52 protein-coding genes and 2 riboswitches (2 of these 54 cut by a window edge) are annotated in these 57,671 nt (G+C 36.5%); of the genes, 14 read left to right on the top strand and 38 right to left on the bottom strand.

Annotated elements, in window-relative coordinates:
- From SH601_RS06230 to SH601_RS06195, 8 genes are all read right to left on the bottom strand, one after another.
- Positions 1–755 carry the beginning of a BglG family transcription antiterminator gene (locus SH601_RS06230; RefSeq protein WP_319957409.1) on the bottom strand. Its footprint begins 1,138 nt before the window's first position, so only the first 755 of its 1,893 coding nucleotides appear in the window; the start codon lies at positions 753–755; its stop codon lies off the left edge, out of view.
- A gap of 718 nt (positions 756–1,473) precedes the next feature.
- Positions 1,474–4,908 carry a carboxypeptidase regulatory-like domain-containing protein gene (locus SH601_RS06225; protein ID WP_319957408.1) on the bottom strand — a complete coding sequence of 1,145 codons (3,435 nt, stop codon included), beginning with the start codon at positions 4,906–4,908 and terminating at the stop codon, positions 1,474–1,476.
- Complete coding sequence (gene srtB / locus SH601_RS06220) at positions 4,909–5,607, bottom strand: class B sortase (protein WP_319957407.1); 699 nt, start codon at positions 5,605–5,607, stop codon at positions 4,909–4,911.
- A 345-nt stretch (positions 5,608–5,952) separates the two neighbouring features.
- Positions 5,953–7,131 (bottom strand): M20 family metallopeptidase, encoded by a 1,179-nt coding sequence (locus tag SH601_RS06215; RefSeq protein ID WP_319957406.1) that lies wholly within the window; start codon positions 7,129–7,131, stop codon positions 5,953–5,955.
- Positions 7,132–7,159: 28 nt separating this feature from the next.
- Positions 7,160–7,984: a MetQ/NlpA family ABC transporter substrate-binding protein gene (locus SH601_RS06210; RefSeq protein WP_319957405.1), complete on the bottom strand. Its 825-nt coding sequence runs from the start codon at positions 7,982–7,984 to the stop codon at positions 7,160–7,162.
- Positions 7,985–7,995: 11 nt separating this feature from the next.
- Positions 7,996–8,658 carry a methionine ABC transporter permease gene (locus SH601_RS06205; RefSeq protein ID WP_319957404.1) on the bottom strand — a complete coding sequence of 221 codons (663 nt, stop codon included), beginning with the start codon at positions 8,656–8,658 and terminating at the stop codon, positions 7,996–7,998.
- The gene (locus tag SH601_RS06200) at positions 8,648–9,676 is read right to left on the bottom strand and encodes a methionine ABC transporter ATP-binding protein (protein ID WP_319957403.1); all 1,029 of its coding nucleotides are present in this window, start codon (positions 9,674–9,676) and stop codon (positions 8,648–8,650) included. The genes SH601_RS06205 and SH601_RS06200 overlap by 11 nt, the downstream gene beginning before the upstream one ends.
- 127 nt (positions 9,677–9,803) lie before the next feature.
- Positions 9,804–9,923: riboswitch (SAM riboswitch) on the bottom strand.
- Between the two features lie 313 nt (positions 9,924–10,236).
- On the bottom strand, positions 10,237–11,124 hold the full coding sequence (locus SH601_RS06195; protein ID WP_319957402.1) for a LysR family transcriptional regulator: 888 nt from the start codon (positions 11,122–11,124) through the stop codon (positions 10,237–10,239).
- A 136-nt stretch (positions 11,125–11,260) separates the two neighbouring features.
- Here SH601_RS06195 and SH601_RS06190 point away from each other — a divergent pair, with 136 nt between their 5' ends.
- Genes SH601_RS06190 through SH601_RS06170 form a run of 5 tightly spaced genes read left to right on the top strand, consistent with a single transcriptional unit; the run spans position 11,261 to position 16,823 of the window.
- On the top strand, positions 11,261–12,229 hold the full coding sequence (locus SH601_RS06190; RefSeq protein WP_319957401.1) for an ABC transporter ATP-binding protein: 969 nt from the start codon (positions 11,261–11,263) through the stop codon (positions 12,227–12,229).
- Between the two features lie 3 nt (positions 12,230–12,232).
- Complete coding sequence (locus SH601_RS06185) at positions 12,233–13,249, top strand: ABC transporter substrate-binding protein (protein WP_319957400.1); 1,017 nt, start codon at positions 12,233–12,235, stop codon at positions 13,247–13,249.
- Between the two features lie 39 nt (positions 13,250–13,288).
- Positions 13,289–14,941, top strand: coding sequence for an ABC transporter permease (locus tag SH601_RS06180; RefSeq protein WP_319957399.1), 1,653 nt, complete (start codon positions 13,289–13,291; stop codon positions 14,939–14,941).
- The gene (locus SH601_RS06175; protein WP_319957398.1) at positions 14,941–16,023 is read left to right on the top strand and encodes an MBL fold metallo-hydrolase; all 1,083 of its coding nucleotides are present in this window, start codon (positions 14,941–14,943) and stop codon (positions 16,021–16,023) included. The genes SH601_RS06180 and SH601_RS06175 overlap by 1 nt, the downstream gene beginning before the upstream one ends.
- A complete protein-coding gene (locus SH601_RS06170; protein ID WP_319957397.1) occupies positions 16,020–16,823 on the top strand; it encodes a hypothetical protein in 804 nt (267 codons plus the stop codon). The genes SH601_RS06175 and SH601_RS06170 overlap by 4 nt, the downstream gene beginning before the upstream one ends.
- Positions 16,824–17,658: 835 nt before the next feature.
- On the opposite strand, the gene SH601_RS06165 is transcribed toward SH601_RS06170, so the two are convergent.
- The 5 genes from SH601_RS06165 to SH601_RS06145 all read right to left on the bottom strand — a co-directional run bounded on the left by SH601_RS06165 (position 17,659) and on the right by SH601_RS06145 (position 19,843).
- Positions 17,659–17,940, bottom strand: a complete 282-nt coding sequence (locus tag SH601_RS06165; protein WP_319957396.1) for a hypothetical protein — start codon at positions 17,938–17,940, stop codon at positions 17,659–17,661.
- A gap of 19 nt (positions 17,941–17,959) precedes the next feature.
- Positions 17,960–18,622, bottom strand: a complete 663-nt coding sequence (locus tag SH601_RS06160) for a hypothetical protein (protein WP_319957395.1) — start codon at positions 18,620–18,622, stop codon at positions 17,960–17,962.
- Between the two features lie 195 nt (positions 18,623–18,817).
- A complete protein-coding gene (locus tag SH601_RS06155; RefSeq protein WP_319957394.1) occupies positions 18,818–18,940 on the bottom strand; it encodes a hypothetical protein in 123 nt (40 codons plus the stop codon).
- A gap of 175 nt (positions 18,941–19,115) precedes the next feature.
- The gene (locus SH601_RS06150) at positions 19,116–19,640 is read right to left on the bottom strand and encodes an AAA family ATPase (protein WP_319957393.1); all 525 of its coding nucleotides are present in this window, start codon (positions 19,638–19,640) and stop codon (positions 19,116–19,118) included.
- Positions 19,604–19,843 (bottom strand): ATP-binding cassette domain-containing protein, encoded by a 240-nt coding sequence (locus SH601_RS06145; protein WP_319957392.1) that lies wholly within the window; start codon positions 19,841–19,843, stop codon positions 19,604–19,606. Before SH601_RS06145 ends, SH601_RS06150 begins: the two co-directional genes overlap by 37 nt.
- A gap of 157 nt (positions 19,844–20,000) precedes the next feature.
- Here SH601_RS06145 and SH601_RS06140 point away from each other — a divergent pair, with 157 nt between their 5' ends.
- Positions 20,001–20,624 (top strand): TetR/AcrR family transcriptional regulator, encoded by a 624-nt coding sequence (locus SH601_RS06140; protein WP_319957391.1) that lies wholly within the window; start codon positions 20,001–20,003, stop codon positions 20,622–20,624.
- Between the two features lie 1,029 nt (positions 20,625–21,653).
- Here the strand turns inward: SH601_RS06140 and SH601_RS06135 are convergent.
- The 3 genes from SH601_RS06135 to SH601_RS06125 form a co-directional block, all read right to left on the bottom strand.
- Entirely contained in the window at positions 21,654–22,184 is a 531-nt protein-coding gene (locus tag SH601_RS06135; RefSeq protein WP_319957390.1) for a chromate transporter, read from the bottom strand.
- 14 nt (positions 22,185–22,198) lie between these two features.
- A complete protein-coding gene (locus SH601_RS06130; protein WP_319957389.1) occupies positions 22,199–22,768 on the bottom strand; it encodes a chromate transporter in 570 nt (189 codons plus the stop codon).
- 253 nt (positions 22,769–23,021) lie between these two features.
- On the bottom strand, positions 23,022–23,384 hold the full coding sequence (locus SH601_RS06125) for a VOC family protein (RefSeq protein WP_319957388.1): 363 nt from the start codon (positions 23,382–23,384) through the stop codon (positions 23,022–23,024).
- Between the two features lie 115 nt (positions 23,385–23,499).
- On the opposite strand from SH601_RS06125, the gene SH601_RS06120 reads away from it, so the two are divergent.
- Positions 23,500–24,336, top strand: coding sequence for a LysR family transcriptional regulator (locus SH601_RS06120; RefSeq protein ID WP_319957387.1), 837 nt, complete (start codon positions 23,500–23,502; stop codon positions 24,334–24,336).
- 236 nt (positions 24,337–24,572) lie between these two features.
- Here the strand turns inward: SH601_RS06120 and SH601_RS06115 are convergent, their stop codons facing one another.
- The 5 genes from SH601_RS06115 to SH601_RS06095 form a co-directional block, all read right to left on the bottom strand.
- Positions 24,573–26,498 carry a BglG family transcription antiterminator gene (locus SH601_RS06115; protein WP_319957386.1) on the bottom strand — a complete coding sequence of 642 codons (1,926 nt, stop codon included), beginning with the start codon at positions 26,496–26,498 and terminating at the stop codon, positions 24,573–24,575.
- Between the two features lie 91 nt (positions 26,499–26,589).
- Positions 26,590–27,972: a glycoside hydrolase family 1 protein gene (locus SH601_RS06110; protein ID WP_319957385.1), complete on the bottom strand. Its 1,383-nt coding sequence runs from the start codon at positions 27,970–27,972 to the stop codon at positions 26,590–26,592.
- 12 nt (positions 27,973–27,984) lie between these two features.
- Entirely contained in the window at positions 27,985–28,290 is a 306-nt protein-coding gene (locus SH601_RS06105; RefSeq protein ID WP_319957384.1) for a PTS sugar transporter subunit IIA, read from the bottom strand.
- Between the two features lie 36 nt (positions 28,291–28,326).
- Entirely contained in the window at positions 28,327–29,610 is a 1,284-nt protein-coding gene (gene celB / locus SH601_RS06100) for a PTS cellobiose transporter subunit IIC (protein WP_319957383.1), read from the bottom strand.
- Positions 29,611–29,635: 25 nt separating this feature from the next.
- Positions 29,636–29,944: a PTS sugar transporter subunit IIB gene (locus tag SH601_RS06095; RefSeq protein ID WP_319957382.1), complete on the bottom strand. Its 309-nt coding sequence runs from the start codon at positions 29,942–29,944 to the stop codon at positions 29,636–29,638.
- A gap of 168 nt (positions 29,945–30,112) precedes the next feature.
- Positions 30,113–30,215, top strand: a riboswitch (purine riboswitch).
- A 127-nt stretch (positions 30,216–30,342) separates the two neighbouring features.
- On the opposite strand from SH601_RS06095, the gene SH601_RS06090 reads away from it, so the two are divergent.
- The 3 genes from SH601_RS06090 (at position 30,343) to codA (ending at position 33,787) form a co-directional block, all read left to right on the top strand.
- Positions 30,343–30,876: a phosphoribosyltransferase family protein gene (locus tag SH601_RS06090; RefSeq protein ID WP_319957381.1), complete on the top strand. Its 534-nt coding sequence runs from the start codon at positions 30,343–30,345 to the stop codon at positions 30,874–30,876.
- Positions 30,877–31,114: 238 nt separating this feature from the next.
- On the top strand, positions 31,115–32,386 hold the full coding sequence (gene codB / locus SH601_RS06085; RefSeq protein WP_319957380.1) for a cytosine permease: 1,272 nt from the start codon (positions 31,115–31,117) through the stop codon (positions 32,384–32,386).
- Positions 32,387–32,530: 144 nt separating this feature from the next.
- A complete protein-coding gene (gene codA / locus SH601_RS06080) occupies positions 32,531–33,787 on the top strand; it encodes a cytosine deaminase (RefSeq protein WP_319957378.1) in 1,257 nt (418 codons plus the stop codon).
- A gap of 231 nt (positions 33,788–34,018) precedes the next feature.
- Here codA and SH601_RS06075 read toward each other — a convergent pair whose 3' ends face one another.
- The 12 genes from SH601_RS06075 to SH601_RS06025 form a co-directional block, all read right to left on the bottom strand.
- A complete protein-coding gene (locus SH601_RS06075; RefSeq protein WP_319957377.1) occupies positions 34,019–34,942 on the bottom strand; it encodes a nucleoside hydrolase in 924 nt (307 codons plus the stop codon).
- Between the two features lie 221 nt (positions 34,943–35,163).
- On the bottom strand, positions 35,164–35,778 hold the full coding sequence (locus SH601_RS06070; protein ID WP_319957376.1) for an NDxxF motif lipoprotein: 615 nt from the start codon (positions 35,776–35,778) through the stop codon (positions 35,164–35,166).
- A 111-nt stretch (positions 35,779–35,889) separates the two neighbouring features.
- Positions 35,890–36,741, bottom strand: a complete 852-nt coding sequence (locus tag SH601_RS06065; protein ID WP_319957375.1) for a metallophosphoesterase family protein — start codon at positions 36,739–36,741, stop codon at positions 35,890–35,892.
- 167 nt (positions 36,742–36,908) lie between these two features.
- Entirely contained in the window at positions 36,909–38,639 is a 1,731-nt protein-coding gene (locus SH601_RS06060; protein ID WP_319957374.1) for a methyl-accepting chemotaxis protein, read from the bottom strand.
- A 498-nt stretch (positions 38,640–39,137) separates the two neighbouring features.
- Positions 39,138–40,421 (bottom strand): NCS2 family permease, encoded by a 1,284-nt coding sequence (locus SH601_RS06055; RefSeq protein WP_319957373.1) that lies wholly within the window; start codon positions 40,419–40,421, stop codon positions 39,138–39,140.
- Positions 40,422–40,478: 57 nt separating this feature from the next.
- Positions 40,479–40,721, bottom strand: a complete 243-nt coding sequence (locus SH601_RS17605) for a Fic family protein (RefSeq protein ID WP_413775103.1) — start codon at positions 40,719–40,721, stop codon at positions 40,479–40,481.
- 102 nt (positions 40,722–40,823) lie between these two features.
- On the bottom strand, positions 40,824–41,969 hold the full coding sequence (locus SH601_RS06050; protein WP_319957372.1) for a DUF2264 domain-containing protein: 1,146 nt from the start codon (positions 41,967–41,969) through the stop codon (positions 40,824–40,826).
- Between the two features lie 101 nt (positions 41,970–42,070).
- On the bottom strand, positions 42,071–42,946 hold the full coding sequence (locus SH601_RS06045; RefSeq protein ID WP_319957371.1) for a carbohydrate ABC transporter permease: 876 nt from the start codon (positions 42,944–42,946) through the stop codon (positions 42,071–42,073).
- Between the two features lie 13 nt (positions 42,947–42,959).
- A complete protein-coding gene (locus SH601_RS06040; protein ID WP_319957699.1) occupies positions 42,960–43,877 on the bottom strand; it encodes an ABC transporter permease in 918 nt (305 codons plus the stop codon).
- Between the two features lie 148 nt (positions 43,878–44,025).
- Positions 44,026–45,669 (bottom strand): extracellular solute-binding protein, encoded by a 1,644-nt coding sequence (locus tag SH601_RS06035; RefSeq protein ID WP_319957370.1) that lies wholly within the window; start codon positions 45,667–45,669, stop codon positions 44,026–44,028.
- Between the two features lie 255 nt (positions 45,670–45,924).
- Positions 45,925–48,231 carry an AraC family transcriptional regulator gene (locus SH601_RS06030; protein ID WP_319957369.1) on the bottom strand — a complete coding sequence of 769 codons (2,307 nt, stop codon included), beginning with the start codon at positions 48,229–48,231 and terminating at the stop codon, positions 45,925–45,927.
- A gap of 158 nt (positions 48,232–48,389) precedes the next feature.
- Complete coding sequence (locus tag SH601_RS06025) at positions 48,390–48,974, bottom strand: YesL family protein (RefSeq protein ID WP_319957368.1); 585 nt, start codon at positions 48,972–48,974, stop codon at positions 48,390–48,392.
- A 298-nt stretch (positions 48,975–49,272) separates the two neighbouring features.
- Between SH601_RS06025 and SH601_RS06020 the strand changes: the two genes are divergently transcribed.
- Positions 49,273–50,061 carry a sulfite exporter TauE/SafE family protein gene (locus tag SH601_RS06020; RefSeq protein ID WP_319957367.1) on the top strand — a complete coding sequence of 263 codons (789 nt, stop codon included), beginning with the start codon at positions 49,273–49,275 and terminating at the stop codon, positions 50,059–50,061.
- Between the two features lie 117 nt (positions 50,062–50,178).
- Positions 50,179–51,060: a LysR family transcriptional regulator gene (locus tag SH601_RS06015; RefSeq protein ID WP_319957366.1), complete on the top strand. Its 882-nt coding sequence runs from the start codon at positions 50,179–50,181 to the stop codon at positions 51,058–51,060.
- Positions 51,061–51,255: 195 nt separating this feature from the next.
- Here the strand turns inward: SH601_RS06015 and SH601_RS06010 are convergent, their stop codons facing one another.
- From SH601_RS06010 to SH601_RS06000, 3 genes are read right to left on the bottom strand one after another with little or no spacing between them, the layout of a single operon-like run.
- The gene (locus SH601_RS06010; protein WP_319957365.1) at positions 51,256–52,257 is read right to left on the bottom strand and encodes an ABC transporter substrate-binding protein; all 1,002 of its coding nucleotides are present in this window, start codon (positions 52,255–52,257) and stop codon (positions 51,256–51,258) included.
- A 20-nt stretch (positions 52,258–52,277) separates the two neighbouring features.
- Positions 52,278–53,117, bottom strand: coding sequence for an ABC transporter permease (locus tag SH601_RS06005; protein WP_319957364.1), 840 nt, complete (start codon positions 53,115–53,117; stop codon positions 52,278–52,280).
- A 15-nt stretch (positions 53,118–53,132) separates the two neighbouring features.
- Positions 53,133–53,912, bottom strand: coding sequence for an ABC transporter ATP-binding protein (locus SH601_RS06000; RefSeq protein ID WP_319957363.1), 780 nt, complete (start codon positions 53,910–53,912; stop codon positions 53,133–53,135).
- A 241-nt stretch (positions 53,913–54,153) separates the two neighbouring features.
- Between SH601_RS06000 and SH601_RS05995 the strand changes: the two genes are divergently transcribed.
- Positions 54,154–54,834 carry a hypothetical protein gene (locus tag SH601_RS05995; protein WP_319957362.1) on the top strand — a complete coding sequence of 227 codons (681 nt, stop codon included), beginning with the start codon at positions 54,154–54,156 and terminating at the stop codon, positions 54,832–54,834.
- 83 nt (positions 54,835–54,917) lie between these two features.
- Complete coding sequence (locus tag SH601_RS05990) at positions 54,918–55,064, top strand: BH0509 family protein (protein ID WP_319957361.1); 147 nt, start codon at positions 54,918–54,920, stop codon at positions 55,062–55,064.
- A gap of 159 nt (positions 55,065–55,223) precedes the next feature.
- On the opposite strand, the gene SH601_RS05985 is transcribed toward SH601_RS05990, so the two are convergent.
- Positions 55,224–56,675 carry a glycoside hydrolase family 32 protein gene (locus SH601_RS05985; RefSeq protein WP_319957360.1) on the bottom strand — a complete coding sequence of 484 codons (1,452 nt, stop codon included), beginning with the start codon at positions 56,673–56,675 and terminating at the stop codon, positions 55,224–55,226.
- On the bottom strand, positions 56,675–57,671 hold the 3' portion of the coding sequence (locus tag SH601_RS05980) for an extracellular solute-binding protein (protein WP_319957359.1). It continues 614 nt past the right edge of the window; the window shows 997 of its 1,611 coding nt (coding positions 615–1,611); its start codon lies beyond the right edge, outside the window; the stop codon is at positions 56,675–56,677. Before SH601_RS05980 ends, SH601_RS05985 begins: the two co-directional genes overlap by 1 nt.

The raw sequence follows: 57,671 nt of genomic DNA, 5'->3' as shown, positions 1-57,671 counted from the left end.
TCCTTCATCATTGGTAAAAGGGACTCATCTATTTGGTTATATGATATATATCCCAACTCATCACGAATAGCACATATTAAAAGACTTGCAGCAACTAGCCCAAAGGCTTTTCCAGAAATAATGAAATCATGCTTAACCATGATTTCTCTCAAGGCTTTATTTATTTGAGAATGTTTTTTAGCTATATCAAAATCCATTGCAGGAAATAAATTTTGTAAAACAGTTTCTATATTTAAGCCTTGGACGATCATTTTAGCTAACAGATATCGAAAACCCTCTTCTTTTCCTTCAAATTTTAATCCCTTCGTATTAGAAATAGTAAAATGAATACCAGAAATTCTGTTGATGATCCTTTTAATTTCCGTTATATTCAAATTAATTGTGGATTTGGATACAAAGAGCCTATCGGCAAGTTCTTCCATACTTACATAATCTTCTTCAAAGGAAAGCATACCTATGATCGTATAAATCCTGTCCCAAACAATATGATTTTCAATATTATTTTTATCTATAAAAATTGGGTTGATTAATAAGTTTCTGACTGTTTCCTTCTTCTCATTTTCTATATAACATTGACCTTTATTTGAAATGGACACTTGAGTGTCACTTTCAGAAAGGATTCTGTTAATGTTTTCTAATTCCTTTCGAATCGTATGAATCGAAACTTGAATAATACCAGCGAGTAAATCAAGTTTTATTGGATCGTCTATATAAAGAATATAAGATAAGATTATTTTTTGTCGTTTACTGAACATTCAAACGCCACTTCTTTCTATCTAGATTATTGGATAAGTTTTGTTTTCAACTTAACGGACAAAGATCACAGTTGCCTGATCATTTTAACACTTTATTTGTTCCAGGCACATCATCAAAACAATGACAAAATGACAAGGCGAATAAAGTAGAATGGATCTATTTATTGAATAAACAATAGTAGCTGATTCTCTTGTCCTAATAGAGTGGATAAGTGATTAAGAGTGTAGCAATGATATTAGAATATGGACCTGGTGTAGATGATGGAACTATAAGGGGTGGAAATGTATAGGAATGATAACGAAATCTCACTCAGTAAAAGAACCATATCAGATATGGGCATGCTTACCCTTGGTGATTTTAAAGGATAAGTTTTAAGTTGTTTGTTTCACGATAGAAATAACACACCAAGTTTACAGGGAACAGATAATTTGGGGAATTGCTAAGGGTACACTTGGTAAAAGAAATCTCCCTACTCATACCTATGACGAAGAACTAGTACTCAAGTGAGTTGAGCACGAGATGACTCAAAACAGAACAGATGTAGACTTAGATAGTTCTATTTCACAGACTACACTATCTCCTATACATGATTTATTAGAAGGGAAACATTCAATTCCATATTTCCTCTTACTCAACCATATATTTTAAAGTCATATTAAAAAAAGAGTGTTTCGTAAACAAATCACGAAACACTCTTTCATCAATTACTGCTTATTGTTATGGAAGAGGTGCAAAATAATCAGGTGATCTCCAATTATCAATTGTTTCAACTTGGTTAATTTGAACAATTTCTCCATCACGTATCTCAAACACTCGCCACGAGTTACCCGGCTGATTTACAGGTACATTATACGTTTCAAGCAATTGGTCTCCTTTGTATATTCTTACTGTTGCTTCAGAATTAGAAAGATCAAATTGATTATCCTCTGTTAAATAACGGCCTGTGTAATTATGAACAGCATACGTATAGGTACCTTGTTGTAATTGCTTAATGACCGTTATTGTTTCTGGACCATAGGAATGAATATCATCGCGATCAAGATTGACATTATTTACACTATCAATATACTCTTTGGCAGAATAATATACATGGAAACGTCCACCATCCTCTCTCGGACCAGTTATGTGTGAATCTAAATCTCTTGGATTTTCTCCCCATGTAAGTACTACTCTTAAATCTTCAGCTAATAGTCCACTAGGTGAGATAGTAGCATTCTGCTCTGATTTCTCCTCTCCACCAATAGATAGAATATTAGCATTCGTAGAAATAAATCCATCAGCTTCTAAAGTCATCGTATAATTTCCACCTGGTAGTTCAACTTCATATGAACCATCTTCAGCTGTCTTAATCGTCTTAATGACTTCACCTTCTGTAGTATTTTTTCCACGACGAATATCAATGTTTACCTCTTGTACACCATCACCAGTTACAGCATTAGTAATGACACCGGACACTTTACCATTACCACCATACTCATCTCCTACTAAGTATAAAACAGAATCATATGTCGTAGAATCTTCTGACTGAATCGTCACAATAGATGAGTCTTTGATATAACCTGGATAAGATACTTCTACTTTATATTGACCAGGAGCAACATTTACTTGGTAGGTTCCATCTTCTAGCGTCTCTACAGTTTGTACTAGTTGCCCATCTCTAAACAATTCAACGTTTGCATTATGCAACGGTGTTTCCTCTACCGCATCTATTACACTACCAACAAGTTCCCCTTTAGGACGGTCATCTTTAATCTGAACTTTTAGTGTGTCAGTATGTGTAGTACCATTCAGTTCATAATTAAATTCTATTTCGATTTCATCACCGTCCTGTGCATGTTCAGACGATTGAATATCTACCCTATTATCACGCTTCTCAACAGAAATAAGATCACTATCAGATATTACTACCTCTAAATCATCATCATTATTAATAGGTGATTCACCAGTATTATTAATGGCACTAACGGTAACAGATTTTGTTTCGTCAGGCTCCATTTCCAATTGATTTGGATTTACATTAATCGACCTTACACAGTTTCCAATTTCATCACCTGGAAATGTATGATCAGCATTAATGCTTGGTGATTCCCATCCATTCAAAATTGGCGCTTTTAGTTTTAATTCTGCATCGAACGACCGAGATAGCTGCAGACAACTATAAGGTAAATTTTGGCCTATAACGGAGGTAGTCGCTTTTCCAGTTAGCATACCTGTTCCAGTCGCTCCTAAAAGATCTATTCCAAATCCTTGTGTAAATACCGACAAACCTACCCCTGCCGCTAGCTCCCCTGAGCCATTAACATCTGTCATTTGGAAATATGGTTCAAAGTGTTCTTCAGGATAGGTTCTAACCCCTTCATCTCCCGTATAGGATAAGCCAATGTTCTCACGTATTCCTGTTGAAATTTCTACGCTAACTTCACCACTTACTTTTGTAACTAATTCAAATGGCACACTAACAGTTAGACCAGGTACTTGTGTTGGCACTACCAGTTTCCCTAAAGGAACTTTTACTTCTTTTTCGCTTACAACTGTTGCATCGGCGATAATATTTTGTTCTCCTGTGAAATTAAAATCAAATGAATTAACCGGATTTAATCCGACACGCCAATCAATATCTCCAGAAAATTTACCAGACAATTCAACCTTACCATTTAGTGAAAACTCTTCATATTCAATCAGATCATCTATCTTTAACGTAAGTTTAGAACCAATTGACTGATCATCTAGCTCAATGCTTTCTTCTGTTGTAGCCCCCATAACATCTTGAATTTCTACACCATCTGCTGGTGTGAAATATCCTGGAGACATATCAACCTCTATTTCCCCTACTATTTCTTCAAATATATCTTCAATTTCTGGTTGTTCTAATTCTAAAATCATTTCCGAATCGTTCCTATCAATTGATTCGATTTGGAACGCAATCCCTGAAGGATACTCCTCCCATTCAGGAACAACAATTAAATCATCTTCCATTAAATCTAATGAATCAGTAAATGTAGCTTGAGATAAATCCGACGAAATATCGTTAATACTTTCCACATCTTCATCATCTAAATAAATAACACTAGGCTGTAAAAATGAGTGATTATCACCATTTCTTAAAGACTTTCCAAGTTCAATTTCACCCAATTCATTGGTAACCTCAACCTCATTTACATCTACCGCTGTCATACTTGCTTGTATATCATCAGAGGTCACTTGATAGTCTATATTTTTATACAAACGCTCTACAAAATACCCTTCGTCATCCGTTTCTATGACATTAGTTATTTGTTCATTATCAATTGTTGTCTCAAAAGTTAATTCATGATTAGTCAGTAGATTACCTTCTGCATCATATATCGTACCAGTTACAGGAATCTGTTCTAAACTTTCCACTATTGTTGTCGTAACAGATGTCTCTACATCGTACTCATTATCACCAATCGATAATGTATGTTGATAGGTGGATTCCTGTGTAATCTTTTCTGACTCAACTGCTTGAATATGTGAAGCAAACGGTGTAAGAAGTAAAATAGCAATAATAAATGTGGCTGTTTTAGGAATCTTCTTCTTGCGAATACCTATAAATGCAATAATCCCTAGAATGACTGAAATAAGAAGAATAACCATATAAGTAAAGAGATTAACATTATCTCCTGTTTGCGGTGCAGCCGTTTCTGTAACAGTCTGATCATTTTTTTCATCTTTTGTTATCGATTGATCATTATTATTTTCAACTGCAGTTTCTGAATCGCCAGAAGTACCTGATGTATTTTCCTCTTCAGTACTTTCTCCTGCCAGTTGTTGCTGAACGGAATCTTTAAGCTTTGATGTAAATGTTACTTCTAATGCCTCTCCCTGCTCCAAATCATTAACATCCCAGTAAACGATTCCATTTTCAATATCTAGATCATCTGATTCTGTCACTTCTAACTCATCTGGTAATTTCGTTTGAATATCTATATCCTTCGCACTATAACGCTCAGATACATTCGTAATAGTTAAAGTTGATGTAATGACATCCGAATCATCATAAGCCTCTTTATCTGTTTCCAAATCTACGTTTAATATGTCATTACTAGTTTCTGAAGCAAAAGAAATAGACGGGAAACAAACACATGCCAAAAATAATACAAACACTAACATTAATTGTTTAAACTTTGTCATCTAGCTACTCTCCTCTACTAATTTTCCATGTACAATAAATCGTTCATCTATACCATTAGTTGTACATGTAGCTAAAGTAATAATTCTATCCATCTTATTTAAATCTTGACTAGATGGTTGCATGGAAGAATCCAGAATATTTTCTAAGAAATCATCGTATGCTGTTGGCGTCTGAAAAAATACCTGCATCCAATCCGTTTTTGTTGATACATATGCAGAAAATATTTCCCAAACATATAATTTACCATCAACTTCTAGTTTTATCTGATAATCTGCAAATGAAGGATCATTGATAATATCTGATAAACTACCAAACATACTTTTATCTTTCATATTATGACCATAAATAATAGTATGTTGATCCATAGGGTTAACAGAATTTCGATAATCCATAAAAATAGATCCTACAAAGTCTTCTTCCTGATAAAAATTATGATCCAAATAATACTGATTGTCAGAACTTAATACAACAGGGTAATCTATGCTCGTATTTTCAATGGATATCCATCCTATGTAATCTTCATTGATATTTTCTAGACTACGTTCTTGTTGATGATACATAGTTTTAATTTCTCCATATTTATGTTGTGCCACTGCATAGTCATTTACTTGAATAATCAGAAAATATAAAGAATAACCAATTCCAACTAAACTAATCATCAATAATGAATAGTAAAACTTCTTTCCTATTTGATTCACCATCCTTTCTGTTATTATTTTCTTTCTCTGTAAAACACAGTCGAACATTCTACATTTTAGCATATAAATGGGATTATGTGAGTGATTTTAACGAAAATTGTATACTGTACCAATAATTTCTTTTATTAGGGTAACAATCTTGTTCTCTTTGCTTATAGTTAGACTTCTATCAATAGACCAAAAGATTTTCTGTTGGTCATGTAAGGGGGATATAGTGTGGAGCATGCTTAGAGGTTATTAAAAATACTAGTACATTAACTGCTAGAAAGAATACCTTTATTCCAGAAAAAACTAAGGCCTATCAAAAGCCTTAGTTTTTTCTTGATAGTTCTCATCATTCAGTTACTAAAACGCTTCTTTCACTCGCGCCAATGCTTCTGTATCTGTTATAAGATCAAATCCAGTTAATGCTAAAGCTTTCGCTCCTGTAATCAGCGCTTGATCACCTTGTTCAGAAATGCCCGCTTCACGGAAAGGTATCGTATGTAGTGCCGTACCTTCTTCTGCGATTTTAATATAAGGATGAATCGTTGGCACGACTTGACTAATATTACCTGCATCACTTGAACCTAAACCTTTATTGGAAGTTTGATAATCTTCACCAAGCTCCTCGATTCTATTTTGGAATACTTGATCAAAACTAGTATTCAACTTAAAGTCATCAACACCATTTTGGATAGGCTCTATTTCTACTCGCGCTCCTGTTGCAAAAGCTGCTCCTTCGGCAATGTTATTGACTTTCTTCGTTACTTCATTACATGCTTTACGGGTTTTAGCACGAATGAAGAAACGTGCTCTAGCATACTCTGGTACAATGTTTGCTGCATCGCCACCATCAATAATAATCCCATGAATTCTCACATCGTCTGTTACATGTTGGCGCAGAGCATTGATACCATTAAATAATTGGATCACACCATCTAATGCATTGATTCCTTTTTCAGGGGATACTGCTGCATGTGTCGGTTTTCCGTAAAATTTATAATCGATCGGATCAACGGCAAGTGTCGGTGCGGTACCTGCTGTTTTATCATATGGATGAATCATCATACATGCATCAATATCCTGAACCAATCCATGTCTGACAAACGTACCTTTTGCACTTCCATTCGGACCGCCTTCTTCAGCTGGTGTACCTAAGACAACCAGTTCACCACCGATCTGATTGAGCACTTTACTTAATCCAATCGCTGCTGCGACACTCAGTGTACCGATAATATTATGGCCACACGCATGTCCTAAACCTTCTAGTGCATCATATTCGGCAAGAAAACCGATCTTCGGTCCAGCTTTACTAGATGATTTACGAGCAATAAAAGCTGTTTCATGCTCTGGTATGCCAGCCTGAACAGAAAATCCTTCCTCTTCAAGAGTTGTTCGTAATAATTCCGAAGCAAAATATTCTTGATTGCCAATTTCAGGTCGAGCATGAATTTGATGACTTGTTTCAATAAATTTCGCTCGTTTACTCTCGATTTCTTTTACAATGATTTGTTCTAATGCTTGTTTATTTAATGTTGTCATTATTCTGCCTCCTTTTTTGCTATCATGATTACCAACCGATTTGCTCTAATGGAACAAAGGTTGGAATTAATGACTCGTTGTACACTTCAAGAATATATTCTTCTACTTCATCTGTTTGATAAATATCAACTATTTTCTGAAAAGCTTCTTTATCTTTCTCGTCGCCTTGTGCAGCAATGATATTAATGTATGGTGTTGCCGTATCATCCTCAATAAAGACAGCATCTTGTACTGGAACGAAACCTGCTTCTACCGCTACACCATTATTAATAATTGCTCCTGTTACATCCGGAAGTACACGTGCTGTTTGGGCAGCAACCATTGGGACAAATTCAATATTTTTTGGATTTTCGACGATCGCAGAAAGATCACCATTTCCATCAAAACCATCCTCCAATGTAATTAAGCCAGCTTGCTCTGCTAATAACAGTGCTCTCCCTAAGTTTGTTGCCTCTTGTGGTACAGCAATTTGTGCATTGCCAGGTACATCACCTACATCATCAATTTTCTCTGAATAAAAGCCCATTGGAGCAATCATCGTTGTCGCGATCGGTACTAAATCATAATCTCGTTCTTCAATGAAAGAATCAAAGTAACTTACTGTTTGAAAAGCATTTAAATCAATATCTCCATCCGCTAAAGCATCATTCGGACGTACATAATCAGAAAACTCGGTAAGCTCTATGTTAATCCCTTCGTCAGCTGCCTTCTCTTTAATAAATTCCCAAATCGGGATACCAGATCCATTTAATCCGACTTTGACTGTTGTTTCCTCATCATTACTTCCACATCCAGCTAATACTGCTACAATTGCTAATAAACTCACAACTATTCCAAATACTTTTCTTTTCATGTTTATCTCCCCTATCTTCTTCTTGATGTTTTCGATAATTTGTTTCCTAATGATTGCACGAACTGTACAATTACTACTAAAAGTAAAACGGTAATAATCATAATCTCTGTTTCAAATCGTTGGTATCCATAGGCGATTGCTAAGTCACCTAGACCACCACCTCCAACAAATCCAGCCATCGCTGATGCACCTATTATTCCGACAGTCGCAATCGTAATGTTAAGAATTAACGAGCTAAACGCTTCTGGCACAAGGACACGGAAAATAATTTGCCAAGGTTTTGCTCCCATTGCTTCGGCTGCTTCAATAACACCTGGTGATACTTCTAGTAAGCTACTTTCCACTAGCCTTGCAATATATGGAGCTGCATACACTACTAATGGAACAATCGCTGCAGCCGTCCCAATTGTTGTACCAACTACTAATCTCGTAAATGGGATAATCGCGACTAACAAAATGATAAAAGGGATGGAGCGCAAGAAATTAATCACACCATTTAACACGGCAAAGAATGCTTTATTCCCTAATAAATTTCCCGGTCTCGTAACAACTAGTACGATACCAAGTGGAATCCCGATAATTAATGAAAAAATTAGTGAAAATGCCACCATCTGTAGTGTTTCGATGGTTGCGTCCACAATTCGTGGCCAAAAAGTTGCTAAATCAATCCCCATCTGTTTCTACCTCCTCTACACTTGCTTGACTCTCAATAAACTGAATAGCCTTATCTATTTCTGTTGATGTACCAATCAATTCCACTATTAAGCTACCAAATGGCTTCTTCTGTAACTCGATAATTTGACCAAATAATATATTCGTGTCTACCTCGAATTTTTTCGCCACATCGGAGATAAGCGGAATATCTGTTGAATCATCTACAAAAGTTAAACGAACAATCTTGCTACCCTCATGTGCTCCATGCACTTTATCAATAACAGATTGTGGTAATTGATCATTCATAACTGTTTTTACAAAGTTTCTTGTCGTTTGCTGTTGTGGATTGGAAAAGACATCAAAAATCGATCCCTCTTCAATCACCTTTCCTTGTTCCATTACTGCGACTCTATCGCAAATCTCTTTAATGACTGGCATTTCATGTGTAATCATTAAAATCGTAATGTTATATTCTTCTCTGACTTTTCTAAGCAAGTCTAAAATAGAGCTAGTTGTTTGTGGGTCAAGTGCTGATGTTGCTTCATCACACAATAATATTTCTGGATCTGTTGCTAATGCTCTTGCAATACCTACTCGTTGCTTTTGCCCGCCCGAGAGTTGTTCCGGATAATGTTCTGCTTTATCCTTTAAGCCAACAAACTCAAGTAACTGATCCACTTTTCGTTTCACTTTTTGCTTAGAAACGCCAGCTAATAGCAATGGAAAACCAACATTATGAAAGACCGTTTTTGATTCTAGTAGATTGAAATGCTGAAAAATCATCCCAATCTTTCTGCGAACATTAATCAATTCTGGTTTAGACAACTTTAACATGTCTGTGCCATTTACGATTATCTTGCCTTGATCTGGTCTTTCTAGTAAATTTACACATCGAATTAGTGTACTTTTTCCTGCTCCACTAAAACCGATCACACCGAAAATCTCTCCTTGTTCAATCGATAAATTGACATGATCAACAGCTGTTATTTGTTTATCATTTGTTGTGTACGTCTTCGTTACATCTTGAAAATCTATCATGTAATCCCTCTTTTCTTATTATCCGAATATTTCGAAAAAAATCTGTATCGTTCGTTCTTAGCCAATAAAAGAATCTCCCCTTCAAAATAAGAAGAGAAGATTACATATCTATTTCGTATACCTGCCCTTCTTATCTTTCAAGTGATCACTCACTTGCTGGAATTAGCACGTTCTTTTTATTCATTAACGAATAAAACACGTTGCCGAGGCTTCATAGGGCCAGTCCCTCTACCTCTCTTGATAAGAAATTCGATGTTTGTATGAAATTGTGAGTCAGTGAAACTTATTCTAATGAACAATTAACCGATTGTCAATATAATTTTCAGAAAAAAATAATAGTAAGCGTAATCATGCTGTTTTTTTAGGGGGATTATTCATGCATTTAGTTGCTGACGAAATGGGAATAGGGATTCTTCAGTGTGGAAGTTATAGACTTCTACTGATTACTAACGTCAGCTTATTGCTTCTTTATTTATAACAGAATTGCTTACTGTCTATACAATGATTTATTTACAAAATTGAATGCTTTTTCTTTCCTTTGTGTTCATATTTCTGTTTATTTAAACCTCTAGCTCTCCCCCTAAGTTTGTCACTAATTTTTTAAAATATTGAAATGGCCCGCTCATCCATAAATTACGGTGGTAGACAAAATGAATTTGTCTTTCTAAATCTTGGTTGTGAAATTCTATATAGGATAAATGTGTTTCTTTTTCGATTAATCGTTTAGAAATAAGTGCGACAGCCTTGCCGTATGATAACATCTTAATAATGGTGGAAACAGAATCAAGTTGAATCATTTCCATTCTTAGCTTTTTTTCTTGTAGCCAGACTTGAGAAAAACGGCCTGTTGAACTGGATAAACGGTGCACTAATAATGTTTGATTGTATAAATCATTTTCTTCTAAAATCGTTTTTCCGTTAAATGAATGTTCCTTACTAAAGGCTAGTACAATCGTGTCACTTGTAATAGGTTCATAGATGAGGTCTTGCTCTTTATTTCCTGTTTCCATAATGAAGCCACAATCTAGTTCTTGTAACAACAGCCTTCTTTCTATATCTGGAGCTGTTTTTACATCTAAAGAAACCTTCACTTTTGGATAGTTTTCTGCTAATTGGTGAATTAATTCTGGCATGAACAATTGTGCTGGAACACCACTTGCGCCAAGTTTTAATGCTCCTTTTTCCCCATTTTTATAATCTGCGACACTTTTTTCTAATGCTTGATTTGTCTGACTTAATTGTTTGGCATAATGATAGAGCATTTCCCCTGCATCTGTTAGCCGGTAGCCGCCTGCATTAGTACGAAAAAGCTTAATTCCGTAGTCTTCCTCTAACGATTTAATATGAAAGGAAACAGTTGGTGTTGATAAACCTAATGATTTAGCGGTATCGGTCATTTTTCTCGTTTCTACTAGCGAAATAAATACATTTAATTTTTGGATATTCACTTTATCACCCTGAAGTATTTTAGATTTTTTCTAACAATATGATGATTTTATCAGATTTATTTTAATTTAATGTTAACAGTTAGTTAATATTTACTAAACATTTCTCCCCTACACTTATGAGTAAGGAGAGGATATCATGAAAATTCATTTAAAAGGGGTCGAGAAAAAATACGGAAATATCCAAGCAGTAAAGCCGATTGATCTGACAATAGAAGATCAATTTGTCACGATTCTCGGTCAATCAGGCTGTGGGAAAACAACTTTACTAAAAATGTTAGCAGGACTAACAGAGCCAACAGCTGGAGAAATTCATTTTGATGACACACCGATTTTTTCTCTGTCAAAAAAGGTGAATGTAAAGCCGAACAAACGAGAAATCGCCATGGTATTTCAGGATTTTGGGCTTTGGCCACACATGACTGTTTTCGACAATGTTGCTTTTGGTCTCAGAGGGAAAGTAGCAAAAGCAGAACGAACAGCAATCGTTCATGATGCATTAAAGAAAGTAAAGCTGGAACAAAAGGCCAAAATGAAACCAGGGGAATTATCTGGTGGACAGCAGCAACGTGTTGCCTTAGCGCGAGCAATCGCTGTTAATCCAAAGCTGATTTTGTTTGATGAAGCGCTTAGTGCACTTGATGCGATCCTTCGCGAACAAATGCGTGAGGAAATTTTGACAATCGTTCAATCGATTGGTTCCAAAGCTATTTTTGTGACGCATGACCAGACGGAAGCAATGGCAATGTCTGATAACATGATTGTCATGAATAGTGGAGAGGTAGTCCAAACAGGTTCACCTGAGGAAATCTATCACTCCCCTACCAACACTTTTGTTGCTAATTTTATCGGCAAAACGAATTGGCTAGAAGAACAAGACAAAATGATTCGACCTGAACATGTTCATCCATACCCACAAGCAAATACACGGGCGAGATCAGGAATCGTAAAAAAATGCATGTATGAAGGGGATCGCTATCTTATCTTTGTCGAAACTAATGGTCATCTGTGGAAGTTCTATGACCACCAACCACATATCCAAGGGGAAAAGATAAAACTTTATATCGAAGAAAATACGATTCATTCATTACAAAAACAGGAGGCGTAACAAATGAAAAAATTAAAAATGACGGCAATGGCAGGAATTTTCACATCAGCATTACTATTAGGTGCTTGTGGAGCTGACAATGACGAAGCTTCAGGTGCTGAAAACAGTTCTTCAACAGACGAGAATACGCTCACGGTTTATTCAGCAGGACCTGGTGGACTAGCGGAAAATATTCAAGAAGCATTTGAAGAAGAAACAGGTATCAAGGTAGAAATGTTCCAAAGTACAACAGGTAAAATTTTATCCAGATTAGAAGCGGAAGCAAATAACCCTGTAGCAGACGTTGTCGTACTTGCTTCTGTCTCATCTATGGAAGGACTAAAATCAGAAGATAAATTACAAGCCTATGAGTCGGAAAATGGTGACAGTATCAACCCTGAGTGGAGTGATGCAGACAACTATTATTACGGGTATAGTGCAGCCGCTCTTGGCGTTGCCTACAATACAAACGAAGTAGATTCTATTGACGCTGATTGGGATGAGTTCAGTGACGAAGAATGGCAAGGTCGTGTTGCGATGCCTGACCCAACTTCTTCCGGTTCAGCTGTCGACTTTCTATACGGCTTAACAAATCAAACAGATGGTGGTTGGGATACTGTACAAAGCTGGTTAGATAATGATTTATTAATCGCAGGTGCAAACAAAGAAGCATTAAACTCTGTTATTACTGGCGATAAAGATGTTGTTGTCTCTGCTGTAGACTATATGACATATAAAGCGAAAAACGACGGAGAACCTGTTGATATTTATTATCCAGAAAGTGGTACCGTTATTAGTCCACGAGCTGCTGCAATCCTTGCAGATGCACACAACTTAGAAGGTGCTCAAGCATATATCGACTTCTTATTATCTGATACTGCACAACAATTAATTGCAGATGCGTATATTTTACCTGGTAACGATGCGATTGAATTAAACGATCGTGCACCACTTAGTGAGATTCCTACGCTTCCACTAGACTTAGAGGATATCGAAGAAAAACAAACAGAAACATTAAACAAATTCACATCAATGGAATAACACTTCTACATGTTGAAGTAACATACTGGAGGAATACGTATGATCGTACGTAGACATGCCCCTTTTACGGCTTTGTTTATTATACTTAGTATTTTAGCTGTAGCTCCGCTTCTTGCGGTGCTCGGCTATACTTTTTTTGAAGATGGCAATCTATCATTCGATTCACTGCTATCTGTCTTACAAAATAATAGTATTGTCAAAACGATGCAAAACTCGTTATTGCTCGGGCTGTATGTGATTGCCTTAACGACTTGTATCGCACTACCATTAGCTATTATTAGAACGAAAACATTTCTAGCAAAATATGACTGGCTAGATATTGTTTTTACTATCCCATTTATGACCCCACCATATATCGGATCAATGGGCTGGATTTTGTTTATGCAACATAATGGTTATTATGAACAGATTTTTCAAAGAGAAGCACCGTTTACTTTTTTCAGTGTAGCGGGAATGGTATTTATCATGAGTATGCATCTATATCCATTTCTCTATTTAATGTTAAAAAATGCTTTGCTCAGAATTGATGGCTCTTTTCAGGATGCAACATTAATTTATGGCGGTAATCCGATTATGAACTGGATTCGCGCCATCATGCCACTATTAATTTCAAGTTATGTGATGGCAGCATTACTTGTTTTCATCAAGACCTTAGCAGAGTTCGGAACACCAGCTACTTTCGGTAAAAGGATTGGCTATGATGTTTTCACAACAGAAATTCATGGCTATCTCTCTCATTGGCCGATTAATATTTCTGCTGCGACAAGTTTATCGCTTATCTTATTAAGTGTTTGTATGCTTATTTGGTACATCCAAAATGTGATTAGTCGTAAACATTCTTATGGTACACTTTCAGGCAAATCAACAAATGCCAACCAAGTGAAGGATTCACTCATCACCCGAATCGTTTCTTCGGGATATGTGTTCATCATTCTAGCGTTATCGATTGGAATACCCTATTTTTCGATTATCGCTACTTCTTTATTAAAGGTTCGCGGTGAAGCACTTAGCTTGAGTAACATAACCTTTAGTCATTATACAGACCTTTTTACTGTTGGGTCTTCCAGTTTTCAAGCATTAATGAACAGTATTAACTTTGCCTTTGTCGCTTCTACTATTGCAGCTTGTATTGGGTTTTGTACAGCATTGTATATTAAAGATGGCAAAAGGAAAGCCCAACAATTCCTTGATTTTACGAGCTTGTTATCGAATATTATTCCTGGAATTGTTTTCGTTGTAGGGCTAATTCTATTTTGGAATGCAACATGGCTTCCTACTACCGTCTATAATACGAACTGGATGCCCATTGTAACGTATATTGTGTTGTTTTTACCTTACTCTGTTCAATATACAAAGTCCGCTCTATCACAGTTACATCCATCGATTCATCAATCAAATGCAGTCTTTGCTCAAAACGGTTGGATGATTCTCGTAAAAATCTGGCTACCACTCTTAGGGCAAGGAATTTTAGCCGGATGGATGATGACTTTTATTATTTCTATGCGTGAACTAGTTGGTTCTTTACTTATTCTCCCTCCATCAGTTGAAACTAGTGCCACCTTCATCTTTAGTCAATTTGAACAAGGTGATGTATCAAAAGGGATGGCAATGGCAGTCATCACTGTATTATTAACTATACTTTGTATCTTTTTGATTGAACTATTGCAACGAAAGGCATTAAGCACAAACTAATGTTGGATGTATGCGCCCTTGGAGGAGTAGGAGAATATGGGCGAAATTGTTTTTTAGTAACGGACCAGCAAACCAACACACGCATTTTGCTTGATTGTGGTGTACGAAATGGAGAACCAGAAATATACCCATCCATTACAGAGGAAGTAGCAACATCGATTCAGGCTGTATTTATTTCACATGTTCACAACGACCATGTTGGGGCACTTCCATTACTCGCGGCAAAAGGATTTATCGGGGATATCTGGATGAGTGAAGCGAGCTTCGAACAAATGCCTGCTATTATGAGAAATTGGCAAGGGAAACAAGGAATTACGGCGATGGACAAGCTATATTTTCGCCCTTTTGCTAAAAACTCAAGAGGGAAACGAATCAAGTTAACAGAAAACCTGTCGATTACATGGGGATACAGTGGTCATATGCTCGGCAGTGTCTGGTATCTCATCCAAATCGGTGAGCAAACACTATTTTACTCTGGAGATATAGCACTTGCTTCGCCACTATTAGTTACAGATAGACCTATTATCAATACGTACGACGTCGCCCTAATAGATAGTGGTCATGGTGCACAGACAATGCCTTATCATAAAAGTATGACAAACATCGTCCAGGGGATGACGAATCCACTTGAGAAGTATCTGATTCCCGTTACGCTATCTGGAAAAGCTGGTGATTTACTCTTTTCCCTTTTTCACAAACTGCCAGACAGAACATTTATTATCGATGATTCCTTGCAGAAACATTTATACCACTATCTCGAACACACAGATAACATACACAATGACAGATGGGAAAAATTTAAAGCAATGCTACAAAGTAATCGTTTGGAAATGTATCAAAAAACAAGGAAGCCTGGTATTTACTTATTAACAAGTAAGCCAAGTGGATTTCATGAAATAAATACGTCTATATATGAGGATGAAGAGTCCCCCTTTTACAAATCTCATCCTGATTTTACAGACGTGCAAACATTAACACAAACGATAGATGCAGAAAGGTTTATTTTTTTCCACAGTAAACAAGCGGATTTGGTGAGAATGTTAGATTCATTAGATGTTAAAACTGGAGGGATTTTAAAGTGAAAAAAGTAATGTTGTTGTTAACGGTATTATTGAGTGTAGTCATAGGTGTTGCTATCCCATCCTATGCAGCAAGTGATATTGAACCTGGTTATGAGGTGAAATTCAACCTTGATTTGCATGCTTTTCCAAGCACGCTCGACATGCTAGATATTTTCGATGCAGAACATGACGAAGATCTAAAAGTGTATTATTTTGATACACCTGATCAAGAATTTCGTCAGTTAGGCTATATTCATCGTCTACGTGTTTATACTAGCGACAAAAAGACTAACATTACGTATAAAAAAAGATTTACTGGTGTATCCGTTGAAGATGCGATTGCAGAAGCAACGGAAAAAGGATTCCACAATGATATGTCCAATTACAAATTTGAAAATGACCGTAAAGAAGGAATTGATGTGTTCTCCATCAGTCGAAAAGAAAAATTCACCAAGGATGATATATTACGCTTTGATCTAATCAACCCACAATATGCAATCGAACTATTCCAAGACGAAGCTCCGAAAAAGTACCGCAGATGGGATGATGAAGATTGGTATCGTGAAACATTAAGTAATACTATTCCTTATGGACCTGCATTAGCACACACATATGAAGGGGAATTTCTAGGTTTTGAAGCTGATGTGGAAATCTGGTCTTATAAAGGGGATACCGTTACGGAAATTTCCACGAAAACGGATGATCCTAGAGAAGCAGATCAAATCGAAGCAGCATGGTTCAACAAATTAAGTGAAGAAGGTTGGTTAAGTGATAACCAAACATCTAAAACTGGATTTGTTATGGATCGTTCATTTAAATAAAGTGAGGCTTCAATCAGCGGGAGTTTTTAACTCCCACTGATTGTTAGCGAAACTTATCAGGGAGCTAGCGTCCGTTTATCCTCCACTTAGCTTCTTTGTTTTAACTCAAATCTTGAAGTGGGCAGATTACGGACTCATGCACCGTGATAAATTCTCGTTAATCATTTCTTAACTTTTAACGAGAATTTTTTTAGGATAGATATAGTATTAACCTTATAGATTTTCTTCTATTTCTACAGTTATTACATTAGGTAACAACCTAAATTCCTTAGAAGTACAAACGGATACATAATGTTTTTGTTCTAGCTGTATTATTTAAAAATAACCGATATCACCATTGTTATTGCTAAACGTAATATCACCTTGATTATTGGCAATGAAACGAAAAGAACTTAATAACGTATTCACACCGAACTTTTTCTTCTAAATAAACGTAAGGTTTTCCATACATGCCCTTAAGAAATTCAATCGATTCAAAAGGAACATTAAACTCTTCTGAAATAAACTTTCTTGCTAATATCTCACTAAACATAGAATGTAATCAAACTTTAGTTGTGATATTCTTCTTTTTCTCTCCTCAGACACCTTAAAATCCATTGTTTATAATCATCCCATTTTATTTTATCGTGAATATGCACTGCTTTAATCGATAATGATTCCAAGTAAATCTACCTTTCTAAAATGATAACTATATTCAAGGACATACTATTTAACAAAAATTAGCTTACAATGGATGTTTTCTATATCTCATCAAAGAATAATTTTAGTCTAAATATGTTGGAATCTATAGACGCTAGATGCGGTTACTAGATAGAGGGGTTCTTTAAGAGTAAAACTATACATTCCACGAAGTTACTAAGTATTTTAACAAACGCCAAGAGAAATAAGCAATAACTAATAGGAATGCTCCAAATAAAATACCTGTTGGTAGACCAAGGTATGATGGGACGGACAAATTAGGACCAAATTCCATATTAATATCCGCACCAAAAGTGTATAATAAGCCACCAACAATGGCAATGACCGTACATAAACATAATCCTATTGCGAGAACACCTAGTATAGGGATTGCAAATAAACTAACAATTCTTTTTAAAAAGGAACTACCCGAATACATTAAATCACCTTCCTAACTATTAAATTTTTGTAGTTTTACCTACAAAAGATTTCGGATGAACTTTCAAATCATGTCGATAGAAAACCTCGTTTATTTTGCAATTCTCTCCAATTTCAACAATTCCACCAGAAACATGAACTGCTTCTGTATTTTCAAGATATATATTATCTCCTTTAATTGATTCAGCAATCATTTTTCTTCTAACCAATGAAATAACATTTAATAATGTAGTCCTCACTGATTTAATCTCCACCGTTTCCTTCCCTATTATTTCACACACCTTAGATGGAGCACTTACTTTTATTGATACTTGCTCTCCAACTAATACCTCATTTAGCTTTAAGAAGCCCGTAGATCGAAAAGACTGACACTGAACAGCACCATTAACTACCAAGCTACCAGATGAATTAATACGATCTGCATTAATTATCTCATATGTTCCCTGACCAATATTCTGCAAATCTTCGCATGTTAATTTACCATCTACTGAGCATGATCCCCTATTGACGAATTGCCCAACTTCGATTGAATCCTTTATTCTGCAACGTCCTAAGATATCAAATGAATCTGCTAATACTTGATTATGAAATGTCGCAGTTCCATTTATCAATATTTCTGCCACTTCTTGTCTTTCCTTGAAATGATCATTACCTAAAATTTTTAACTTTTGACTATTTATCATTACTTCACCTCCTGTATTATTTCCTCATTTGAATTAATTCCTTATCAACATCAGATTATAAAGTGAGACTTCAATCATTGGGTGTTTTTGACTCCCACTGATTGTTAGCGAAACTTATTAGGGCGTTAGCGTCCTTTTATCCCCCACTTAGCTTCCTCGTTTTCACTCGAACCTTGAAGTGAGGGTTTTACGGACTCATGCACCGTGATAAATAGATGTATGACGATCTAGTTCTGGCATTAAAAATGAGAAACCGATTACAAACCCAATGGATAACAACTCCTGAACAATGATGAATAATGGTAATAAAAGTCTCATACTTAAAACCTTCCAACGTAACAGAAGTAAAAAAAGTTATTAGACAGCATCATTGCTCAACTCTCCCTTGCTTATTGTTCCTTTGGGATTGGCTCCAATTAAAATAAGTATCTTCTAGTGTTACAGGAGTTAATGTGTATTCCTCGATAACTTTCAAGGAACGTAAAGTCTCTGCTCACTCTACAGCTTGGGATACAAATTTTTCAGCTACGGATGTAAGAACCCGCGGTCCTGTATGTGTTGTCATATGAACATATTCGAGACAATACGGAACACTCTCCATTGGTTGCAGCACTAATTGCAGTCGAAAATTTCCTGTTAAATCCTGCTTTTGTTCTGATTCCAATACATTATGTGTAACGATAAGTACAGCTGCTCCATCATCAGCCAAATTGCGGATTTGCTTCCACAATAACCTACGCCGAACAGGATCTATGTCGTTTGTTGGTTCATCAAAAATCACGAGTTGTCCAGGAATCACAGCAGTCATACAAAATATGACTAACCGCTTGATACCTCCCGATAGATCACGTGCAATTTTATCCGCCCATTGTTCTAAGTTGAATTCTTTAATTAAATAATCAGCACGTTTGGATACTGTTTTACGATGACCCTTTCGCATACATCCTATTAATTCAATTGCCTGCCTAGGTGTTAATCCATCTATAGAAACCTGTGATTGTGGCTGTAAGGAACGCAATTCTCGCGCTTTACGAGGTTTATTAATAACACTATCCCACCAATTGTTATGGAACCAATTATTTGAGAAACAAGTGTTGTTTTTCCAGCACCGTTTGGCCCTAATAAACCAACTATTTCTCCAGAGTTTACAGTTAAATTAATGTTATCATTTGCTTTAACACCGTTAGCATACTCTTTAACAACATTTTTAACAGACAACACAAAACCTTCCCCCTTGTAACTTTTTACAAAAACCAAAGTCCATCAGTGCATTCCTATGCCGATATACTAAACAGAATTATACTAACTACTAGGTATTTACATTCTATACAGTATGTTAAATTATTATGGTATGATTGTCAAGAGGAGGAATTAAAAAATGATACGAAAACGTTTAACCCATGCAGAACGGAAACAAGAAACACGAAAAATCCTATTAGAATCAGCTGCGGAAACCTTTGCTAAACTAGGGTTTCATGGTGCCTCTGTGGATAAGATTGCAGAATATGCAGGTTTTACTAAGGGAGCTATTTATACACATTTTAAATCAAAAGAGGAGCTATTCCTTGCCCTATTAGAACAACAAATCCAATCCCACTTAAACACCATTCATCAAATAATTGATGAGGAAAAATCATATGAACATTTTATTGAGAAAATGGGACATTATTTTGACTTAGACAAACAAAACAACCAAGCTTGGAGCATACTCAATATGGAATTCCTTTTGTATGCCATGAGAGATGAATCTGTACGTCAAAAGTGGACCCAGGTTATTTTGGGCTCAGTCGATCATATTTCCAAAGTAATCAAAAAAATGAGACTAGATGATGAACAAGGAGTGGAATTATCAGCGGAAGAATTAGCATGGACTATTCTTTCTCTCGAAAATGGAATGGGAATTTTCCACTTTATCGCTGGGAGTAAAGTGCCTAATAATTTGTATGGAAAAGCACTACAAAACATCCTTCAGCCAACTAGAAATCAGGACTCCCAACTGTAATGAACATAATATATAATGGGATACTAATTACCATTCAAATAATAGTCCGGGAACTGGACGTCTATCCATCCCGGACAAGTATCCACTTATCATTCACTCGATTCGTATGGTTGATGCACCCTCAATCTTCTCCCCACCAACGCAAAAAAATTATAACTTTTTGAAACTTGGTTCAAATTGTCCATTTCATCGAATTCTCAGGAACTTAACCAACGCTCTCTTCATTAGTTGTGCTGTGACAGTCCACTATACCTCGGCCATATACATTGATGATGGACATAACAAACTGAAAACGATCTTCCTCTTCGATAATATCGGCCCCCATAATTAATTTGTGCTAATAATGGTGCCGTTTCTTGTGATTTTTCTAGGTTAAGAGATTTTCTTTTTCCGTTGAAAACGTAAGAGTCCAAGTTTCTTGCAAAACCGATAAAACCTTTTCTTAGAAATTGCTCGTTCCACATACTATTATATTAAGAAATACCGTGTGGAAGCGAAAATGGTAGTGAGGGATGGCAAGTACCAATGCAGAAATTATATAGTGAAATGTCAATCAGTGAGAGCTAGCGTCCATTTATTACCTAGGTTCATATAGTAAAAATGTTTTATCATAACACCTTAACAAGCACTTATTCATCAGCTTATAGGTAGGGAGTGCCTTGGTTCATCCCCTATAGCGAGGGCACATTTAAAACTTCATTGGACTTACTCTTATCTAATTGAAGAACAAAATTTCTTGGCGTATCATCAGCAGTATAGTCTCCATTCTGACCAGATAGATGGATGAATTAGGATTTACGTTCATAGCGGTGAACGGTGAACTTGTGAAAGTACACCAGATGGAGCAACATAATATACAGATAATCCAACAAAAAAAGGTTTCGACCATCAATGAATGATGATCGGAACCTTTTGGCTAGTTAAGTTCCAGCCTCTCTTTTTTATGGATATCCTTAGTAATGTATTGTTGTAGAGCAAAGTGAAAGTACATCTTTTTACTGACACTACTTATGGCGTATTGCATGGATACTACCCTAAAAATATCCCGCCATAAATTAAATAGCCGACTATTACTAGTGCTGGGTGTATTTTCAATCGTTCTAATAAAACAAAACCTAAAATAGCTAGCAATATGGTTTGGAACCACCCTGTATCAAACCAAGACGTTTCAATAAATTCATATGCCAATACGACTAAGAGGATAGCGATTGTTGGTCTAATAAATGCGGTCATTCGTTTCACTTTTGGTGAATCTTTATGTTTTAATAATAATCCTAATAAAAGTACCATTGCGATTAATGATGGCGCTACTGTAGCAAACAAAGCGACAGCACTACCGAACACGCCACCTACTTGATAACCAATATGGCCTGCGATTTTTGTCGCGATTGGACCTGGGAGTGCATTACCAAAGGCTAAAATTTCCCCAAACTCTGCATTGGTGAGCCATCCGTAACGATCAACCACCTCTGTTTGAATAAGTGGTATAGAAGATGGTCCTCCTCCGTATCCGACAACCCCAGGGACAAAAAATGCAAGAAATATTTCCCAATAAATCATCTAATCTGTCTCCCTTATGTTGTTTTTTCTTCTTTATTGCTTTGTTTAACTGGACTTAATAGTGCAATTAATAATAATGCGGCAATCACAATTCCAGGGTGTATGTGTAAGAATTGTAGTGCGATAAAACTAAGGACACTAAGCACGATAGTAAGCATCCAGCCAACATTTTTCTTTGATTGTTTTAAAAAGGAATATGTCAATGTAAATAACATCACCGCAACTAACGGGCCAATAGCTTCTGTCATACCATTCACTATTCTAGAATCACGGTATGCAGATAAAACACCAATAAGCGCAATCATGATGACAACAGTGGGAAGGGCAGTAACGATTATACCATTGATCATACCGAACAAGCCGCCAATACGATAACCGATATAACCAGCCATTTTCGTATTAATCGGACCTGGTAATGTATTACCTAAAGCCAAGACATCTGCAAATTCATCATCATCCATCCAATTATAACGCTCCACAACCTCTTTATGAACAAGTGGTATCGCTGAGGGACCGCCCCCATATCCTAATATGGATGAACGAAAGAATGCAGTCGCAATATCTTTTTGTAGTTTCCAATCCATACGTTCACCTCCAACTAAAAATCTATTACTTTTGTTAAAGATATAACTATTATTGTTAACATAATTAAATCATTTCGTCTATAGGTTATACGTTATGATCATTAAAAAGTGATTTAGCTTTATTATTTTTGATTTGCAATGTAAATAATTTAATACTTCAAGCTACAGTAGTTAGCGTTCATTTTTCTTTTTTCACATAAAAAAAAGAAAAGAGCCTATTTTGAATAGAATCTTTTCTTTTGCTATTTAAAGCTTACATCACTTGGATCATCTCTACCCTATTCCCAAATGGATCACGAAATTCAAATCGTTCAAAACCTGGAATAGGAATGGATTCCATTATAGTTATACCATACTTTTCTAGCTTGGCTTGCCAATAACGAATATCTTTGACCTGATAGGCAATATGTGCTTTTGATTTTGTTCTGTCGACACCATCTTCTGTTCCGACATGGACCTCTCTATCGCCAACTTCTAACCAAAAACCACCTCTTCCTTTTAACGACTCTGGCTTTTCCTTTTCTTTTAGCCCTAATACACCACAGTAAAATGTTTTTCCTGCTTGTTCCTTTCCCTTAGGAATCGTTATTTGTACATGATGAATACCTAGAATCATTGTGTATACCTCCTACTTTTACTAATTAATTACATTGTATATAATAAGAATCAATAAGAAAAATACATATTTTCAATCAAAATCGATAAGAAAAACTTATAGAAAGGAGCCAAAAATGAAAATTGAAGATTACCAATTGTTAGTCGCATTAAAACAAGCTGGAACCATTCGAGGTGCAGCCGAAAAACTATTAATCTCGCAGCCAGCACTAAGTCAACGGCTCAAGCAAGTGGAACAACATTGGGAAGAAACCTTATTTATTCGCTCCCATAAAAAATTAGCTCTAACCCCATCAGGAGAAATGATTATAGATTTTGCAGAGAAAACAATAAAAGAAGAAAAAGAGCTTCGCGAAAGAGTGGAAAGTATGTCAAAAGAGATTTCAGGTACATTATCACTTGGTGTATCCTCTGTTGTTGGTCAATATATGTTGCCGGATCTTCTGCAAACTTATATAACCCGCTATCCACAAGTAAAGATAGAATTACAAACAGGTTTAAGTGAAGTATTTCGCCAAACAAGTGAACAATTCCATCTTTGTATTATAAGAGGAGAAAAACCTAAAAATCTCATTTGCCAAGTATTACGAGAGGATAAACTATATCTAGTAGAAAAAAAGGATCGTGTACAAAAAGAAAAATCATTAATCGCATTTCAATCAGACTACACATTCGAAACAACCGTTAACAATTGGTTCGCACAGCATCCTTCTTTTACTTATAGTACAGTCATTAAAGTGGATCAAATTGAAACATGTAAACAATTAGTCGCCAAAGGGATTGGCTTTGCTGTATTACCAGAAATAGCGATAGGAGATTTAAGTACAACAGCGTACCATTTTTATCCGTTAATGACAGACAAGATTTATATTACCCGAAAAACATGGATGTGTACAAATGAAACAGCCAATCAATTACCACAGGTTCAGGCTTTTATTGATATGATAAAGTGAGACTTCCATCAGTGGGGGTTTTTTACTCCCGCTGATTGTTAGCGAAACTTATTAGGGAGTTAGCGTCCGTTTATCCCCCACTTAGCTTCTTTGCTTTAACTCGAATTTTGAAGTGAGGGTATTACGGACTCATGCACCGTGATAAAATGAGACTTCCATCAATGGAAGCCTCACTTTATTACTATAGAATAAAAAACACGAGCATACGTATATGTTAGTGTTGTTAACAATGAAATTTATTTTTCACTCAACAACAAGCTTTCTCGTAATTCCTCAAATGTTTTTGCTTTCAACAATCGTTGCACGACCGAGCGGTTATCGATTATTTTACCTAACCATTTATACATCGCTTGTAAATCCTCTTGGCTATCTTTTTTCACACAAAGCATACAAACAAACTGCACTGGCTTATCTACCCAAGTTATCGGTTTGTCTAACGTACAAATAGCAATAAAGGTTTTGTCTGTTTTTGGGGTAATCGGATGCGGAATCGCTACTAAATTACCAAATGCAGTCGGAGCTACTTCTTCTCGCTCTCTCACTGCTTCTATAAATCCTGCCTCTACCAAGTCCAGATCATCCAATCGTTGCGCCATAAAAGTTAGCACTTCTTCTTTCGTATGCAGGTTCTTTTCTTGAATAAATGTTAGATTTTCCGCTAAATAAGAATCAACTACTTGATTCTCTCCTAGTACAAGCTCCTCAATTTTACTAATGTCTTGCTCACCTAGTATCGCATTTACTTCTACCACTTGGACTGGTAAAGTCTCTGGAATTGGAATGGAACTTACAACAAAGTCGATATTTTGTAAATTGAATTGATGAAGCTGATAATACTCTGTCGTACCTACAATATCAAGATGCTGACCGAACGTTGATTTTAATTTATAATAAATTAATTGTGATGTGCCTAATCCTGAAGCACATACAACTAAACAACGCTTAGGTCCATTTCTTAAATTTCTTCTTTCTATAGCTGATCCGATATGAAGAGCTAAGTAGCCTACTTCATTTTCGTCAATTTCAGCTTTTGTTTTTTCCTCTATTTCTAATCCAGCAATAACGCCAGCCTCAAAAGCAAGTGGATAATTTCGTTTAATATCCTCAAGCATTGGGTTGCGGATGTTCATTCCATATTTAAAACGATTAATCGCAGGCTTTAAATGCAAATACAATGCCATCACTAATTCTTGATCATCATGAATACCTAATTGTAGTTTCTCCTCTACTTTTGCTAAGGCAACCTCTACTAATGAGCTAATCTTCGAATCCATCACATTTTCACGAATATCACGTGGCTGTAGCATCATCTTTGTTCCTAACAGATGCATCGCAATATAGGCTGTTTCTGTATCAGGAAAAGAAACACGGAAAGCCTCTTCTATTTTATTCACTATCAGTAATGCTACTTCATATTCAGGTTGCTCATAAATTTCCAATAAATCTTGATGGACTAATTGAATATAATAACCATCCTTGCTTCTTTTATAGGCTATTAAAATATGAATAGCTAAGTTTTTCATCGCTATATCTGATAGCGTAATGTGATTTGCTGTTACTTCTTCCAAAATAATCTCGGTGATGACTTCCAATGTTGAATCTGACATCCCATCGACATTTACTTCTGTGACAGGATCACTACGATCAAATGTATATTCAGACATGCAAAAACGACGATTCAATTCATTGCCTTCCACTTTTAAGCCATAATTCGGACGAGAATCTAATGTTAACTGATAGTTGGCTAATATTTTTCGTACTTCTTTAATATCGGTTTGAATAGTTGGTTTACTAATAAAAATTTCATCAGCTAAACCCTCTAATTTTATATATCCATCCTGTAACAATAAACGGTTAATGATATATTTAATCCGCTCCTCTGGTGAACGTGGTATGCCATTCTCACCAGGTATTTCTTGTATAAAATAGCCATGAAGGAAGTTTTTGTATTCGTTGTCATTTTTGACCTTTAATAGGTAACCTTTCCCCATAATTGATTCAATGACCGCACCATGCGAGCTAATGATTTGATTCAAGCGTTTGATATCTTCTCTTGTTGTTCGTGGAGTTACTTTATTGACATTCGCTAAATAAGTACTCGAAACAGGAGACTGCTCTGCCATCAATTCACGTAATATATTTCTTAATCGAGCATTTAACATTTTTCATTTCTCCTTATTTAAGTGCAGAAACTATTTTGTAACGAAAAGGAGCTGTCCACCAATCATCCAGCCCCTCCTCGATATCTTCTGTTTAAAATCCGTTGTTTTCTGCTACTTGTTTAAACCATTCTCCGCTTTTCTTGACTGTACGTTCCTGTGTATCAATATTTACTGATACGAAGCCATAGCGGTTTTTGTAGGCATTTGACCATGACCAGTTATCCATAAATGTCCACATATGATAACCTTTTGTATTACAGCCTTCTTCAATAGCACGGTGCAACCATTTCAAATGCTCTCGCACAAATTCAATTCGGTAATCGTCCTGGATTTGACCATTTTGTAAGAAACGCTGCTCATCTTGGACACCCATACCATTTTCTGATACGAACGATTCGATGTTACCGTAGTTTTCTTTCAAATTAATCATAATATCATATAAACCTTTTTCGTAAATTTCCCAGCCACGATAAACGTTCATTTTTCGACCAGGCATTTCATAATGGTCAAAGTACCATTCTGGTAAAAATGGACTGTGGGGATTTGGTAAATGTTCTTTCGCCTTAACACGGCGAGGCTGATAGTAGTTTACACCTAAAATATCTACTGTATTCGCCTTTAATATTTCCGCATCACCTGGCTCTGTCTCTGGAAGCTGGCCATGCTCGCCTAATAAATCTATTAATTCCTGCGGATATTCTCCTAATACAGCTGGGTCTAAAAAGCTACGATTAAAGAATAAATCAGCAATACGGGAAGCTTTCAAATCTGCTGGATGATTACTTCTCGGATAAGACGGTGTTAAATTTAAGACGATCCCGATTTTTCCATCATTCCTATCAAATGATCTAAACGCCTCTACTGCTTTAGCGCTTGCTAATGCAGTGTGATATGCAACTTGTGCTGCTCTTCTCGCATCAACTACATTGGGATAATGGAAGTCATATAGATAACCACCTTCAACCGGAACAATTGGTTCATTGAACGTAAACCATTTTTTCACACGGTCTCCAAATAGACGAAATGCTTCTTTTGCGTATTCTACATATGCTTCAACAACTGCTCTACTTTCCCAGCCACCTTCTTCCTGTAATGCGAGTGGCATATCAAAGTGGAACAAGTTTACAAATGGTTCAATATCATTTGCTAAAAGCTCATCTAGTACATGGTTATAAAATTGAACAGCTTCTTGGTCAACCTCACCTCTACCATTCGAAATTAGTCTTGCCCATGAAATAGATAAACGAAATGTATTATGACCAGTCTGTTTCATTAATTGAATATCTTCTTGGTAACGATGATAAAAATCAGATGTTACTTCAGGACCTACATTGTCAAAAAAGCGATTAGCCTCCACGTCATACCAATGATCCCAAATGTTTTTACCTTTTTTTCCTGTCGTACCTTCTATTTGTGTGGCAGATGTCGCACTTCCCCACCAAAATCCTTCAGGAAATGTGTATTCTACTGTCATTTTTAGTCCCCCTTATTTATTTCGGTAGATTTCAATAATTTCTATCGCTAAGTCTCTCACTGTCATAGCAGTCATCAAGTGATCTTGTGAATGTACTAAAATTACATTGACACTTCCGCCCTCTCCACTTGCTTCTTCCTGTAACAGTTTCGTTTGAAATCCATGTGCTTTTTCTAGCTCTTTTGTTGCATCTGTAATTAGTTGATCTGCTTCTTCAAATTGATTCTCCTTCGCTAGTTGAATGGCTTCCATTGCGCTTGAACGTCCATTTCCAGCATAAAGAATGATTTGAAAAGCAATCTCCGTCATTTTGTCCATATTGTCACCCCATCTACTGATGTTTAAAAGCTGTATTTAGTTAGAGCTTTCTTTCTCTGTTTCATAATAGTTTTTATCTAATAATCGTAAGAATGGCCACCAAATAATACATACAACAAGTAGGTTAAATAATTGTAGTACTGCCCCTTGCCATGCATTACCTGTAGCTAAAAATCCACTAATAAGTGGTGGTGTTGTCCATGGAACGATAATACCTGCCGGTGCTGGCACAAGACCACTTGCCATCGCCAAATACGTAATAATCGTAACGACAACAGGTGCGATAATCCATGGGATAATAATTAATGGATTCATAATAATTGGCAATCCGAAAATAAATGGTTCATTGACATTGAATATTCCTGCTGGTCCACCTAATTTACCTAACTCTTTTAGCTGTCTACTTCTTCCGATCAAGAAGATTAAAATAACAACCGCAAGCGTCATACCAGATCCACCCATACCAACTAAGAAAGTATCCACAAACTGTTTCGTAATAATATTCGGTAATTCTTGACCTGCTTGAAACGCTTGCAAGTTTTGGTCATTTAATGTATACCAAATCGGGTCAAAAACAGAGTTCACAATAATTTGACCGTGAAGACCAAAGAACCAAAACACTTGAATTAATAAAACAGCAATAATCGTTGCTGTTAAACCACTACCTAGAGCAGTTAACGGTTCTTGAATAATCGTATAAATAAAGTTTTGTACCGTATCAAACGGTGTAAAACTGAAAACAATTCTAATTAGTAAAAATACGGATAAAGTCAACGTAATAGGAATTAGTGCACTAAATGACCGTGAAACCGCTCCAGGAACACCATTCGGCATTTTAATCGTCCAATTCTTTTGAACAAAAAAGCGATACAATTCTGCTGAAACGAACGCAGTAATAATCCCTAAGAACATCCCTTCTGCACCTAATGATGCTGTTGGGATAACACCTTCTACCCCTTCTAAAACTTGTGGTGTTAAGATAAGAAAGGCCGCTAATGCTACTACACCACCATAAATCGCATCTAACTCATATTGTTGCACGAGTTTATATCCGATACCGATAATAACAAATAACCCCATAATACTTAATGTTGCCGCAGATGCTGGACCAAGAGCATCTTGGTACTTCGTGTACGCATCTTCACTTATCAACATATCTAAAAATGGTAAATTCGCCAAAACGACAAAGATAGAACCAAAGATAATTAACGGCAATGCTACCATAAAACCATCTCGTAATGCGGATAAATAACGGTTATTATTTAATTTATCTGCAATCGGTAACAAAACTCTTTCTAACATTTCCATAAATTTATTCATCATCGTTACCTCCCGTTATACGAACTTACTCACCAATAAGTTCTAACGCTTTATTGAATACCGCTTCACCATCTACTCGCCCATATGCAATCGGATCAATAACATCAAGCGGAATACCAACTTCACTTGCCACTGCTTCAAATTTTTTCTTCATAAAACGCATTTGCGGACCAATTAAGAGAACATCTGCCTTTTTCATATCTTCTTGTGCTTTATCTTGTCCTACTGCCCAAATCTCTACCTCTATTCCTTTACTGCTAGCTGCTTCCTCCATTTTTGATACTAGCAAGCTAGTAGACATTCCTGATGAACATGCTAATAAAATCTTTTTCATAATTAACCCCTCCAAAATAAATTGAATAATTGAACTATGCTTACATCATAAGATGAAAGCGGATTAATTTGAACATATTAAATTTCCTTTATGTAGAGGAAGTTGTAATGTAAGCGGGTAATAAAAAGATTAGTAGGTTGTTATCGTGATAAAGATATGATAGATTGAAAAAGCAAACAACCATTACATCGTATAATCCTGGTAATATGGTCTGGGAGTTTCTACGGGGCAACCGATAATTGCTCTACTATGGACGTTGGATGTTTTTAGACATCCTTTTATTTCACATACACTGAAACGTCTATGATTATCATAGGCGTTTTTTATTTTAGGCTTCGACATGTACTGTGACATTATTTTCTTACACCTATTCGGACTGTAGCGAAGGAGGCTGACACATGAACACCTATACATTAACCATTAATGGATTAACACGAGAACTACCAATCATCCCTATTAACGAACAACTAAGCATCGCAAGTTTTGTTATTCTCGGTGATACGGAATTAGTTTGCCATGTCGCACCATTACTAGCAGACAAATTACCTGAAGTAGATTATATTGTCACTGCTGAGGCAAAAGGGATTCCGCTTATTCATGAGCTGACGAAGGTACTCGGAATGAAGCACTATATTCTTGCTAGAAAAAGTGTCAAAGCCTATATGGAGAATCCACTAATCCATCAAGTAAATTCGATTACAACCGATAGCGAACAGCTATTATGTTTAGACGGAAAAGATAGTGCCCTACTAAAAGGAAAAAAAGTAGCGATTATTGATGACGTTATTAGTACAGGGGAATCGATACTTGCATTGGAAGAATTAGTGATGCAAGCAGGTGCAACAGTCGAAGCCAAAGCAGCGATTCTTGCTGAAGGTGATGCAAGTGAACGTGACGACATTATCTTTTTGGAGAGATTGCCAGTGTTTTGATTATTGACAAATCAACTATAGACTGCGATAATAAACAACAATTACATATTGGTACCTTTAATTCAGTCCCGTGAGGCTGACAAGGACAACGGATTTGCAAATGGACTACTTGTGTACGTTTATATACGGACACGTGTATCTTTTTGTGGAAAGCTTCTTGTCAGTCGGGCAGGAAGCTTTTTTTATAGATACCCCCTGCTCGACACTGGTGCCAGTTCAAGACAAGGGGGAACTTTTTATGGATAAAGAATTTTCACTTCAAGCGGTACCACAGTCACATCGTAATGGCTTTTTCAAAATGTTTGTGGTGATGCTTGGGTTTACATTTTTCTCAGCAAGTATGTTATCAGGCGGAGAATTAGGACTTGGATTATCAATGCAAGAAATCATTTGGATAGTGTTGCTCGGTAACCTGATTCTCGGTTTATATACAGGTGGGCTAGCATATATCGCAGCCAAAACAGGATTGTCTACCCACCTACTCGCACGTTATGCTTTCGGTGAGAAAGGCTCCTATTTAGTATCCTTTTTACTCGGTGCCACACAAGTAGGCTGGTTCGGTGTCGGTTTAGCAATGTTTGCCGTTCCCGTTCACAAAGTCACTGGTATTAATATGCTGACATTAATCATTATTGCCGGAATCATGATGACCTTCTCTGCCTTTTTCGGGATGAAAGCATTAGCGATTTTAAGCTTTATTGCCGTACCAGCGATTGCTATTCTTGGAAGTACATCTGTCGGAATCGCTATTAATGATTTAGGTGGAATGACGGAATTATTCGCTTATCAGCCAGATGCATCCGCAACACTTGGTCTCGCAACAGCATTAACAATCTGTGTTGGCTCGTTTGCAAGTGGTGGAACACTTACACCAGACTTTGCCCGCTTTGCCAAAACGAAAAAGACAGCTGTTATCACCACATTAATCGCCTTTTTCATCGGTAACTCACTCATGTTCTTGTTCGGTGCAGTCGGCGCGATTTCGACAGGACTTGGTGATATTTCCGAAGTAATGATTGTACAAGGATTAATTGTCCCAGCAATCATTGTATTAGGATTAAATATTTGGACAACAAACGATAACTCGTTATACGCATCTGGCTTAGGTTTTTCGAATATTACGAAAATCAAAAAAAGCAAAGTAGTTATCTTTAATGAAATTGTCGGTACTATCTTTGCGATGTGGTTATACAACAACTTTGTTGACTGGCTGACATTATTAGGTGGTGCTCTTCCACCAATCGGTGCGATTCTATTAGCAGACTTCTTCTTATTGAACAGAGGAAACTATCAACCAATCGAAAAAATGACATTCCAAGTTGTACGCTGGCCAGCGATTATCGCATGGACAGGTGGATTTGCTTCCGCTCAATGGCTACCAGGTATTCCACCTTTAAATGGGATTATTAGTGCAACAGTGTTATATATTGGTTTAACGTTTATTGTAGAAAAAGTAATGAAAACAGATAAAGTGAGACTTCAATCAGCGGGAGTCAAAAACTCCCACTGATTGTTAGCGAAACTTATCAGGGCGTTAGCGTCCGTTTATCCCCCATCTTCACTTCCTCGTTTTCACTCGAACCCTGAAGTGGGGGGTTTTTACGGACGCTTGCACCGTGAAAAAAGTATGGAATTAGGGAAAGAGGTTTAATTAATGATTATTCAAAATGCTACACTACCAAAACGCGAAGGACGTTGGAACCTTCATATTGAAAATGGCGTATTTACTAAAATAGAAGAAGCAAAAGAAATCGAAGGGACTATAGATGTTGACGGAAAGCTAGTCAGCGCTCCATTTATCGAACCACACATTCATCTTGATACGACACTTACAGCAGGTGAGCCGAAATGGAATGAAAGTGGAACCCTTTTTGAAGGAATATCTACTTGGGCAGAACGTAAAAAATCATTAACAGTCGAAGATGTAAAAGCAAGAGCGAAAAAAGCACTAAAATGGCAAATCGCACAAGGTATCCAACATGTTCGTACACACGTTGATGTTTGTGATCCATCCTTAACTGCTATGAAAGCAATGATTGAAGTAAAAGAAGAAATGAAAGAGTATATCGCTCTTCAATTAGTTGCTTTTCCACAAGATGGTTATTTATCTTTCCCAAATGGTGCGGAACTAGTAGAAGAAGCGTTAAAACTGGGAGCAGACGTTGTCGGAGGCATTCCACATTTCGAATTCACTCGTGAAGATGGTGTGGAATCAATGAAAATCGCATTTGACTTAGCAGAAAAATACGACCGTTTAGTCGATATCCATTGTGATGAAATTGATGATGAGCAATCCCGCTTCGTGGAAGTTGTTGCAGCAGAAGCATATAAACGTGGCTTAGGCAATAAAGTAACAGCGAGCCATACAACAGCAATGCATTCTTATAACGGTGCATATGTTTCAAAATTAATGAAACTATTGGGACTAGCGAACATTAATTTTGTTGCCAATCCACTTGTCAATACACACTTACAAGGACGCTTTGACGATTATCCAAAACGTCGCGGGGTAACTCGAGTAAAAGAACTAACAGAAGCAGGACTTAACGTAAGCTTCGGTCACGATGATATCTTTGATCCATGGTATCCACTCGGAACAGGAAACATGCTACAAGTATTACACATGGGTATTCATGTCACACATTTAATGGGATACCACCAAATCATTGATTCATTTGACTTTATTACAGAAAACAGTGCGACAACACTAAATATCCAAGATAAATACGGAATTGAAGTTGGCAAGCCAGCAAACTTCATCATATTAAATGCCGACAACGTATATGATGCCATCCGCAAACAAGCAGAAGTACTAGCATCCTACCGTAACGGAGTAAAACTAGCAGGCACCAAACCAAAAGAAACAGCGGTTTATTTGGAGCAAGAAGAAGTAATTGATTTTGAAAGATAATGAAAGTGGAGAGAGATTTGCTGACAAAATGAGTGAGGATTTTTGCTCTTTTTGTTAGCATTTCTTTTTGCAGTTTATATATTGGTGTGTTTACAAAACGTTTGCCTTTTTCTCTTCTAAGTGTCCATATATCCGTTTATCTACAAAAATCTTTCCTTCTTCTCTCATTTGTGTTCATATAGCACGTCTTCAACTGAAAACCACTCGCCTGAAAACGACGAGTGGTTTTTCTTATCCTAATATTCTATTCGCAAAGTGAGCAACGAATTTTTCTGCATCTACTTCCAACGCTACTTTTACGTTTCCGTTCTCATCTTCTGTTCCGACTGTTTGGCCGTTTGCTTCGCCATCTGTTACAACGTTAACGTTCATTTGTTTTGTTTCGACTAATGATGGTTCTACTGCAACACCAATTGTTAGTGGGTCATGTAATGGACAGCCTTTTAAGATTGGCTCTTCTTTTTCATATGCTTCCATATAGAATTGGCACATACCGGCTAATGCTTCGGCTAAAGGTGAACCATTTTCTACCCAAGTGTCAATTGTTGCTTTGTCTAATAATGTTTTTCTTGTCACATCAAGGCCGATCAATGTCATTGACACGCCTGATTGCATCGTAAATTGAGCCGCTTCACTATCATTATAAATATTCGCTTCCGCATGTGCTGTAATATTTCCTTCCGTTGTTACAGCGCCACCCATTAAAATTACTTCATCAATTAATGAAGCAATCTCCGGATCTTGCTTAATCGCTCTTGCTAAGTTGCTATGATTTGCCATGGTGATAATCGTTACTTCATTCGGATATTCGCGAACTGTTGAAATGATAAATTCATGTGCAGGTATTGCTTCAGGCTGCTTCGGACTTTCTGGCATATCGACATTTCCTACACCATTCTCTCCATGAATCCATGTTGCAGGCTGGTGATGATCGTCGCCATTTAACATTTGGGACATTCCTTTATAAACAGGGACATCATCTTTACCTAGTAAGTGGAGTAAATTTAATGTATTACGCGCTGCCACATCAACATACGTATTACCAAATGTGGTGGTAATCCCTAAAAGATTCAATTCAGGTGAATGTGCTGCATATGTTATCGCAAGTGCATCATCGATACCAGTGTCTACATCTAAAATTATCTGCTTTGTCATGATTGAACTCTCCCATATCATAATTTAGTTACTACTTTATCACGGTGAAAACGTCCGTAAAACCCCCACTTCAAGGTTCGAGTGAAAACAAAGAAGCGAAGATGGGGGATAAACGGACGCTAACGCCCTGATAAGTTTCGCTAACAATCAGTGGGAGTAAAAAACTCCCACTGATTGAAGTCTCACTTTATAATGTACCACGATAGAAAGGCTCTGTCATTCTATTCCTCACGCCCAAATGCTTTTGTATCAATTTCCTTTTCATCGAGAAATTCTTCTATTTCCTTTTGCACTTTTCCATTCATTTCATCGAGATTATCCGGAATTAACTCGAATGTTTCGGAAGAAAAATCTCCATTACTAATACCATCTATAAACTGGTCTATCTTATCATCTAACTGTGTCATATATTCATTAATATTAGAAATATATTCACTGATTTTTTCTGATTCTTCTTGATAGTCTGCTGGCAATGTATTATTCGCTATATAATGAGCAAAATTCTCATCATTTTCTTCCGTAAGATCTGTCACTGTTTCTAGCTTTTCTAACTCTTCTTCAGCGAGATTTTTCTTTTCATATAGAATATCCGCCAGCCGGTCAAATGCAACGAATAGTTCTTCATTTGCATCTAAATACGTTTTAATACTTGTTTTGATTTCTTCCACATCAATCGTATCATTCTGTTTATCTGATTGAAAAATGGTGTCTGGGATTTTAATGTCTTCAACTTGAGGGATTTCGTCATCTGTATAATCATTGTCATCTGGTACATCTACTTGAGAACAGGCAGTTAGCAACAAAACGAACAGGATAGTAAAACAAATTTTCCGCATTATTTTCTCCCCTTTTTGATTAATAATTACTATTATCATAACACATCATAATACAATAAAAGGTAAATATACCAAAAAAGACTACCAAATGGTAGCCTTCTTATGACACATTTATTTATTTGTTATAACATCTTGCTCTACTAAAATAGGAAGGATAGCATTATTGTCCTCTGCTTTTGTCGAAACAAAAGAGGAGGGAGTGAAGTGATCCATGTTATTTGCGATAAATGAAGCTTGCCCCGCCAATAAAGGATTAGAAATGGTATATTTCGTAATGATAATCCGGTTTTCGGTCAATTCAATCGAACGCCACGCCTGTTCATCAAGACATGCTGCAATTTGAACAAATGACCAGTTACCTTTATGTACAATCGAATTTTGGTGGTTGTGTCCATTAAAATAAATACCCTTACCCTTTTTCTTATTTAAAATTCTCCACATATCAATCGATGGATCAATGGAGCGTTTATCCAGATTCGAAATAGCAGTTGTATTGTAGACAGGGTGATGAGCAAATACAAACAGCGGCTTTGTTCCAGAAGCTTCGATTACTTCCTCTAACCAATTTAATTGCTCCTGATTAATTGTTCCACCCCAGTCATCGTAATCCATTTCTTTCGCTGTGTTTAAAAAGGCAAAAATCACATCATCTGTCGCAACAGTATGATATAAAGGTTGTTTCGTAATTGCTAATACGTTTTCAATTGATTGTGCATACAAATCATGGTTACCTAACACATGATAAAAGTTTTTATCCTTGCTATTAATAATTTGATATACACCTTCTAATTCTTGCGTCGTTCCATAATTCGTTAAATCTCCGAGTGATATATGCATATCTGCATCATGGTCTAGAAAGTCTCCTAAAAACGAGCGATAAAAGCTCCACTTAGCTTCTTCCAATCCATCCACCGTTTGATCTAGCTCTGGAAAATGTAAATCAGCAATTACAGAAAACTTCATTATAAGAATCCCCTCCTTACCTAATAGCATACCTAACGAATATGAAGGTTAGATTAATTTTTAGTAAAGAAAAGTAAAATTGCCCTTCAATCAGCGAGAGTATGAAACGCCCACTGATTGTTAGCAAAATGTATTGGGATACTTATGTCTCTTCACACCACAATAAACTAAATCTTAAACTGTTTCACTAATCCATTTAATTGATCCGCAAGTTTTGCAAGCTCTTCTGAATTGGATGATACTTCTTCCATTAGGCTACTCGCTTCTTCAGCAGACGCTGTTGTCTCTTCTACACCTGCTGCTGATTCTTCAGAAATCGAAGCAATCTCTTCTACCGAACTAGTCATCGCTTCACTACTTGACGCCATTTCAGATAAGTTAGATGTAACAGTTTGCATGCTTGAAACCATCTCATTGACTGCCTGATTAATTTGTTTGAATGTTTCTCCCGTTTTTTCAATTTGTGTAGAACCTGCTTCCACTTGCTCATATCCTTGTTCAAGCGATTCGGTAACATTCGTAGATTCACCTTGAATATTTCCTACAATTCTTGTAATATCTGAAACGGATTCCCCGACCTGCTCTGCTAACTTTCTCACTTCATCCGCTACAACAGCAAAGCCTTTGCCATGCTCACCTGCTCGTGCTGCTTCGATTGCCGCATTGAGAGCTAATAAATTGGTTTGATCTGCAATATCTTTAATGACAGCAACTAATGTGGAGATTTCTTTAGTTTGTCCGTCTAAACCTCGCACTTTTTCTACCGCATCTTGTACGATCGAATGAATCCTCCCCATTTGTATGACAGACGATTCCATCATTTCTCTACCATTACCTGTCATCTCCAATACATTACTAGATGCATTTTCTACGTTTATTCCATTTTCGTTTGCTTCTTTTACTCTATTCGAAAATTCTCCGATCTTAACAGATACATCGCTCGCATGGTTAGCCTGTGTATCTGCTCCCGAAGATAATTCCTGCATAGTAGTAGCAATCTGTTCCGTTCCTGCCTTTACTTCATTTGCTGACTGATGTAATAAACCACTCTGGGCACTTACCGTTTTAGCCACATTGGATACTTGCTGAATAATCTCTTTTAATTTAGCACTCATACTATTGACAGAATGTGCTAATTGGCCAATCTCATCTTTACCATGGTAACGAATTTCTTCTACTTGTAAATTGCCATCAGCTATTTCATTACTTACAGCAACCACTTTCGCTAGATTTCGAGAAATAATACGATTAACGATGATAATTAAGAGAATACTTATAATAAAGGAAACAATAATGGCGATAATAAGCGCAATTAAAACCAGCGTCTGGCTATGCTTAGCCTCATTAGCCGCTGCAACCCGTTGCTCATTCATCATCTCTTTCAATTCATCCAATGCTAGCACCGTATTCTCTTGAATCCGATGTGCTCTATCTACATGATGTGCAACAGTGTCTGCATTTCCTTCCTCTCCATTGATAACGATTTCATCAAAGGAAACGTTATAGTCTAGCGCTTGTAGAATAATAGAATCAAGCAACTCTTGCTCCTCCTCATTATTCATTTCTCCCGTTAATTCTTGTGCTAAAAAGAGAAACTGTTGCTTCGATTGATTAAATGCTTCTACTTTATCAGCAGATGGATCGTTCATATATTGGACCATTCTTACACTTTGGGCGCGCATCAATGACCCCATTTCTGTTACGAGTACCGCGCGTTCCCCCCTTTGTTCCATAACATCCATTTCATTTTTTACTGTTTGGATCAAAAAACTAACAACAATAGTAGATATAACAAATAATGCTAGCACAACACTTAAGATAACTCCATATTTCTTCCCAATCTTCACATTGTTAGGATGAAAATTGTTCCACTTCAACCATTTTGTAAGCCCTCTCATTTTTTCGCCCCCGTATTGCTTTTTTTATATGTTGTACGAACAAATTAATGACGTACACTGATATAGATACATTTTACCATTTCTTTGTAACTATTTCCACTTATAATAATAAGTTGATATGGATTAATAGATAGGCGTATCACCACTTTGGCGAAAAAACCCTTTGGACTAGCCGTATGCAGCGTAAAGAGTTCTGAGGCTAACATATAAGGACAGTATTTTTCAGATATCTAACTGAAAACACGTATTTATTAACATATTCTATCGAAAATTCCTTATCTTTTTGTTCATATATCTTTTTATCTACACTTTGCATCGAAATTTGCTTCCTTTTTGTTCATATATTCATTTATCTACACTTTGCATCGAAATCTGCTTCCTTTTTGTTCATATATCTTTTTATCTACACTTCACATCAAAATTCACATCTTTTTTGTTCATAAACGTTTCCGGCCTCTTTTTCTACAATATAAAAAGAGTCTTTGGAAAACCAAAGACTCAAAGTGCAAAGTGAATAATGAAATGAAGTAAGAATAGAGTGGCAATCACATATAATGCAAAGGATACTTTCCTTGCATTACCTGTACTCCATTTCAAAATCACATAAAGAATAAATCCAATCGCAATTCCGTCTGCAATACTGAATGTGAATGGAATCATGACGATAATAAATATCGCTGGGAAGGACTCTGTTAGATCATGCAAATCCAATTTCTTAATATCTTGGATCATCAGTCCTCCAATGATCATTAACACTGGTGCGATTGCGTTAGGCGGAATTAATTGGATATATGGAATAAAAAATGTTACAACTAAAAACAAGATACCTGTGGTAATCGTCGTTAAACCAGTTCGCCCTCCAGCAGTAATCGCTGCCGTTGTTTCAGCTGTTGAAACAGTAGGACTTGAACCAAAGATACCTGAAAACATAACAGAAATTCCGTTTGCTTGGAATGCTTTTTTAAACTTTTCTGGACGGTTTGTTGCGGCAACATGTCCATAGGTTAAACCGACATTTTCGAACAACACGACCATCGTAATCGAAAAGACAGCAACTAAATATGGAAAAGAAGCTATATTTTCAAAGGAAAACGCACCAAAAACATCTCCATACGCTGCTAAAGAAAACGAATCATTCGTCTTAGCTGGTAAGACACCTAAGAGATAGGCAACCAGCGTCCCGATGAGAATAGTCCATAAAAAATTTCCTTTCACATTACGTACAAACAAAATAAGCGCAATGATAAACGTAATAATTGTTGCTAGAACGGCTGGATCACTAAAATCCCCTAACGCAATAATCGATTGATCACCACGTTCGACTAAATGGCCATTTTCTAAACCAATCAACATCAAAAATAGCCCAATCCCAATGTTGATCGCTAATTTCAATGACTCAGGTATCGCATTTTTAATCACTGTTGTCAATGAAGAAAAAGCAACGACGGTGAAGATAAGACCAGACACGGCAGTTACCCCTAGTGCTTGTTGCCAGGTAAGCTCCATCGATTGCACAAGTGTGTAGGCAAACATCGCATTAATTCCCATACCAGGTACAACAAGGATTGGCGCATTCGCCCAAAATCCCATAATTAAACATCCGACAAATGACGTCAGAATAGTTGCTAAAACTGCTCCTTCTAACGGAACACCTGCTTCAGATAGGATAAGAGAATTGACTGCGATAATGTATGCAATCGTGAAAAATCCGATTAAACCAGCAGACAGCTCTTGTTTTACACTTGTCCCATGTTCTTTTAACTGAAAAATATCTTTTCTCAATGTAATTCCTTCTATTAAATTGTCCCTCTCCCAACCCGCTCCAATTAAAGAGCCAACTTATATTGTAGTAGATTTACGGGAGATGTCAACTTTTGAACAGACATGCGTGTTTTGCCTTAACAGGTTAGCGGTATAATATTTCTGTTTTGGACTTGTAGGCTTATCTGGAATAGTTAATTTTAATAATCCGCCTTGATTCAATACTTTCGATCTAAAATATTCTCTATGTTGTAACTGTAGAAATTCTTGCATCTCACTCCTCGTTTCTTTATCAGCTTGCTCGGTAACTTGCTCAGTTATGATAAATCATTCCTATACATTCGAACCATTATGACTGATGATACACATAATCCTCATCTTGTTGCTGAACTGATAAAAACAATACCTTTCCCTACTCACTAATCACCAAGCATGATCAAGCGGAATTTCCTTCCCAGACCATACTCGCTTTGCTGTCCATTCCATTGGGGAATCACGCCAAAATGGATCAGATGCTGGTAATCCCAATGGCAAGAAGGCTGCAGAACATAAATAAACACTACCTGTAGATATATAGCCCTCACCTATCCCTGGCTGATGTCCGAAAAATCCAATCGTTAACCATCCTGATTCAGTAAACGTTCCAGGCGCTTCTATCGTTTTCTTGATAACAGCAGTTAGAGCAGATCTTACTTGTCCTGGCTTTAATTCACTTGGTAAATCACCTCGAAGAGCATGTTGTGCTAAACATTGAAATACACCAAAACGATAGGCTAAAGACCTACCAACTGGAGGAAACGTTCCTTCTGGTGAAATCGTTCGCTCTTGAATCATTGCATAGCGCTGTGATCTTTGGATAATTAATTCTTTCAATCCTCCCCACTCGCGGTACTCCGATCCCACTGTTTCGATCAAATCTACTAACATCGGGTGAATAACAAAACTGTTATAATAGTCATGATGATACTCCGGTCCATCACTATATACACCATCCCCTAAATACCATTGTTGAAATTGGTTTAGAGCATAGTCTATCCGCATTGGATCCCAATCTTTTTCACCAGCTTTATATAAAAACGCTTCAATAACCGCTGAAAACAAAAGCCAGTTTGAAAATATCGGTTTTCTTGTTCTTGTAGCTTTTAGTGCCTGAATCACATTTTGCTTGATTCGTTCATCAAGCTTTTTCCATAATTCGTTCGGCGCTCTTAGCAGTGCATGCGCTAAAAAAGCAGTATCTACAATTGGTTGAAAATCATCTGAAAAGTTCATGTAATCTGGTGACTGTGGATCTGTACCAGCATCAATTGCCATTCTTGCTAACTCCGCATATTCTACTCGGAGTTTTTCTTCCTCACCATTTTCACACACTTGCTCAAGCCACGGTGCCATCCCTACTAATAAGCGGGCCAATGCTTCCAGATGAGCGAATTGTTCCCGATTGGTACCTTCCTTCATTTCAACTGGCATATCTCTTTTTAATGTTCTTTCCTTCAAATGCTGCAAAACAGGGTCCGCTATTTTTAACATAGAATGTAGCCAATATTCTCGCTCTTGATCGTTTACCATTGTAATTCCCCTCCCTAGATTAATTCAAAGTGGATCGTAATTATCTATCATTATAGCAAAAAGAGAAGGAGGATATTTACCTCCTTCTAACTCCATGCATGTTAACCTTTGATTCCACCAATCATAACCCCCTTAACAAAATACTTTTGTAAGAAAGGATATAAACATAGAATTGGTAATGTTGCTACAATAATAGTAGCATACTTAACTGTTTCACCTATTGGCATAGCATCTACTGCGCTTACTCCAGACGTCATGCTACTGGTGTCATTTGCAATTAGGATTTCGCGTAGTATTAACTGGACTGGAAATAGTTCTCTATCCTGCAAGAAAATCATCGCATGGAACCAAGAATTCCAATGGAACACACCATAGAATAGGATCATAACAGCAACAACTGGCATGGATAACGGAAGAACAATTTTAAACAAAATAGTAAAATCGTTCGCCCCATCAATACGTGCAGATTCTTCTAGACTTTCCGGAATTCCTTGAAATGCCGTACGCATGATAATTAAATTAAATGCGCTAACGGCTGTTGGCAAAATCAATGCCCAGCGTGTATCGATCAAATTCAATTCACCAACAAGTAAATAAAGCGGAATGAGACCGCCTTCAAAAAACATCGTGAAGACAATCATAAACATAATAACGTTACTCCACATGACATTTTTCCTTGATAAAGCATAAGCACCTAAAGAGGTTAACAGGATATTTACCGTTGTACCAACAACCACATAAAATAACGTATTCAGATAGGAAGTAACAATCATCGGGTTATTAAACACCATTTTATACGCTTCAACAGTAAAATCCTTGGGAGCAAGAATAATTCCTCTGGCTTGTGCTACATATGCGGGATCACTCAAGGATGCAAATAATATATAAAGTAATGGATAAAGCGTTACGATTGATAAAAGAACCAAAAATGTTATGTTCGCCCAATCAAATAAACGCTCCCCTAATGTTTTTCGCATCCTGCATCACCTCCTACCATAATTTCGTGTCACCAACTTTTCTCGCTATTCCATTCGCAATAACTAATAACGTAAAAGCAATTATCGCTTTAAATAACCCTACCGCTGCACTATAACTAAAATTACTCTCTAAAATACCTTTTCTGTAAACATACGTTCCAATGACATCAGCAGTTTCGTAGGTGGTTGGATTGTACATTAACAATATTTTTTCTTCACCAACTGTCATAAACTTGCCAATAAGCAAAATTAATAAGATAACAACTGTTGGCATGATCCCCGGTAACGTAATATGAAACATTTGCTTAAATCGTCCAGCACCATCCATTTTGGCAGCTTCGTATAATGCCGTATCAATATTTGACATCGCAGCAAGAAAGATAATAGAACTCCAACCAACATTCTGCCAAATATCTGATCCGATAAAGAGTGTTCGGAACCACTCTGCTTGTTGCATGAAGGCAATTGGTTCTATCCCAAATAAAAACCCTAAGATGTCATTAATCACACCATCTCTTGCAGTAAAATCAAATAGGATCCCTACGATAACGACCAATGAGATAAAATGAGGCATGTACGTAACCGTTTGGACAGTTCGTTTGAACATTTTGCTTCTCACCTCATTCAGTAACAATGCCAATATAATTCCAGCAGGAAAGGCAAAAATCAAACTGTAAAAACTAAGAATAATCGTATTTTTTAATAACCTCCAAAAAAAGAAACTATTAAAAAATTCCTTAAAATGATCGAAGCCTACCCATGGACTTCCAAGGAATCCGAGTACCGGCGAATAATCTTTAAAAGCAATTTGCAATCCATACATTGGGCCGTATTGGAAAACGATGTAATATAATACAACTGGTGAAACCATCAGATAGATGATTTTATTTCGCTTAAAATCTTTTTTTACCTTCTCGTTGAAGTTAGCCATTTTCTCTCGTAAGCTACTTTTCGAGTTAGCTTGAAAAGTAGGAGCTTCCTGCTTCGTTTTCCTCATCTGCTCACCCCTTTCTTCATAATGAAGATAGATCATTTGCTGTCATGTCAAGAATCTCAACACGACAGCATACATTCGATAGTTACCTTTCCATATAACGATCTAAAGCTGCTTGTTGCAGTTCAATCGCTCTTTCAATCCCCATACCTTTTAGCGTCTCGACAAAATTATCGAAATGACCTAAAGGTTCTTCTCCCATTATGAATCTAACAAGCATTTCGTCATAATACGTATCCAAATCACTCATAATGGAACTATACTCTTCACTTTCATCAGCATTTAACGTGGTTGGAGGCATATTGATTTCATTTTCTGCTGTTTCTCCCCATATTTCCACTGCTTCTTGCTGTTCAGGCAATTCTAGGTATTGCTCTACATAACGTACATCTTGCACGAGCGGTCCTCCATAAGAAGCTCTGATATATTTACCTAATGCATCACTCATAGGCAGACCATCTGGATTATTCGTAATCTCCTCCGAATAAGTTGGATAGCCATCTATCATGTCATAACTTTCACCTTCAATACCGAAATTAAAGAGCATATGTCCTTCCTCAGAGTATGCATAATCAAGCCATTTAACAATTTCCTCTGGATTTTCAGCCAAACCTGAAATTGCTACACTATGAAAACCTTCATACGGATGTGCACGTTGAGCTGTTGCTGCCTTTTCGCCCTCTTTAAGACTAGGATGAGCTGTTGGAGCAAGCGAAAATTCCGGATCTCTATCTTGCATTAACCCCATATATTTACCTATACCGCCACCAGTATAGCCAAATAAACTACCAAGTTGATTATTTGTTACTTTAGCATCTAATAATGTTGTATCAATTGCAGCAAAATCTGGATCAAGTAATCCATCTTCATACCACTTGTTCATCGTAGTTAAAAATTCTTTAAATTCAGGCTGAATCGATCCGTATTTAACAGTCCCGTTATCATTATAAAATTGCGCATGAATACCGTATGCACCAAGAAATGGTCCAATATTCTTAATGTCATCAGGCTGAACTAAGAGCGGGATCACATCTTGCTCGCCATTTCCATTAAAATCCGTATTTTTAAAAGCAGTCAAAACTTCTTCCCATTCACTAATCGTCGATGGTTTTTCTAAATCAAGTTCGTCCAGCCAATCTTGACGAATCATCATCCCCATAAATACCATTAGTTTTTCATCCCCACGAAGAAAAGGAAAAGAATACATATTCCCTGCATCCGTTGTCACCATTTTCTTCACTTCTGGATTCTCATTTAAATAACGATTAAGATTCGGCGCATAATTTTCTATCAATTCATTCAAACGTATAATGGTCCCTGACTCAATTGCCTGATCAGGACCATTCGGAACTGTCCGCCAATTATATTCAATAACATCTGGTAGTTGTCCTGATGCAATCATTAGATTAAACTGTTCTGTTATATCCGTACCTTCTCCTGATGGGTGTTTAAAGTCAACTTTTGTACCCGTTATTTTTTCTAACTCCTGATAAACTCCAACATCATTAAGTGTTTGTGATGTTTGTGCAACACTAGCATTTAATTCCGTCCAATAGGTAATTTCCTCTGGATATCCTACCTCACCTGGATCTTTTAGTTCCATATCTTCTCCATCAATGTTTTCCTCTTGCTCACCAGCTGTGTCATTACTGGAGCAACCTACCACTAACAGAATTAATAGCAACAACAGCAAAACAGATAACGCTTTCATTTTCTGCCACATAATCATGTACTCCTCCCTTTTCAACAGAATAAAATAATTAATTCGTAACAAGCATACTTCAAAAGAAGGATAAAACGATATAGTACATTCTTTAGATTAGTTATCAATATATTAGAAACGTCTATTATCCTTGCTTTATTACGTTATCCGCTCTTTATATATCGGCGTTTAATCAGTTGATACACATAGTAAATCCTCTCCCAAAATGTCATGAGAAAGGATCATTTCAATCACTTATTTTCGATTTTCTATAGAATTTCTTCACATAATCTCTCGATACTGACCAGGTGTTACGCCTTCCACTTTTTTAAATACTCTAATTAAGCCAACACTATTTGCATAACCTACTTTTGTCGCAATCTCCGATATCGTTAGTTTTCGATTGGAGAGCATTTTTTTAGATTCTTCTATTCTAACCGTCGTAATAAATTCACTAAGTGTCATACCACTTTGTTTTTTAAAAAAAGAAGACAAATAGGATGAATTCATCGCAAAATGCTCAGCAATCATTCCAAGACCAAGCACGTTTTTGTGATAGTTTTCTTCAATAAAATGAGTAATTTCCTTATATAGACGCTCTCCTTGATTCGATTGATTTTCTTGCATTTTATCACAGAATTCAAAATATAGAGATTTAATTTTTTGTTGTAATTCTTCTAATGTATTAGACTCTGAAATTATCTTAAATGGCTGCTTCCTATCTATAAAACTTTTCTTATCTTCTGCACTTAGAATACTAAGCAACTTAACCCACGTACTTAATAAATCATATGCCAGACATTTACTTATTTCAGGAGTCATTTCTTGCTGTACATTGTTATTAAATATTTGATCCAGTAATTTCTTCACATTGACAAAATCACCATTTTTCGCAAAGTTAAGTATCTGAACTTCCGCCTCCATAGGAAAATGATAATGATAGCTAGTTTTGTCTTTGATATCATGATAAAAAATGATAGAGCCAGGTCCTTTGATCACCCTAAAGTCTAAAGCCATCATTGCTTCTCCGTAACATTCTGAAACCTTATTTAACCCATAATGAGTTTGACTAATGGCTACGGTAATCTTCATGCTGAATTGTTGCTCTAAAATGTCTTTCAATTTTTTAACCGAGTTCACTGATGAATCATTTACAATCTCTTTAGGATCCAAATGATTATTTAGGATAATTAGCTTGTCTCGTTCTACTTCAATTGTATATCCATTACCATCTAATATCTCATCACTAAGATTGGTGATAATAAATCTGGTCAATACCCATTTCGTATCTATATTTTCTGTTGTGAATGGACAGTAATCATCAATTTGGATAACAATCGCACTATAATAATTCCCTTTAAAGTTAACGCCCATGCTAGCTAACTCTTTTTTTGAAATGGTCATTAAATCGACTTGTCCACGTATTAAGCGTAATAGAAAATTAGCTCTTATAACTGGTTCTTGTTGAGAAACGATTTGTTTTAATTGTGATTGTTTATGAATAGAATGAACGATGGTTTCTTTTATTAAGTCCAACTCATTTGTAAATTCACCTTTTGGACGTTCATTCCCAATCACTGTACGAACCATTTCACGAATTGGCCGATAATTCCGATTGGCTAAATAATAAGAAACAACCATTCCTAAGACAATAGCTATAATTAGCAAAACGAAAGCCAAAGATTTTACTTGATTTACTTTTGATAATACAAAAGCCTTTGGAAATAAAGAGACATAGGTCCAACCATTTTTTTCAGAAGTTAAATAAGAAGCAACCATAGCTGTTCCATTTATTTCTTGTTCAAACGAACCTTCTTTCTTATTCAGCAATGATTGGATCTCCTCAAAATCCTCCTCATTTGCATTCGTAGACATCATGATTTCCTTTTTCTGATCTGCAATATACATGACTCCTTGGTTCAAGCCCTCTAATTGCTGAAGCATGTTTCTAATCTGCTTCTCATCAATATGGACCATAAGTACACCTCTCACATCCCTTACCTCTCCATATGGTAATGATTGAATAAGCGTAATAACGTTTTTTTCACCCGAAATCATGATTACTTTTTCAGATGGAAAATATTCCTTTGAATGAAAACCAGACATCTTATTCGTCATGACCTCATTATAAGAAGAATCCTTATATTGCTTAATATGGTTAAAAAATAGTTTTGAATCCGTTTTCATTCTTGGTGATAGCAACACATCTGACTGAGAAAAATATACGTAAAAATCATCAATATTTGTACTAACCGTTCGATACTGTCTAAGCTCCTTGATAAAATCAATATATTCATAATTACTTGCCTTTCGTTGCGTTGTCATTAAATGATTCAATTTCTGATTTAATGATATTTGTAGGGATAGTTGCTCTACTTCTTCAAATCGGTTATCTAACACAATTCTTACCTGTTCTAGCATAGCTGTATTGGACTTATGTGCATTCTCGATCATACTTGATTCAATCCGATTAAATAATACGATACCAATAATAACAGGGATTAGTAATACAATTAAGTAAGAGGCAAGAAGTTTTACGAAAACAGTTAATTGAGTTTCTCGTTTATTAAAGCGCTTCCATTTTAACACTGCATTCACCTCTATTCTAAAGAAGGATAATTAAAACATCGTTCTGAATAATAACCATTTCATTGAACTGCACGCAGAATAAAACACCACTAAATTTTGTTTTCATTTCCTTATTCCAACTATATGTTTTAATGATTATTAAACTTTGGCAGCGATTGCTATGCGATCTTCATAATTAGTAGCGCAAACATACTTAATCCAAAAACAGGGATTAATCCTGGAATCCATCTCAATAGATAGAGTAAAACAACTAAACAAGTGAGCATAAACATCGTATGGAAAGGTCTTCCCAATACTAAAATAATTGTGTATTTCAAGTATCCAATCATGTTCGTATCATAGTGAACGAAAACAGGGAAAATATAGGTAACAAATGCACTGTACACTATTATTGCTACAAAAAGAATAATCCTTAACAGTTGATTCAACATGCTTGGCTCTAAATGATTTAATATATAGAGGTCAAAAGCAAATAATCCACCAATCAATAATACGATCATTCCTAATAAATTAGATTTCACAAACTCCGCTTTGTACGTACTCCAAAACAATGGAAATATAGCCGCATCTTCTTCAGCTTGCATGACTAATTTTCGTATAACGGCAAATAAAGCTACTGTAGCTGGAAAAAAACCAAAAATGATAAGACCTAATAATGTGCCGAAAAACCATAGTACATTCAGCATTAATAGTTTGAAGATCCAATTGCCAAATCGGATATACCATTCAGGAATTCCAGTCATTTTTCCACCCCTTCCCCTATTTATTTCATATGTCGTTATTATATTTTATATCCAAATGCTTGTATACGGAATCGCTTTCACCTCGTTGGAATAGGACTTTTACTCTATTTACTAATGCTAATGATTCATTTATTTTTGAATATTGTGCAGAATATAGTGTGATATTGGTTCATCTGATCCCCTATATCTTTTAGTTATAGGCTATTAAAGAACTGTATTATCGCTATTCGAAAACCTCTGCTAATATATTATATGCTACAGCAACAAGAAAAAAACTAGCACATCGGAGTTGTTATTAATGATTATTATATATTTTATCGTTGGGCTTTTTGCCTCTATCTTAGGGTCCATTGCTGGACTTGGCGGTGGCGTGATTATCAAGCCTATTTTAGACTTACTTGGCCATTTTGACTTAGCTACAATAGGGATTTTATCTGCTGCAACTGTCTTGTCCATGGCTACTGTTTCATTAATTCAATATGGTACAAATAAAGACGTAAAAATTGATAAAACCACTAGTCCAATCATTGCGATAGGTTCTATCATTGGTGGTAGTTCAGGAAAAGCATTATTTAACCTGCTTACATTATCAGTAAATATTCCTACGGTTACAGCCATTATACAATCCGCGGTATTAGCTACCCTTCTTTTGTTAATCTATATTTATTTTAAACGTAAACATAGACTGAATACATTCGTATTACAAAACAAATGGATTATACTCGGAGTTGGCTTTCTTCTAGGGTTGCTTTCTGCATTCCTAGGTATTGGTGGAGGACCAATTAATGTAGCCATTTTATCATTGCTTTTCTCCATGAACACAAAAGATGCGGCTATTAATTCCATTTTCATCATTTTCTTCTCGCAGTTGTCCGCCTTGATACTAATTGCATTTACAACTGGCTATGGAAATGCTGATTTATCGATGCTTTACTTTATGATTCCAGGGGGAATACTTGGCGGTATGATTGGTTCTGCTATGGTGACAAAGCTAACCAATATGCATGTAGAAAAAATATTTAATATTAGTGTTTTATTGATGGTATGCATCAATTTATACAACATTTTACAGGCCGCGATGTCTTAATGACGCGATTATTTCTCTTTCCTATGTCAAGACTTTCACTTCGTTTCATATAGTACGCATTGTTTAAAATAATCAATTGCTTTATAATTATGTACATGCTACGAGGAGGTAATATCCATGAACATTGCTACGCTTCAAATGTTCTGTTTAGTTGTAGATGTTGGTAGCATTAGCCAGGCTGCCAAGCTTTCTTATGTATCACAGCCAGCAGTGACCAAACAAATACATCAATTGGAAAGTATCTACAACACCTTACTTTTTGACCGAAAAGATGGAAGGCTTATATTAACGGAAAATGGTAAGGTATTATATCCTTTTGCTAAGTCCATTGTGGAAGATTTCAAACGATCAAAGGATGCTGTAGAAGTAAATAATAGAAATTACCACGAATCGTTAAAAGTCGGTGCTAGCCTTACAATAGGAGAGTATTTATTACCGGGATTCTTAGGCAAATTCAATAAGAAAAATCCCGACATAAATATATCACTCTTAGTCGAAAACACACCACGTGTCCTGGAAGCTTTGGCTAACGGCGTTATTGACCTCGCTTTGGTCGAAGGGATTGTCACGGATAAAAACTTACAAGTAAAAAGTATTGCGGAGGACGAGTTAATCCTTATTCATTCTCCTGATCATCCATGGAAAGATCGTGATACGATTACTCTTCAAGATCTAACACATGAAAGAATGCTTTGGCGAGAGCCCACATCCGGTACTCGGCTTATTATCGAAAACTTTCTGAAAGAATACGAAATATTAAATAGCATAGAAAACTACATGGATTTAGGAAGTACACAGGCAATCAAAAGTGCGGTAGAGGCCAATCTAGGCGTAAGTATCGTGTCCAGTCTAACGGTTAAGCGCGAACTAGAATTAGGATTACTATGCGAAACAAAAATAAAAGATGTGGAATTCAAACGGAATCTTTGGCTTGTTACCAGAAAACAACGCTTTAATAAAAATAGCATGAAAGCATTTGTTGAGTTTATCCAAATTTAAATCATACCCACAGCAGTAAATACAACAAGTGCTTTCACACACCTCCCTTTCCATTCTAGCGCCATCATCTATCAAATAAAGTGAGACTTATCAGGGAGTTAGCGTCCGTTTATCCCCATCTTCGCTTCCTCGTTTTCACTCGAACCTTGAAGTGGGGGTTTTACGGACTCATGCATCGTGATAGATGTTTGTATACTATTTTTCAACCGCTTCAACAAACTGCATATCTACTAGCGTATTATAGTCATAACCATCCGTATATACGCCTGTTTGTTCAACGACTTCCATTACTTTAGCCACCGCTTCTTCCGAAATATAGCCATCAACACTCCATAAGTTATCTTCATACGCTCTATCCAAAGACGCTTGTAAGTCCGCTTCTGATGATGTAGAAAACTCCTCTTTTAATATACGCATTGCTAATTCTTCATCTTCTTGTACTACTTCTAGCGCTTTAACCACCGCTTCAACAAAACTTTGTACAACCTCTGGCTCTTCTTCTATCGTCGATTGTTTCACACTTACAACAGAATAAGCATAATCACCAAGCTCCGGGAATTTATAAAAAGGCTCATTCCAGACACCTTTTTCTATTCCGTTATTAATTTGCGGCTCTGCCCCAACAGCCATATCTGACTGGCCATTTTCGACTAAAGATAAGACTGCTGCCCCGTCTGCAGGTTCCTCAAACACGACATCTTGCTCAGGATCAAGCCCTATATTCATTAACAACCATCTTGTTAAAAGGTTAGGACTTCCCCCATATCGCCCTGCTGCAATCGTTTTTCCATCCATAAATTCTTTTAATTGTTGGTCACTCTCACCCTCTAAGGTCTGGTTCTTCTCCGCCATTATATAAACATTTGCCCTATTAACGACATTCACAATCGCTGTAATCGGATCATCACTCCCAATATTTGCCATTTGATTGGAGTCTGGTCCAGCAATATTGCCCCATGCGTCATCACTAACTACTGTTGTTACATGCGCTCCACCAGTAGAGGTCACCATCTCCACATCTAAGCCAACTTCTTCAAAATATCCCTCATGAATCGCAATATATAAAGGCAAATAACCGATTAAATGGATCGGTTCTGCTATCGTTATTTTCTTCAGTTCCTCTTCAGAATCAGAGGAATTCATACATCCAGCTAGCACTAATAACAACATCGTACATAGCAGTAACATTTTCTTCATACAATTGTTCCTTTCTCTTGTTATTGCGGTCTTCCACGTAATAACATTTTTTCAAGCCCTACCGTTCCTAAATACATCAAAATAGATAAAACCGATAGCACAACAACCCCTACCCAAACAAGGTCTGTATCCATTGTTTGACCTGCATATAAAATCATTCTACCTATTCCTTGACGGGAGCTAATGAATTCTCCTACAATCGTTCCCGCTAGTGCTAAAGCGATATTGATTTTGAAACTACTAACGATCCACGGCATTGCAGAGGGAATCACCACTTTCGCAAATACTTGTCGTCTTGTTGCACCTAATGAAAATAATAACTTCTCTAAATCTTTATCAACAGCATGCACACCACTTTTTGCCGCTAAGGCTGTAACAATAACTGTCATCATAAAGGCAAGAATCACTTTCGAGCTAAATCCAATCCCAAACATAATGACTAATACCGGCGCAAGTGCCAGCTTTGGAATAGCATTAAATGCGATAATGTAAGGTTCAGAGATTCGCGCATACAACTCCGACCACCAAAAGGACAATCCCAATAAAGCACCAATAAAAATCCCCAATACAAACCCGATAATTGTCGCTCCTGATGTGTACACGAGATCTGCCAGTAATGCTCCTTCTGTTAAAGCAATCCAGCCTGTTTGAAGAATCGTAGTGGGATTACTCCAATAGTATGCATCGATCCAATTAATTCGTGTGAACAGCTCCCAACAAACGATCAACACAACTCCAACCAACACTCTACCTAATAATGTCCAATTTCTTATTTTTCTTTCGGTCTGATCAGCATCTTCTATAATCGTTTGCGTTAGATCTCCTTCGTTTACTGCCTTATTATTAGGCCTACTACTCATTTTGTACCTCCCCCCTTACTTCACGCTATCCACCTTTATCCGATCTTCTTCTAACATGCTAAGTAACTGCTGTTTTAACTGAACAAATTCTACCGTTGATAAACTTGCTTGTGTACGTGGCCGTGGAAGGTCAATCGATACTATTTCTTTTAATCTGCCTGGTCGTGGTGAGAGCACATAAATTTCATCTGATAAGTAAATCGCTTCATCTATATCATGCGTAATAAATAGCACGGTCTTTTTAAAATCTTGCCAAATTTGCATAAGCCACGTTTGCATAAGTAATCTTGTTTGCGCATCTAAAGCACCAAATGGTTCATCTAATAAAATGACATCTTGATCATACAGTAAGGTCCGCAGAAGCGCGGCTCTTTGTCTCATCCCTCCAGAAAGTTCACTAGGATAATGATATTCAAAGCCACCTAATCCATATTTGTTTATTAAAGGTAACGCTCGTTTTTCCGCTTCTTTTTTGGGCACCCCTTTTAGTTCTAAACCTAAAATGATATTGGCAAGAATTGTTCGCCAAGGAAGTAATAAATCTTTCTGCAGCATATAGCCCACACGTCCACTCTTCCCAACGATGTTTTGACCATCCAACAATATTTCCCCAGAGGTTGGTAGTAATAATCCGGCGATCATATTAAATAGTGTTGACTTACCACAACCACTTGGTCCGATAATACTAACGAACTTGCCTGTTTCTATTTGGATACTCATTTCTTCTAATGCAACTATTTCTTTCCCATCTTTTTTAAATACTTTCCCGCCATTGTTCACTTGGAGTTTATACATTTCTTTCGCTCCTTACATCCATTAAAAATGCAGTATGTGCTGCCCTACCTTATTAGGTGTTTATACTATATTATCGATTTTTTATATTTTTGTTACTGTATTTTGATGAAAAACCTAACACTTATTGTAATAAAGTGAGACTTCAATCAGTAGGAGTTTTGAACTCCCACTGATTTCAAATGCGTTGGAACTAATAAGTGGGTGTATTATATTTAGCTTCATGGACACAGCAGGAGAAAAATTGAAAGTTATGTCCATGAGAAGCGGACTCATGGACATAACACAGAAAAAAGGAAAAGTTATGTCCATGAGAAGCAACCTCATGGACACAACACAGAAAAAAGCGAAAGTTATGTCCATGAGAAGCGGCATCATGGACACAACAAGAAGAAAAGGAAAAGTTATGTCCATGAGAAGCAGCCTCATGGACACAACACAGAAAAAAATAAAAGTTATGTCCATGAGAAGCAGCCTCATGGACACAACACAGAAAAAAATAAAAGTTATGTCCATGAGAAGCGGACTCATGGACACAACACGGAAAAAAGCGAAAGTTATGTCCATGAGAAGCGGACTCATGGACACAACAAGAAGAAAAGGAAAAGTTATGTCCATGAGAAGCGGACTCATGGACACAACAAGAAGAAAAGTAAAAGTTATGTCCATGAGAAACGGCATCATGGACACAACACGGAAAAAAGGAAAAGTTATGTCCATGAGAAGCGGACTCATGGACACAACACAGAAAAAAGCGAAAGTTATGTCCATGAGAAGCGGCATCATGGACACAACAAGAAGAAAAGGAAAAGTTATGTCCATGAGAAGCAGCCTCATGGACACAACAAGGAAAAAAGTTAAACGTTTAATCATTCCACCCTCATATCACTTCTTTACAACCTATCACTTTTTGATATTTGTATAATCTCATAACAAGATGTATAATAAAAACAGCTAGTGAAAGCGCTTTATAAAATAACGATTAACCTAGTCAAAGGAGGACTTATTATGAGCCAAATGGAAAGAAACGACAAAATGAAGCACCTTCTAGAACAAAATAAATTCAGTGAAGAAGCGGTGGCAAAAATGACGGACGAACAAATTGAGTATTTTCACTGGCTCTATTTCGAGGAATCTGTATATGACTTGATGTAATATATAACGAATGAGACTTCAATCAGCGTACGTTTACACCGTGATAAACGTTAAAACAGCTCTTGGTTATTTAGGCCAAGAGCTGTTTTTAATAAGATAAGAACGTAATCAATGCACCCTGCTGTTACTTCCTTTTATTTCACTATCCCCATTAGACATTTATGAAATAGGCTTAGAAAAATATCCTTCTTTAATGATCACATCACCATTAAAAGTATGAAGAGAGATTTCTTTACAGGTTTTATCCGGATATACTAAGCTAGTTAAGGCTAATTCTCCACCATTCACAAATATTTCTATAGAGGAAGAATCTATCAAGATATTTAATTCTATTTGTTCTGTCTGAAGTAATGGTAATTTCTGATGCAGCGAGAAATTATCTGAAAAAGAAGTAACTCCTGATCTACTACGATCTAAAGTTAACACACTCTCTTCCATATCTATTATTACAGATGTAACATTCGATTCTGTATGATGAATATCCAAACGATATTTGGTTGCACCTTGATTCTCCAGAACTAAGGTGATCATTCCATATAATTCATCAAAAGCATAACGCACCTCTTTACTAACTTGCTTATTTATCACCTTTTCTCTTGTAGTAAAATACTGATCCAATTCCTTTACAGGTTGTTGTACAACATAATAAGAATTGTCATATTTACAGAGCGTTAATTCTCTTGGAACTGTCATCTCACTCCTCCAACCATGAGTTGGTACTTCATTCGCATAACGCCAATTACTCATCCACCCTAAATAAATACGTCGTCCATCTGTTGTTGGTATATCTGAAAAACTCACACCTGCATAATTATCTTTTCCATAATCCAGCCATTTTATCGTTTCATGCTCTACATGAAATCGACTACCATCAAATGAACCTATGAAATATTGCGTACGCGAACCTTGATCTAAATGAAGGTTATCTCCAATACTTACAATCAGCATCCACTTAGATTCATTTGTATTATCCACTGCTAATTCAAACAAATCTGGACACTCCCAAACACCATCATGTGACCCTACATCGGTACCAAATTCACTTTCGAAATGCCAGTTTATTAAATTTACAGAAGAATAGATCGACACTGTTTGACCAGTTGCCAATACCATTATCCATTTATCAGTATTTTTGTGCCAAAATACTTTGGGGTCTCTAAAATCTATTTTACGATCATGTTCTAAAACAGGGTTATCACCATACTTTATCCACGTTCTTCCATTATCATGACTGTACGCTAAACTTTGTGACTGTTTTGGTGGGTTATCCACACCATTGTCAAAATGGTGCGTAAATATCGCAACAATTCCAGGTTCATCAGGAAAAAAACCCGTAGTGTTATTCCAATCAACTACAGCACTCCCTGAAAAAATAGTACCATGTTCATCTGGATATAAAGCAATTGGTAATTCTGTCCACGTAATCAAATCTGTACTGACAGCATGGCCCCAATGCATGGGGCCCCATTTGCTATCATTAGGATTATACTGAAAGAACAGATGATATTCTCCTTTAAAATAAATCAGGCCATTCGGATCATTCATCCAATTCTTTTTCGGTACAAAATGTAAATATGGTCGATACTTCTTCTCTGGATTTAACGATTTCATTATTGCTCCTCCAAATTTCTATCATATGCTAGCTGCTTAATTTCTAACCAATCTTGATATCCTAAACGATCTAATTCAGTAAGGTACTCTTCCCATTCATCTTCCACATTACCATTAGTAATCCATTCTGCTTTTTTCCTTTCTACATATGGAAATAAATCAGCTTCAATTGTGGAAAGCTCATCTAATTCCTCTAACGTCATAAATACTTGTGGATAAATATAATCATTGTTCATATATGGTACTAACTCTTCATGAAGTAATTCTAATCTCCACGCTGCATCATCTGGCATTGTCGTAACTTCATCGTAATAACTATCTAAAATTGCTAACGGACCTCCAATAGACGTTTCCTCCCGTAATTCGACTGGTGCCGTTCCCTCTAAAGCTAAATGCTTTAACATTTGATCATTTTGCTCGTACTCAAATATATTTTGTTTTTCTTCATCACCATATGTTCCCCAATTATTTTGTACAGACTGATATGGGTCATATAATTGATCAATCCACTTTGCTGTTAATTCTAAATTTTCATTTGCACTCGTTATTACCATACGAGCACGATCAAACCCCATTCCATTGGAACGCGCCACATGCTTGTGACCATCAGGACCTTCTAACGGTGGTAATAACTGGTATGCATCGTTATGACCCGTTATATTTGCTTTATCCCAAGTAAAGTACAAACCATATCTATCTTCTTTACCTTTAGCTAAATAAGAATTCCAATCTTGTTCAAAAGCTTCTATATCAATTAAATTCAAATCATATAATTCATGCAAATACATTATCGCATCCTTATATCCTTCTTGTGCTGATGTGAATATTACCTCATTATCATTGCTTACAACAGTATGATCCCAGTTTTCTCCATCTCCAAATGGTGAAAATAAGAAAGAAAGATCTTCTCCACCATGATTGATCATAAAGGACATCGGAATTGTGTGACCATCTCCAGCCATATCATTCTCTTTAAATGCAGTTAACACTTCCTTC

This window comes from Gracilibacillus pellucidus (genome assembly GCF_033949965.1).
In the GTDB taxonomy this organism is placed as follows: domain Bacteria; phylum Bacillota; class Bacilli; order Bacillales; family Amphibacillaceae; genus Gracilibacillus; species Gracilibacillus pellucidus.
The sequence above is the reverse complement of the archived record's forward strand: the minus strand, read 5'-3'. Positions and strand labels throughout refer to the sequence as shown.

What these genes read in the sequence shown, in the direction of transcription:
- celB (WP_319957383.1), bottom strand. Translation starts at nt 29,610, where the DNA reads ATGAATAAATTTATGGAAATGTTAGAAAGAGTTTTGTTACCGATTGCA.
- SH601_RS06125 (WP_319957388.1), bottom strand. Translation starts at nt 23,384, where the DNA reads ATGATTCTAGGTATTCATCATGTACAAATAACGATTCCTAAGGGAAAG.
- SH601_RS06060 (WP_319957374.1), bottom strand. Translation starts at nt 38,639, where the DNA reads ATGAGAGGGCTTACAAAATGGTTGAAGTGGAACAATTTTCATCCTAAC.
- SH601_RS06025 (WP_319957368.1), bottom strand. Translation starts at nt 48,974, where the DNA reads ATGACTGGAATTCCTGAATGGTATATCCGATTTGGCAATTGGATCTTC.
- SH601_RS06010 (WP_319957365.1), bottom strand. Translation starts at nt 52,257, where the DNA reads ATGAAGAAAATGTTACTGCTATGTACGATGTTGTTATTAGTGCTAGCT.
- SH601_RS06175 (WP_319957398.1), top strand. Translation starts at nt 14,941, where the DNA reads ATGTTGGATGTATGCGCCCTTGGAGGAGTAGGAGAATATGGGCGAAAT.
- SH601_RS06065 (WP_319957375.1), bottom strand. Translation starts at nt 36,741, where the DNA reads ATGAAGTTTTCTGTAATTGCTGATTTACATTTTCCAGAGCTAGATCAA.
- SH601_RS06110 (WP_319957385.1), bottom strand. Translation starts at nt 27,972, where the DNA reads ATGACAGTAGAATACACATTTCCTGAAGGATTTTGGTGGGGAAGTGCG.
- SH601_RS06205 (WP_319957404.1), bottom strand. Translation starts at nt 8,658, where the DNA reads ATGGGGATTGATTTAGCAACTTTTTGGCCACGAATTGTGGACGCAACC.
- SH601_RS06155 (WP_319957394.1), bottom strand. Translation starts at nt 18,940, where the DNA reads ATGAGACTTTTATTACCATTATTCATCATTGTTCAGGAGTTGTTATCC.
- SH601_RS06135 (WP_319957390.1), bottom strand. Translation starts at nt 22,184, where the DNA reads ATGATTTATTGGGAAATATTTCTTGCATTTTTTGTCCCTGGGGTTGTC.
- SH601_RS06215 (WP_319957406.1), bottom strand. Translation starts at nt 7,131, where the DNA reads ATGACAACATTAAATAAACAAGCATTAGAACAAATCATTGTAAAAGAA.
- SH601_RS06095 (WP_319957382.1), bottom strand. Translation starts at nt 29,944, where the DNA reads ATGAAAAAGATTTTATTAGCATGTTCATCAGGAATGTCTACTAGCTTG.
- SH601_RS06185 (WP_319957400.1), top strand. Translation starts at nt 12,233, where the DNA reads ATGAAAAAATTAAAAATGACGGCAATGGCAGGAATTTTCACATCAGCA.
- SH601_RS06210 (WP_319957405.1), bottom strand. Translation starts at nt 7,984, where the DNA reads ATGAAAAGAAAAGTATTTGGAATAGTTGTGAGTTTATTAGCAATTGTA.
- SH601_RS06015 (WP_319957366.1), top strand. Translation starts at nt 50,179, where the DNA reads ATGAACATTGCTACGCTTCAAATGTTCTGTTTAGTTGTAGATGTTGGT.
- SH601_RS06090 (WP_319957381.1), top strand. Translation starts at nt 30,343, where the DNA reads ATGAACACCTATACATTAACCATTAATGGATTAACACGAGAACTACCA.
- SH601_RS06115 (WP_319957386.1), bottom strand. Translation starts at nt 26,498, where the DNA reads ATGTTAAATGCTCGATTAAGAAATATATTACGTGAATTGATGGCAGAG.
- SH601_RS06140 (WP_319957391.1), top strand. Translation starts at nt 20,001, where the DNA reads ATGATACGAAAACGTTTAACCCATGCAGAACGGAAACAAGAAACACGA.
- SH601_RS06120 (WP_319957387.1), top strand. Translation starts at nt 23,500, where the DNA reads ATGAAAATTGAAGATTACCAATTGTTAGTCGCATTAAAACAAGCTGGA.
- SH601_RS06070 (WP_319957376.1), bottom strand. Translation starts at nt 35,778, where the DNA reads ATGCGGAAAATTTGTTTTACTATCCTGTTCGTTTTGTTGCTAACTGCC.
- SH601_RS06045 (WP_319957371.1), bottom strand. Translation starts at nt 42,946, where the DNA reads ATGCGAAAAACATTAGGGGAGCGTTTATTTGATTGGGCGAACATAACA.
- SH601_RS06020 (WP_319957367.1), top strand. Translation starts at nt 49,273, where the DNA reads ATGATTATTATATATTTTATCGTTGGGCTTTTTGCCTCTATCTTAGGG.
- SH601_RS06190 (WP_319957401.1), top strand. Translation starts at nt 11,261, where the DNA reads ATGAAAATTCATTTAAAAGGGGTCGAGAAAAAATACGGAAATATCCAA.
- SH601_RS06180 (WP_319957399.1), top strand. Translation starts at nt 13,289, where the DNA reads ATGATCGTACGTAGACATGCCCCTTTTACGGCTTTGTTTATTATACTT.
- SH601_RS06130 (WP_319957389.1), bottom strand. Translation starts at nt 22,768, where the DNA reads ATGGATTGGAAACTACAAAAAGATATTGCGACTGCATTCTTTCGTTCA.
- SH601_RS06005 (WP_319957364.1), bottom strand. Translation starts at nt 53,117, where the DNA reads ATGAGTAGTAGGCCTAATAATAAGGCAGTAAACGAAGGAGATCTAACG.
- SH601_RS06000 (WP_319957363.1), bottom strand. Translation starts at nt 53,912, where the DNA reads ATGTATAAACTCCAAGTGAACAATGGCGGGAAAGTATTTAAAAAAGAT.
- SH601_RS06165 (WP_319957396.1), bottom strand. Translation starts at nt 17,940, where the DNA reads ATGTATTCGGGTAGTTCCTTTTTAAAAAGAATTGTTAGTTTATTTGCA.
- codB (WP_319957380.1), top strand. Translation starts at nt 31,115, where the DNA reads ATGGATAAAGAATTTTCACTTCAAGCGGTACCACAGTCACATCGTAAT.
- SH601_RS06075 (WP_319957377.1), bottom strand. Translation starts at nt 34,942, where the DNA reads ATGACAAAGCAGATAATTTTAGATGTAGACACTGGTATCGATGATGCA.
- SH601_RS06200 (WP_319957403.1), bottom strand. Translation starts at nt 9,676, where the DNA reads ATGATAGATTTTCAAGATGTAACGAAGACGTACACAACAAATGATAAA.
- SH601_RS06050 (WP_319957372.1), bottom strand. Translation starts at nt 41,969, where the DNA reads ATGGTAAACGATCAAGAGCGAGAATATTGGCTACATTCTATGTTAAAA.
- codA (WP_319957378.1), top strand. Translation starts at nt 32,531, where the DNA reads ATGATTATTCAAAATGCTACACTACCAAAACGCGAAGGACGTTGGAAC.
- SH601_RS06105 (WP_319957384.1), bottom strand. Translation starts at nt 28,290, where the DNA reads ATGGACAAAATGACGGAGATTGCTTTTCAAATCATTCTTTATGCTGGA.
- SH601_RS06225 (WP_319957408.1), bottom strand. Translation starts at nt 4,908, where the DNA reads ATGACAAAGTTTAAACAATTAATGTTAGTGTTTGTATTATTTTTGGCA.
- SH601_RS05985 (WP_319957360.1), bottom strand. Translation starts at nt 56,675, where the DNA reads ATGAAATCGTTAAATCCAGAGAAGAAGTATCGACCATATTTACATTTT.
- SH601_RS06160 (WP_319957395.1), bottom strand. Translation starts at nt 18,622, where the DNA reads ATGATAAATAGTCAAAAGTTAAAAATTTTAGGTAATGATCATTTCAAG.
- SH601_RS06035 (WP_319957370.1), bottom strand. Translation starts at nt 45,669, where the DNA reads ATGATTATGTGGCAGAAAATGAAAGCGTTATCTGTTTTGCTGTTGTTG.
- SH601_RS06040 (WP_319957699.1), bottom strand. Translation starts at nt 43,877, where the DNA reads ATGGCTAACTTCAACGAGAAGGTAAAAAAAGATTTTAAGCGAAATAAA.
- SH601_RS05990 (WP_319957361.1), top strand. Translation starts at nt 54,918, where the DNA reads ATGAGCCAAATGGAAAGAAACGACAAAATGAAGCACCTTCTAGAACAA.